This is a genomic window from Pseudarthrobacter sp. J1738 (genome assembly GCF_050490315.1).
Classification (GTDB): Bacteria; Actinomycetota; Actinomycetes; order Actinomycetales; family Micrococcaceae; genus JBNPEO01.
This window is the reverse complement of the sequence record NZ_JBNPEO010000001.1, coordinates 487047-544717: the sequence shown is the minus strand read 5'-3', so window position 1 is coordinate 544717 and position 57671 is coordinate 487047. Positions and strand designations below refer to the sequence as shown.

Annotated in this window: 50 protein-coding genes and 1 tRNA gene (2 of these 51 cut by a window edge); 18 read left to right on the top strand and 33 right to left on the bottom strand. The window is 58.5% G+C overall.

Going from position 1 to position 57671, the window contains the following annotated elements; all coding sequences use genetic code 11:
* Both ACQR35_RS02615 and ACQR35_RS02610 read left to right on the top strand, forming a co-directional pair.
* A protein-coding gene (locus ACQR35_RS02615; RefSeq protein ID WP_430269114.1) for a metal-dependent hydrolase crosses the window boundary here: on the top strand, positions 1-634 show its 3' portion. 242 nt of this gene lie to the left of the window's left edge; the window shows 634 of its 876 coding nt (coding positions 243-876); the start codon falls outside the window, past its left edge; its stop codon occupies positions 632-634.
* 114 nt (positions 635-748) lie between these two features.
* Positions 749-1888, top strand: a complete 1140-nt coding sequence (locus tag ACQR35_RS02610; protein ID WP_430269113.1) for an acyl-CoA desaturase — start codon at positions 749-751, stop codon at positions 1886-1888.
* Between the two features lie 23 nt (positions 1889-1911).
* On the opposite strand, the gene ACQR35_RS02605 is transcribed toward ACQR35_RS02610, so the two are convergent.
* Positions 1912-2523 carry a dihydrofolate reductase family protein gene (locus ACQR35_RS02605; protein WP_430269112.1) on the bottom strand — a complete coding sequence of 204 codons (612 nt, stop codon included), beginning with the start codon at positions 2521-2523 and terminating at the stop codon, positions 1912-1914.
* Between the two features lie 152 nt (positions 2524-2675).
* On the opposite strand from ACQR35_RS02605, the gene ACQR35_RS02600 reads away from it, so the two are divergent.
* The 3 genes from ACQR35_RS02600 to ACQR35_RS02590 are packed head-to-tail and all read left to right on the top strand — an operon-like array spanning position 2676 to position 4572.
* Positions 2676-3209, top strand: a complete 534-nt coding sequence (locus tag ACQR35_RS02600) for an RNA polymerase sigma factor (RefSeq protein WP_430266454.1) — start codon at positions 2676-2678, stop codon at positions 3207-3209.
* Positions 3206-3868, top strand: a complete 663-nt coding sequence (locus ACQR35_RS02595; RefSeq protein WP_430266453.1) for a methylated-DNA--[protein]-cysteine S-methyltransferase — start codon at positions 3206-3208, stop codon at positions 3866-3868. Before ACQR35_RS02600 ends, ACQR35_RS02595 begins: the two co-directional genes overlap by 4 nt.
* On the top strand, positions 3865-4572 hold the full coding sequence (locus ACQR35_RS02590) for an alpha-ketoglutarate-dependent dioxygenase AlkB family protein (RefSeq protein ID WP_430266452.1): 708 nt from the start codon (positions 3865-3867) through the stop codon (positions 4570-4572). The genes ACQR35_RS02595 and ACQR35_RS02590 overlap by 4 nt, the downstream gene beginning before the upstream one ends.
* On the opposite strand, the gene ACQR35_RS02585 is transcribed toward ACQR35_RS02590, so the two are convergent.
* Positions 4556-5389 carry an SDR family oxidoreductase gene (locus ACQR35_RS02585; protein WP_430269111.1) on the bottom strand — a complete coding sequence of 278 codons (834 nt, stop codon included), beginning with the start codon at positions 5387-5389 and terminating at the stop codon, positions 4556-4558. The genes ACQR35_RS02590 and ACQR35_RS02585 overlap by 17 nt on opposite strands.
* Positions 5390-5629: 240 nt before the next feature.
* Between ACQR35_RS02585 and ACQR35_RS02580 the strand changes: the two genes are divergently transcribed.
* Positions 5630-6532 (top strand): diacylglycerol/lipid kinase family protein, encoded by a 903-nt coding sequence (locus ACQR35_RS02580; RefSeq protein WP_430269110.1) that lies wholly within the window; start codon positions 5630-5632, stop codon positions 6530-6532.
* A 77-nt stretch (positions 6533-6609) separates the two neighbouring features.
* Entirely contained in the window at positions 6610-7869 is a 1260-nt protein-coding gene (locus tag ACQR35_RS02575; RefSeq protein ID WP_430269109.1) for a glycoside hydrolase 5 family protein, read from the top strand.
* 79 nt (positions 7870-7948) lie between these two features.
* On the opposite strand, the gene ACQR35_RS02570 is transcribed toward ACQR35_RS02575, so the two are convergent.
* A complete protein-coding gene (locus ACQR35_RS02570) occupies positions 7949-8596 on the bottom strand; it encodes a hypothetical protein (RefSeq protein WP_430266447.1) in 648 nt (215 codons plus the stop codon).
* Between the two features lie 419 nt (positions 8597-9015).
* On the opposite strand from ACQR35_RS02570, the gene ACQR35_RS02565 reads away from it, so the two are divergent.
* Positions 9016-9495: a hypothetical protein gene (locus ACQR35_RS02565; protein WP_430269108.1), complete on the top strand. Its 480-nt coding sequence runs from the start codon at positions 9016-9018 to the stop codon at positions 9493-9495.
* A 56-nt stretch (positions 9496-9551) separates the two neighbouring features.
* Here ACQR35_RS02565 and ACQR35_RS02560 read toward each other — a convergent pair.
* From ACQR35_RS02560 to galU, 4 genes are all read right to left on the bottom strand, one after another.
* Positions 9552-9624: transfer RNA gene (locus tag ACQR35_RS02560), tRNA-Ala, on the bottom strand.
* A gap of 78 nt (positions 9625-9702) precedes the next feature.
* A complete protein-coding gene (locus tag ACQR35_RS02555) occupies positions 9703-10695 on the bottom strand; it encodes a hypothetical protein (RefSeq protein WP_430269107.1) in 993 nt (330 codons plus the stop codon).
* An 88-nt stretch (positions 10696-10783) separates the two neighbouring features.
* Positions 10784-11398, bottom strand: coding sequence for a GNAT family N-acetyltransferase (locus ACQR35_RS02550; protein WP_430266444.1), 615 nt, complete (start codon positions 11396-11398; stop codon positions 10784-10786).
* Between the two features lie 4 nt (positions 11399-11402).
* Positions 11403-12305, bottom strand: a complete 903-nt coding sequence (gene galU, locus ACQR35_RS02545; RefSeq protein WP_430269106.1) for a UTP--glucose-1-phosphate uridylyltransferase GalU — start codon at positions 12303-12305, stop codon at positions 11403-11405.
* 71 nt (positions 12306-12376) lie between these two features.
* On the opposite strand from galU, the gene ACQR35_RS02540 reads away from it, so the two are divergent.
* The 3 genes from ACQR35_RS02540 (at position 12377) to cpaB (ending at position 14247) form a co-directional block, all read left to right on the top strand.
* Positions 12377-12967 carry a 5-formyltetrahydrofolate cyclo-ligase gene (locus tag ACQR35_RS02540; RefSeq protein ID WP_430269105.1) on the top strand — a complete coding sequence of 197 codons (591 nt, stop codon included), beginning with the start codon at positions 12377-12379 and terminating at the stop codon, positions 12965-12967.
* Between the two features lie 73 nt (positions 12968-13040).
* Positions 13041-13361, top strand: a complete 321-nt coding sequence (locus ACQR35_RS02535) for an FmdB family zinc ribbon protein (RefSeq protein ID WP_430266441.1) — start codon at positions 13041-13043, stop codon at positions 13359-13361.
* Positions 13362-13476: 115 nt separating this feature from the next.
* On the top strand, positions 13477-14247 hold the full coding sequence (gene cpaB / locus ACQR35_RS02530; protein WP_430269104.1) for a Flp pilus assembly protein CpaB: 771 nt from the start codon (positions 13477-13479) through the stop codon (positions 14245-14247).
* A gap of 23 nt (positions 14248-14270) precedes the next feature.
* Here cpaB and ACQR35_RS02525 read toward each other — a convergent pair whose 3' ends face one another.
* The 4 genes from ACQR35_RS02525 to ACQR35_RS02510 form a co-directional block, all read right to left on the bottom strand.
* Entirely contained in the window at positions 14271-18431 is a 4161-nt protein-coding gene (locus ACQR35_RS02525) for an AAA family ATPase (RefSeq protein WP_430269103.1), read from the bottom strand.
* Between the two features lie 131 nt (positions 18432-18562).
* The gene (guaA, locus tag ACQR35_RS02520) at positions 18563-20152 is read right to left on the bottom strand and encodes a glutamine-hydrolyzing GMP synthase (RefSeq protein WP_430266438.1); all 1590 of its coding nucleotides are present in this window, start codon (positions 20150-20152) and stop codon (positions 18563-18565) included.
* A 33-nt stretch (positions 20153-20185) separates the two neighbouring features.
* Entirely contained in the window at positions 20186-20674 is a 489-nt protein-coding gene (locus ACQR35_RS02515; protein WP_430266437.1) for a DUF3817 domain-containing protein, read from the bottom strand.
* Positions 20675-20683: 9 nt separating this feature from the next.
* On the bottom strand, positions 20684-21520 hold the full coding sequence (locus ACQR35_RS02510) for an SURF1 family protein (protein ID WP_430269102.1): 837 nt from the start codon (positions 21518-21520) through the stop codon (positions 20684-20686).
* A 136-nt stretch (positions 21521-21656) separates the two neighbouring features.
* Here ACQR35_RS02510 and ACQR35_RS02505 point away from each other — a divergent pair, with 136 nt between their 5' ends.
* Positions 21657-23375, top strand: a complete 1719-nt coding sequence (locus tag ACQR35_RS02505) for an ABC transporter transmembrane domain-containing protein (RefSeq protein ID WP_430269101.1) — start codon at positions 21657-21659, stop codon at positions 23373-23375.
* Positions 23368-25119 carry an ABC transporter ATP-binding protein gene (locus ACQR35_RS02500; protein WP_430269100.1) on the top strand — a complete coding sequence of 584 codons (1752 nt, stop codon included), beginning with the start codon at positions 23368-23370 and terminating at the stop codon, positions 25117-25119. The genes ACQR35_RS02505 and ACQR35_RS02500 overlap by 8 nt, the downstream gene beginning before the upstream one ends.
* A gap of 64 nt (positions 25120-25183) precedes the next feature.
* Here the strand turns inward: ACQR35_RS02500 and ACQR35_RS02495 are convergent, their stop codons facing one another.
* The 6 genes from ACQR35_RS02495 to ACQR35_RS02470 form a co-directional block, all read right to left on the bottom strand.
* Positions 25184-25672: a PTS sugar transporter subunit IIA gene (locus tag ACQR35_RS02495; protein ID WP_430269099.1), complete on the bottom strand. Its 489-nt coding sequence runs from the start codon at positions 25670-25672 to the stop codon at positions 25184-25186.
* A gap of 40 nt (positions 25673-25712) precedes the next feature.
* Positions 25713-27467, bottom strand: coding sequence for a glycerol-3-phosphate dehydrogenase/oxidase (locus ACQR35_RS02490; RefSeq protein WP_430266433.1), 1755 nt, complete (start codon positions 27465-27467; stop codon positions 25713-25715).
* A gap of 92 nt (positions 27468-27559) precedes the next feature.
* Entirely contained in the window at positions 27560-28696 is a 1137-nt protein-coding gene (locus ACQR35_RS02485; RefSeq protein ID WP_430266432.1) for a GuaB3 family IMP dehydrogenase-related protein, read from the bottom strand.
* 70 nt (positions 28697-28766) lie between these two features.
* Positions 28767-30590: an ABC transporter ATP-binding protein gene (locus ACQR35_RS02480; RefSeq protein ID WP_430269098.1), complete on the bottom strand. Its 1824-nt coding sequence runs from the start codon at positions 30588-30590 to the stop codon at positions 28767-28769.
* 6 nt (positions 30591-30596) lie between these two features.
* Positions 30597-32108 carry an IMP dehydrogenase gene (gene guaB, locus ACQR35_RS02475; RefSeq protein WP_430266430.1) on the bottom strand — a complete coding sequence of 504 codons (1512 nt, stop codon included), beginning with the start codon at positions 32106-32108 and terminating at the stop codon, positions 30597-30599.
* Between the two features lie 151 nt (positions 32109-32259).
* Positions 32260-34353, bottom strand: coding sequence for an acyltransferase family protein (locus ACQR35_RS02470; RefSeq protein WP_430269097.1), 2094 nt, complete (start codon positions 34351-34353; stop codon positions 32260-32262).
* Positions 34354-34489: 136 nt separating this feature from the next.
* On the opposite strand from ACQR35_RS02470, the gene ACQR35_RS02465 reads away from it, so the two are divergent.
* Positions 34490-35425 (top strand): DUF389 domain-containing protein, encoded by a 936-nt coding sequence (locus ACQR35_RS02465; protein ID WP_430269096.1) that lies wholly within the window; start codon positions 34490-34492, stop codon positions 35423-35425.
* 27 nt (positions 35426-35452) lie between these two features.
* Here the strand turns inward: ACQR35_RS02465 and groL are convergent, their stop codons facing one another.
* From groL to ACQR35_RS02450, 3 genes are all read right to left on the bottom strand, one after another.
* Positions 35453-37060: a chaperonin GroEL gene (gene groL, locus ACQR35_RS02460; protein WP_430266427.1), complete on the bottom strand. Its 1608-nt coding sequence runs from the start codon at positions 37058-37060 to the stop codon at positions 35453-35455.
* Positions 37061-37158: 98 nt separating this feature from the next.
* Positions 37159-37455: a co-chaperone GroES gene (gene groES, locus ACQR35_RS02455; RefSeq protein WP_430266426.1), complete on the bottom strand. Its 297-nt coding sequence runs from the start codon at positions 37453-37455 to the stop codon at positions 37159-37161.
* A 178-nt stretch (positions 37456-37633) separates the two neighbouring features.
* Positions 37634-38014: a hypothetical protein gene (locus ACQR35_RS02450; protein ID WP_430269095.1), complete on the bottom strand. Its 381-nt coding sequence runs from the start codon at positions 38012-38014 to the stop codon at positions 37634-37636.
* 76 nt (positions 38015-38090) lie between these two features.
* Between ACQR35_RS02450 and ACQR35_RS02445 the strand changes: the two genes are divergently transcribed.
* Positions 38091-39359: a THUMP-like domain-containing protein gene (locus ACQR35_RS02445; protein ID WP_430266424.1), complete on the top strand. Its 1269-nt coding sequence runs from the start codon at positions 38091-38093 to the stop codon at positions 39357-39359.
* Here the strand turns inward: ACQR35_RS02445 and ACQR35_RS02440 are convergent.
* A complete protein-coding gene (locus tag ACQR35_RS02440) occupies positions 39356-40174 on the bottom strand; it encodes a shikimate 5-dehydrogenase (RefSeq protein ID WP_430266423.1) in 819 nt (272 codons plus the stop codon). The genes ACQR35_RS02445 and ACQR35_RS02440 overlap by 4 nt on opposite strands.
* Positions 40175-40202: 28 nt before the next feature.
* On the bottom strand, positions 40203-41945 hold the full coding sequence (locus tag ACQR35_RS02435; protein WP_430266422.1) for a glycoside hydrolase family 3 protein: 1743 nt from the start codon (positions 41943-41945) through the stop codon (positions 40203-40205).
* A gap of 71 nt (positions 41946-42016) precedes the next feature.
* On the opposite strand from ACQR35_RS02435, the gene ACQR35_RS02430 reads away from it, so the two are divergent.
* Positions 42017-43171 (top strand): glutamate--cysteine ligase, encoded by a 1155-nt coding sequence (locus tag ACQR35_RS02430; protein ID WP_430269094.1) that lies wholly within the window; start codon positions 42017-42019, stop codon positions 43169-43171.
* On the opposite strand, the gene ACQR35_RS02425 is transcribed toward ACQR35_RS02430, so the two are convergent.
* From ACQR35_RS02425 to alr, 6 genes are read right to left on the bottom strand one after another with little or no spacing between them, the layout of a single operon-like run.
* Complete coding sequence (locus ACQR35_RS02425) at positions 43168-43959, bottom strand: hypothetical protein (RefSeq protein ID WP_430266420.1); 792 nt, start codon at positions 43957-43959, stop codon at positions 43168-43170. The two genes, ACQR35_RS02430 and ACQR35_RS02425, sit on opposite strands and share 4 nt — an antisense overlap.
* Positions 43960-43963: 4 nt before the next feature.
* Entirely contained in the window at positions 43964-45043 is a 1080-nt protein-coding gene (tsaD, locus tag ACQR35_RS02420) for a tRNA (adenosine(37)-N6)-threonylcarbamoyltransferase complex transferase subunit TsaD (RefSeq protein WP_430266419.1), read from the bottom strand.
* Entirely contained in the window at positions 45040-45504 is a 465-nt protein-coding gene (rimI, locus tag ACQR35_RS02415; RefSeq protein WP_430269248.1) for a ribosomal protein S18-alanine N-acetyltransferase, read from the bottom strand. Before rimI ends, tsaD begins: the two co-directional genes overlap by 4 nt.
* Positions 45505-45524: 20 nt before the next feature.
* Entirely contained in the window at positions 45525-46196 is a 672-nt protein-coding gene (gene tsaB / locus ACQR35_RS02410) for a tRNA (adenosine(37)-N6)-threonylcarbamoyltransferase complex dimerization subunit type 1 TsaB (RefSeq protein WP_430269093.1), read from the bottom strand.
* A gap of 1 nt (position 46197) precedes the next feature.
* Positions 46198-46803 carry a tRNA (adenosine(37)-N6)-threonylcarbamoyltransferase complex ATPase subunit type 1 TsaE gene (tsaE, locus tag ACQR35_RS02405; RefSeq protein WP_430269247.1) on the bottom strand — a complete coding sequence of 202 codons (606 nt, stop codon included), beginning with the start codon at positions 46801-46803 and terminating at the stop codon, positions 46198-46200.
* A 14-nt stretch (positions 46804-46817) separates the two neighbouring features.
* Complete coding sequence (alr, locus tag ACQR35_RS02400) at positions 46818-48038, bottom strand: alanine racemase (protein WP_430266417.1); 1221 nt, start codon at positions 48036-48038, stop codon at positions 46818-46820.
* A 96-nt stretch (positions 48039-48134) separates the two neighbouring features.
* Here alr and mshA point away from each other — a divergent pair, with 96 nt between their 5' ends.
* Together mshA and ACQR35_RS02390 are read left to right on the top strand one after the other, a co-directional pair.
* Positions 48135-49376 (top strand): D-inositol-3-phosphate glycosyltransferase, encoded by a 1242-nt coding sequence (gene mshA, locus ACQR35_RS02395; RefSeq protein WP_430269092.1) that lies wholly within the window; start codon positions 48135-48137, stop codon positions 49374-49376.
* Between the two features lie 18 nt (positions 49377-49394).
* The gene (locus ACQR35_RS02390) at positions 49395-51122 is read left to right on the top strand and encodes a formate--tetrahydrofolate ligase (protein ID WP_430266415.1); all 1728 of its coding nucleotides are present in this window, start codon (positions 49395-49397) and stop codon (positions 51120-51122) included.
* A gap of 95 nt (positions 51123-51217) precedes the next feature.
* Here ACQR35_RS02390 and ACQR35_RS02385 read toward each other — a convergent pair whose 3' ends face one another.
* The 5 genes from ACQR35_RS02385 to glgX all read right to left on the bottom strand — a co-directional run.
* Positions 51218-52303, bottom strand: coding sequence for an inositol-3-phosphate synthase (locus tag ACQR35_RS02385; protein WP_430266414.1), 1086 nt, complete (start codon positions 52301-52303; stop codon positions 51218-51220).
* Positions 52304-52468: 165 nt separating this feature from the next.
* Positions 52469-53485, bottom strand: a complete 1017-nt coding sequence (gene mgrA, locus ACQR35_RS02380) for an L-glyceraldehyde 3-phosphate reductase (protein ID WP_430266413.1) — start codon at positions 53483-53485, stop codon at positions 52469-52471.
* Positions 53486-53489: 4 nt separating this feature from the next.
* The gene (treZ, locus tag ACQR35_RS02375; RefSeq protein ID WP_430266412.1) at positions 53490-55301 is read right to left on the bottom strand and encodes a malto-oligosyltrehalose trehalohydrolase; all 1812 of its coding nucleotides are present in this window, start codon (positions 55299-55301) and stop codon (positions 53490-53492) included.
* An 8-nt stretch (positions 55302-55309) separates the two neighbouring features.
* Entirely contained in the window at positions 55310-57634 is a 2325-nt protein-coding gene (gene treY / locus ACQR35_RS02370; RefSeq protein ID WP_430266411.1) for a malto-oligosyltrehalose synthase, read from the bottom strand.
* A protein-coding gene (gene glgX / locus ACQR35_RS02365; RefSeq protein WP_430266410.1) for a glycogen debranching protein GlgX crosses the window boundary here: on the bottom strand, positions 57631-57671 show its end. It continues 2158 nt past the right edge of the window; 41 of the gene's 2199 nt are visible here — the last part of the coding sequence; the start codon falls outside the window, past its right edge; it ends in the stop codon at positions 57631-57633. The genes treY and glgX overlap by 4 nt, the downstream gene beginning before the upstream one ends.

The following is a 57671-nucleotide window of genomic DNA, read 5'->3' as shown; positions in this document are numbered from 1 at the left end:
GCTTTATGTTGGGGCAGACGTTCCAGTCCGCAGAGGAGCCGAAGGCTGGGCCTTTGTAGTAGTCCATATTCTGCCCGCCGACGCGGAACTGAAAGAGGGCGCAGAGGTTCGCATCGACGTCGAACAGTCCTACCGCGCCGCGCTCAGCGCCGGCCACACAGGCTGCCACTTGGCATCCCTAGCCCTCAACCAGGTGCTCGCGGACCAGTGGACCAAAGAAGTCCGGCCTGATGCCTTGGGTAACCCTGACTTCGACGGTGCCGCGATTGAAAGCTCCACAATCCTAGAGTACGGTTCCCGCGATGTTTACCGACTGGGCAAATCCTTGCGCAAAAAGGGGTTCCCCACAGAATCTCTCGTAGCACACTTGCCAGCTTTGCAAGACGCTCTCAACCAACAATTGGTTCAGTGGGTGGCCAGCGGCGGTGAAGTACGGATTGAATCCCACGGCGAATTCCTCACCGATCTGCGCGAATGGGTATGCGAGTTGCCCAGCGGAACTGCGCGAATTCCCTGCGGAGGAACCCACCTGCGATCACTTTCACAACTAACCACCGTGGCCGTGGGGCTTGAACTAAGCGAAGAAAATGGTGCCCTCCAACTCACCATGGAAACTGCCGCTGTCACCTTGTAATTGCTTGCCGCTGACCGCCCCCTACCCCGGTAGGGTGCCGGCAGTACGGCGGCGGGACGTTTGTTTGAATGGCTTTGCGTAAGTTCGTTAGTGGGACAGACTTACGGAGGACCAATGACCATTACAGATATGCCGCGCACGACGTCGGATAACACCACGCGTGCTACCGGAACCTCAGCCACAAGCTTGGGTTCAACCCGCGCACCACGGCCGAATAAGGCCGCCACAGATTACATTCAGCTCACCGAGACCGTCCGATCAATGGGCCTGTTTAAGCGCGAGTTGAGTTGGTACCACTGGCGGATGGCGCGTCTGGGCTTACTTCTGGCATCAACTATCGCATTGTTTGTGATGATTGGCCCTTCTTGGTGGAACCTCATCACCGCTGCTCTGTTCTCCTTCTTCTGCGCCCAAGCCGCCTTCCTGGGGCATGACGCAGCGCACCGCCAAATCTACGAATCCGGTGCAGCGAACGGCCTCGCCTCAAGGATTCTCGCCAACCTCGCCGTGGGTCTGAGCTACGGCTGGTGGCTCAACAAGCACGGTCGTCACCACGCCAACCCCAACAAGGTAGGCAAGGACAATGACATCGCCCCCGGAGCACTCGTTTTCACCCCAGAAGACGCTGCCACCCGCACCGGCATTGGTGCTTGGGCTGCACGTCACCAGCGTCAACTCTTTTTCCCGATTCTTTTGCTCTTGGGCCTAGACTTGCACCGCGAATCGATTCTCCGCGTAGCTAACCCCAAAGAAACAGTCCCGCACCGCGCCCAAGAAGCACTCTTCCTAGCGATCCGCTTAGTAGCACTGCCCACAGCTGTTGTCCTGTTTTTGGGCCCCACTATCGGTTTCACGTGGATGGGTGTTCAGCTGGGTCTCTTTGGCCTGTACTTCGGTTTGGTGTTCGCGCCGAACCACCTTGGTATGCCCATTGTTCCCAAAGATGCTGGCATTGACTTCCTGAGTCGCCAAGTATTGATGTCCCGCAATATCAAGGGCGGTTGGACCATCAACGCCCTGATGGGTGGACTGAACTACCAGGTAGAACACCACTTGTTCCCCACCATGTCCAGCCGCAGCCTGCGTCGTGTTCAGCCTCTGGTCCAGCAGTTCTGCAAGGACAAGGGCATCAAGTACACAGCCACTACCCTCCCCGAGGCTTTTAGCTCGATCTTGGACTTCCTCGACGGTGTGGGTCACGGCAAGGTAGAAATGTTTAGCTGCCCCATCACTGGCGCTATGCGAACTCGGTAGTTTCTTCGACTTTCCCTAGTCTTCTAGCTGGCCGGCGGTGTGGTGTTTGTGCCGAGTTCTTCGAGAACCTCGTAACGCAGGAACACCACACCATTGGCAAAAGTTCTTTGTTCCACTAGCCGCAGATCTAGCTTGAGGCCCTGGGGCAAGAAACTCAGACCTCCGCCGATGATGACCGGATTCACATACTGCTGAATCTCCTGCACAAGCCCGGCTTTGAGCGCTTCGGCTCCAAGCGTTGGACCGCCGATTCCCACATGGGAATCGGCATTTTTGATGAGTTCTCGAATGGCTTCTGGTTCAAAGTTCCTGGACCACCGCGTTCTCAGTGCGCTGACCTCTTGTGCAGAGTGTGAGTACACGACTTTGTCCTGCCCATGCCAGATATTGGCGAAATCCTGCATCTCTTGGGGTTGCGATGTGTCACCGTAAAGCTCGTCCCACACGTCCATAACGTTATAGGTTCTGCGCCCCAACAATTGCACTCCCACACTGCGTTCTTGTTCGTTGATAAACGCGTGGACTTCCTCATTGGGCGCGCTCCATTGGAAGTCTCCAGCCTCATCAGCGACGTAACCGTCCAAAGATGTAATTGCCGAATAGATCAAGCGTGGTGTTTCAGCGTTGGGGTGCATGGGCTGAGTCTAGAACTGAAAGTCCCGCAAAGACTAGGGTAGGCAACTTCAAAGTTTTTTCTGTTTCAACCTCACATTTGCAGCCTGCCACACGTCTACAGTGTGTAATGGCAACGAGCGGAGCAGAGTGATGGTTAGTAGCGGAGTGAAGCATGACAACCCTGCCTTTTGAGCGGCTCATAGAGCTGCACGGCGGCACGGTCATCCGGGTCTGCCGAGCAGTGCTGGGCCCACACGCGGATGCAGATGACGCATGGCAAGAAACCTTTCTAGCAGCACTCAAGGCTTACCCCGGTCTCCCAAGCGGAGCTAATCATGAGGCATGGTTAGTGACCATTGCGCACCGCAAAGCTATTGACGTGATCCGTCGCCGGCAGCGCATCGAAACGGCCACAGATGAACTTCCAGAACGTACATCTCTGCTCGGAATTCCCGGAGCCGAACACACCGAATTGTGGGAGGCGCTAGCGAGCCTCACTCTCAAGCAACGCCTTGCTGTGACGTACCATCACATTGCCGGGTTCTCCTATAAAGAGATCGCCGAACTGCTCGACTGCACTCCCGCCGCCGCCCGGCGGGCAGCATCTGACGGAATGGCCCGAATGCGTGATTCTCTCGAAGCCGTCATTGGTGAACGCTACGCAGCGGCAGAACAACAGCTCAAAGTGCAAGGAGCAAAGTCATGACCGTCATTTTCCCCCCGGAGGACGTCAACCGCGAACATCCCGTAGGTCTGCAGGAGCGGGCTGACGTCCAAGGGCCATTGGACTTCGTCTGGGCGTCAGCGGATCACCTGACTCGGTTACATCAACGGCTGGCCGCTGCGGCCGCGAAGGAAGGCATCGTGGACGTTTCGTACACCACAGTTGAGACCCCTGTGGGCCTGCTTCTTTTGGCAGCCACAGAACACGGTTTGGTGCGCGTGGCCTTTGACCGAGAAGACCACAACGAAGTACTTGAGAGTCTGGCCAATAAACTCGGCGGCCGGATTCTGCGAGCGCCATCTGTGCTTGTTGAGGCGAGCCGTGAAATTAGTGAGTACTTCGCTGGAACTCGGCGCAGCTTCGAGCTGCCGTTGGACTACTCACTCTCGGCTGGATTCCGTCGGCAAGTTCAACAGCTTTTGCCGCAAATTGCCTATGGGCACACGCAAACGTACAAAGACATGGCGCTGATGGCCGGGAACCCCAAAGCCGTCCGAGCAGTGGGGACGGCATGTGCCACCAATCCCCTGCCTATCGTTATTCCGTGCCACCGAGTGCTACGTTCGGATGGCGGGTTGGGTGGATACTTGGGCGGTGTGGAGGCCAAGACTGCTCTGCTGGAGCTAGAAGGGGCAGTGTGAGCAATCTTTTCTCAGACGCAGATCTGATCAGGCCCCCACGCGAACTGAGACCCGGTGCAGTGTGGGTCCCGGGATGGTTGAACCTTGAGCAGCAGTCCTGGTTGGTCGCGCGCTTCAGCGAGTGGACACAGGGTCCCGTCCCGGCTCGGTCACCGCTCGTCGGCGGTCATCCGATGAGCGTCAAGTCAGTACATTTGGGTTGGTACTGGCGGCCCTACCAATATTCGCGTGAAGCAGTGGACGGCAACGGCAATAAGGTTTTGGACGTCCCGGACTGGATGGTACGGCTCGGGCAACAAGCCATCGCCGAAGCGCAGCGGCACAGCCCTACACTGAGTTCCCTACCAGCCTCGGCAGTTGACTACCGCCCAGACGCTATCCTCGGGAATTACTACGACGAGCAGGCTCACATGGGGATGCATCAAGACGCCGAGGAGCGCTCACTAGCACCGGTGGTGTCCCTGTCCATCGGCGACTCTTGCCGATTCCGTTTTGGCAACTCGCAGAACCGCAACAAACCCTATGAGGACATCTCTCTGGCCTCAGGGGACATGTTTGTTTTTGGCGGTCCTGCACGGTTGGCCTTCCACGGGGTACAGAAGATCATCCCGGCAAGTGCCCCGGAGGGTTGTGGCATCAACCGCGGGCGGATCAATATCACCATGCGAGTAACTGGCCTAACGGACGCTACTTCCGGCCAGTGAAATGGTCCATGGACTTGTAAACCCCAAAAACTTTATCTGCCACAACGTCCCACGCCGCCACCGGAAGTACACCGCGCAGAGCTGTGCTGAGCTTGACGGTCCACGGCATCATCACGATCGGCGTGGCAGCCTTCATGGCTTTCCAGACACGCTCCGTAACGTCCTCCGGTTCCAACAGAGGTGTAAGCAATGGGCCACGGGCTCCCTCGAACATTCCCGTTTTGATGTACGAGGGGCAGAAGGTAGTAACACCAATATGTCCGTGTCCGGCTTGTTTGAGCTCCAGACGCAAAGATTCACTCCACCCAATCACGGCCCACTTAGAGGAGCAATAAACGCTCATCTTCGGATTGGCCAGGAGACCTGCCGCGGAAGCAACGTTCACAATTCTGGAAGTACGTTTGCGCTCGATCATGGCCGGTAAGAACTCGCGAGTAATGTGCATCAGGGCCAGGCTGTTGATGTTCATGGTCAAGGCGATGTCCGAACTTTGCTCGTGCTCCCAAAAGTACTTGCCGCGGACAATTCCGGCATTGTTGATCAGCACGTCCGGTGAGCCAACCTCCGAGCGGACCCGTTCGGCAGCAGCCTGGATGTCCTCCAGTTTGCTGACGTCCACCACATATGGATGGATTTCCGAGGCCCCGCCACTCAGTTCCGCGGCTGTGGCGTTGAGGGTTTCTTCATTGACGTCCCACAGCACCACGTGGCTTGCCCGATCCTTTACAGCGAGTTGGGCATAGATCTTTCCCATGCCCATTGCGGCGCCGGTAATCAGCACTACTGATCCTTCGAGCGATCCAATGATGGTGTTCATAACTTCTCCGTCTTCGTTGAGGGAATGAGGCTGCCCGGATTCATAATCCCACCTTGGCCAACAAGGTACTTGATACTGCCCAGCATGTCGGCCTATTTGCAGTGATAGTCATAAGGGTCCCGACTCTACATGTCCAAGTAGTATTGCTGGGCGAGCAGTTGCTGACCGAAGCGGAGATCGCCAGTATCAGAATTTTTTGGTGTACTCGCGGAGGGCGCCACAGGCTACAGGGAGAAAGTCGTGAGCCCCACTCAGGCGCGAGAAGTAATGCTACTGGTCAACCCGACGTCGGGCCGTGGCCGTGCCTTGAAACTCAGCGAAGCGACTGAAAAAGCGCTCCGATCCGCGGGGTATGCACCCACGGTCACGGTCACCGAAAACCTCGAAGAGGCCACCGAGCGTGCAGCGCATGCCTCTCCCGGGACGATGGTGGCGTCTTTGGGCGGGGACGGCTTTTTGGGTGCGGCGGCCGGAGGTGCCCGGCAGTCAGGAGCTGTTCTTTTGCCGCTGGCCGGCGGACGTGGCAACGACACCGTGCGGCGTCTGGGCCTGCCGGTGGATCCAGTCGAAACGGTAGCGTCCATAAGTACGCTGGTGGTACGGGACGTTGATCTGGGGCTGGTGAACGGGCGGCCCTATTTTGGTGTGGCCAATGTGGGCTTCGATGGGCTGGCCAACCAGTACGGCAATGATGCCAAGCTGAATCTGGGCTCGTTTACGTACCTATACGGCGGACTCAAAGCACTGCGCGAATGGAAGAACGTCACCTTCACCGTCGTCGTAGATGGGCAGGAAAGCACGTTCCCAGGCTGGTTTGTAGCTGTAGGGAACGTAGGTCAATATGGCGGCGGCCTGCACATTTGTCCCGAGGCTAAGGTCAACGACGGGCTCCTGGACGTTGTGAGCCTGGGCGAAGCCTCAATTTTCCGGGTGGTGGCAACATTTTTGGCCTCTTTTCGGGGCGGGCATTTGCAACGTCCCGGGATTTCCTTTGTTCGCGGGAAGGAAATTCGAATCCACGCGAACAAACCGCTGAGTATTTTTGCCGACGGCGAGATGCTCGGTCCGTTGCCTGCCACGATGACGATCGAGCAGGCATCCGTGCGCGTATTGGTGCCAGGAAACTCAAGTGTGTTTCAGTAGGTTCACGGTGATCCTGCCGTGGTGAGGGCCCCGCAAGAATAGCCACTCTTTGGCGGGTCAGAACGAGGGAGAAATTGATGAGTGCAGCATCCGGAGATCCCGTGCGGTCATTGCGCTGGGGCGTGAACTACACGCCGAGCGATGGTTGGTTCCATTCATGGCAGGACCTAGATCTTAACGCGGTTCGGGCCGATTTCGAATCCATTGCCTCTTTGGGTGTAGATCACGTCCGGGTGTTTCCGCTCTGGCCGTTGCTTCAACCGAACCGCACACACATCCGCACCCGAGGCATTGCCGATGTGGGACGGGTGGTGGATGCTGCCGCCGAGTTCGGCCTAGACGTGAATGTGGACGGCTTGCAGGGGCACTTGTCGAGCTTCGACTTTTTGCCGGCCTGGGTGACAAGTTGGCACCGCCGCAACATCTACACGGATCCTGATGTCATCCAGGCGCAGGCTGCCCTCTTGCGGGCGATCGCTACGGAGATCTCGGCTCGGTCTAACGTCCTTGGTATGACTCTAGGGAATGAGACGAACCAGTTCGCTGTGACTCGTCATCCGGAGCAGCAGCTCACCACCCCGAATCAGATGGGTGCCTGGATCCGCGGTCAGCTTGATGAAATCGGCGGCGTTCTCCCCGATGGTATGCACCAGCACAGCTTCGATGACAACGTGTGGTTCGTGGATTCCTGCCCTGTCACCCCGCGACATGCGGCCACCCTAGGGGACGCCACCACTGTGCATTCGTGGGTTTTCACGGCCGTGGCTCAATTGTTCCCCTCGGGCCATCCTGCAAGGACGCTGTTTGCAGATTACCTCGTGCAGTTGGCGCAGGCGTGGGCGGATGACCCGGGCCGGCCGGTGTGGTTGCAGGAGATCGGGGCGCCCTACCCTGCGATTCCGGCCGAGGGCGCTGCCGACTTCCTTGAGGACAGTCTTCGTCCGGTGCTGGATGTGCCGAACGTGTGGGGTGTGACGTGGTGGTGTTCGCACGATGTAAGCCGGAAGTTGGCTGACTTCCCCGAGCTCGAATACACCTTGGGTCTCTTGGATTCTGAGCGGAAGGTCAAACCGGCCGGGCGGAGGCTTGCGGAATTGATCGCCGAACAGAAGGCAACCCAGGTCCCCGTCCAACAGCGTGCCACCGCCGTTTCCTTCGATTCGGGCGACGAGTCCACCGGCCTGGGCCGATCACTCACGGACCCTGCAGGCCCGGTTTTTGGGGCGTGGCTCCGGCTCGCCACCGACGGAATCAAGCCAGCGCTCATTCGCACCAACAAAGTGCACGACGCCGATTACCTCGCCGCGCGCGGGATCACCACCGTGGTGGCGGGCTAGTTCTTTCTCCCGCTACAAAATTGGACATGGGCAGCCGGAATCCCGGGTGCGCATGTCCAATTTTGTAGCGAATCTGGTGTCAGACGAAGCCTTGGTCAACAAGTACACAGTCCCGCTCGGTAATCACATGAGCCTGCCCTGAGCCACCGACTACACGGCTCCAGCTCTCAACAAACAAACGATTCTTATAAATGGACACGTCGAATCCGCCGTACATCCCGGGATAGGGGACCCAGAGAGATTCCAAGTCGTCCAAGGCGAGAATTTCGGTCGGGACTTGCCGAAATCTAGTGGGCGTTAGCGTGCGAGTGCGTTCGGCAATGAGGCCAGCCAAATGAGCATCCCAGGATGTGAAATTCTGCTGCTCTTGTAGCGTCAAATCGGGGACTGCCAAGGCGGTAAAGAGATGGTGATGACCTCGCTTCGCGGCAATGTCGATGGGCCTGTCGCCGTCGGCATTTCTCAGTGAGCGCCAAGCTCCGAGCCTTAGGAGACGATTCACGATTACCACGGGTGCCCCGTGCCACGCAGCTTGGTGCAACGGCGTGAACCACGATCCGCCTCCTACCCGCCATTGATTCACATGCACAAAGCTATCCGAGTCGAGAAGCCGGAAGACCTCGTCCCATTTTCCAACCCTTGCCGCATCGGATACTCGGAAATTGGTCTCCACGAGGCTCGCGTTTAGCCGCTCGGGATCCAGCACACCCGGCCACTCCGTGATCATTATCTCTCCCTCAAATCCTTCAGACACCCCGAATCAAAGCAAACGCATCGCGACCCAGGCATTATCCCTATGCTCATTCGCACCAACAAAGTGCACGACGCCGATTACCTCGCCGCGCGTGAGATCACCACCGTGGTGGCGGGCTAGTTCTTTCTCCCGCTACAAAATTGGACATGGGCAGCCGGAATCCCGGGTGCGCATGTCCAATTTTGTAGCGAATCTAGTGTCAGACGAAGCACCACCGGCTCGGGTCTTCAGCGCTCTACACTCTCGGTTTCGCTGCCCTCGTTGGACTCACGGGATGCACCGGCCCGCCTACCCCGGCACCCTCAGTCGTATCCGCAACGTCAAACACAGCGGCAACCCCCACGAACACAACGGCGCCGACTCCAACCACGGTCGAAACGGCTACCCCGTCCTTGGGCACGCCAACACTCACGCAAACGCCCACACCGACGGCCACCCAATCCGCTGGTTCTGGGCTCCCGGAGCAGACTGCGCCGCTGACAATTTACTACATCGCCGTAGGTGACAATGGTGTGGCTGGTCCCGGGTTAGGTTGCGGAGATAGCCTCGTTGCCACCACCACTGCTCCGGTCCGATTCACTGACCAGGTGGGTCCAAGCATCCGCACCTTGCTGGCCAACAAGGATCATGAAATCGGTCAATCCGGACTGGTGAACGCTTTGTATCAGTCAGATTTGAGCTATGTTGCCGGGGACCTGTCCGGCAGTACCATCACCATCTGGCTCGAGGGACAGTTTAGGCTGGGTGGCGTGTGCGACATTCCGCGGGCGAAGGCACAACTTGAATACACGGCCATGGCTGCATCTGGGGCCACGAGTGCACAGGTAGTAGTTAACAGTCGCCCTATTGATGACGTGCTCAGCCTCAAATAACAAACAAAAAGCCCGCCAGTACCGGACATTCCATGTACTGACGGGTTATTTGAGAGTGGAGCTAAGGAGATTCGAACTCCTGACCTCTTCGATGCGAACGAAGCGCTCTACCAACTGAGCTATAGCCCCTCGCCGGTGTAAACCAGCTCACTTAGGCTACAAATTTCTGGGCGTTGACGCCAGTCGAGAACAGGTCAGAAAAGCTGTTTATGCTCGGCGGCGCTGCAGCACGTCGTCCAAGTTACCCAGAGCGCTGCCGGTCTTGGATGCGACGTACTTGCCAGCTGGCGACGCGGTGGCTACCAAACCCCCATTGATGTCCGGAGCCACTGCTCCGTCTTTGAGCTTGGGGCGTCCAACCGGCTTGGGCTCGGCCGGCAGATCAAGCGGCTCAGGCGCTGGCCGCTCAGCCTTAGCGGCACCCACGTACGCTGGCTTAGGAACCTCAACCGGGGCCCACTCGCGCTCAGCTACAGGGGTTTGCAAAGGCAGGTCGCCAGATGCCTCGGCAACCGCCAGAGCGGCTTTGCGAAGTTCGACGGCGGTCATCGCCTTGCGCTCACTCTGCTTAGCTTCCACGTCACTCGCCTTAGCCGCGGCGGCGGTAGCGTCGGCGTCGAACACGGGATTGGCGGTTTTCACCAGAAGGGGAGCTGAAGCCACAACATTTCCGCTGCTCGGGTTCATGGCTTCGCGAAACGCTGCGTCTACTTTGGCGCGGCGATCAGCAATCGCCAGACGGCGCAAAGTCACTACAGAAGCGGCAGTGCCCAAGAAGAGCACACCGGGCAACCATGTGACGCCAATATCAAAAATTCGCAGAATCCCCATCACCACACCGGCAAACAGGAACAGCAACCCTGCAACCGCCAGCGAAGTTCTGCCCCAGCGCACATGGAATTCGGGTGATGTGGCGGCTGCGGGCTCAGACTGCTCAGTGCCTGAATTCAGCTGTGAACCTGTGGCAGTAACGGTGCTGTTCATGGAATTCTCCTGTTGCTGCACGGGTGCCTGGTGAAGGGTCCCCGGCGCAAGATTGCTGACGGTGTGGGCTTCATGGGCGAAGTTTCCTTCGCCAGCGCTTTGGAGGGCAAGCTGAGCGTTTTCACGTCTTACGCGCAATACATACGGCGCCACCCACAGCAGCCAGAGGGCAACGGCGATGACAAGTATCACCGAGCTGCTCAAAGGGAAGTCCACAGGCTCTACGTTATGAGGGAATTGGCCATCGTCTGGGCATTACCTAGCGTGTGTCGCGCACTCTGCACCCAAAAAGGGTCCTAAATTTTCACTCCCCGCGCAGCCACGGTGCTAAAAGGCCGTCGGGGACCTCTTCAGAGGTCAACGCAAAGGACCGGTGGTCGGCCCACTGGCCATTGATGTGCAAGTACTTGGGCCGGTGGCCTTCGTCGCGGAAATGAAGTTTCTCCACTACCCGAAGGCTAGGCGCGTTCTCCGGACGGATGTTGATTTCCATCCGGTGCAGGCCCAGCGTTTGAAAACAATGGTCCGTAGCCATGGCCACTGCCGTGGGGGCAATCCCCCGGCCGGCGCATGCCTGATCAACCCAATATCCCAGGGTGGCCATCATGGCTGAGCCCCACAGAATCGATGAAACTGTCAGTTGCCCCACAATTCGAGGCTCACGGTATCCTGGCGTCCGTTCGGTGATCAGAAACGGCAACGCTGTGCCTTGCCTTGCCTGATCAGTTAGTGAGCGCACCATCTGGCGATAGGTGGGCAGCCCACCGCCGGGTTGAGGATTTGAAGCTTCCCATGGTTGTAGCCATGAAAAATTACGTCCTCGAACGTCTGTCCACTCCGCCCGGTCCGAATATCGAATCGGGCGGAGAATCAAGTCACCACATTCAAGCGTGACAGGCCAAATTCCGGGCCCCAGCACCTAGTTAGTCCTTGAGGGAACCAACAAAACCGGGCAACCATTCACGCAAGTCAGCACCCAGATCTTCACTGTCCACTGCGAGTGTCATAACAGCCTTCAGGTAGCTCAGCTTGTCACCGGTGTCATAACGACGCCCGCGGAAAACTACACCATAAACTCCATAGCCTTCGCCGTCACCGGCGGCCAACGTCTGCAAAGCGTCGGTGAGCTGAATTTCGTCGCCGCGGCCCGGTGCAGTCTCTTCGAGGACATCAAAGACGGCCGGGTGCAGTACGTAGCGGCCAATAACAGCCAGGTTGGAAGGTGCCTCGCCTGCGTCCGGCTTCTCCACGAGTTTATTGACCCGAACATAGTTTTCGCCGTCGATCTCTGAAATGTCGGCGCAACCGTAGGCGCTGATCTGAGACGGCTCAACTTCAATCAACGCGATCACGGAGCCACCAGTTTTTGCCTGCACTTCGATCATGGTGCTCAAGAGTTCATCGCGGGGATCGATCAAGTCATCACCCAACAGCACGGCAAAGGGCTCGTCGCCCACATGCTGGCGGGCGCGCAACACTGCATGCCCCAAGCCCTTGGGGTCACCCTGGCGGACGTAGTGGATGTCACCAAGGTTGGTGGCTTCTTGGATGGCGGCAAGTTTTTTGGTGTCGCCCTTGGCTTCGAGCGTGGACTCCAGGGAAGGAACACGGTCAAAGTGATCCTCGAGCGCACGCTTGCTGCGGCCGGTCACCATCAGAATGTCGGTGAGTCCAACCTTCACGGCTTCTTCAACAACGTACTGGATGGCTGGCTTGTCAACCACCGGCAGCATCTCTTTGGGCATAGCCTTGGTGGCCGGCAGGAATCTGGTGCCGAGGCCAGCGGCCGGGATAACTGCTTTGCGAAGAACCTTTGCTGTATTCACTCGACTAATCTAACTGACAGCCGTGAAATGTATAAGTCAGGGCCGTTATGGCGCCTCAGCGAGGAGTACAAATGGAGAGCAAAGAGCAGGTTCGACGGCGACATTGGGCCGCCCGAGCCGCCCTCACCAGCGCTGATTTGGATGCTGCTGGCCGGGGCATCGCCGCTCAGGGGCTCGCTTGGGCTGCGTCACTGTCGAAGCGGCCTGCCCTGTTCAGCGCCTATGTGGGCGTGGGGCAGGAACCACCCACCATGCCGTTGTTGGAGGCCCTACACGGCACGGGGCATCGTATTTTGCTTCCGATTTGCGAGCCGGAACGGCAGCTTTCTTGGACGTTGTGGTTCCCCGGGATGGAGATGGCACGCAGCCGATTCGCACCATTGTGGGAACCGGTAGGTGAGCGTCTGAATGCGACGGCCTTCGCCGAGGCCTCCGGCGTCATTTTGCCCGCCACAGCGGTTGACGGAAGCGGCCAGCGGATCGGCCAAGGCGGCGGCTACTACGACCGTTTCCTCGCGAAGCTGCGCTCTCACGGAATTCAGTGTCCGACGGCGGCAGTCACCTTCGCTTCGGAATTCCTCAGCGATGCGCGGATCCCCGCAGAGGAATTCGACTACCCGGTGGATGCTGTTATCACGCCAGAGGGTATTTACGACTGGTAGAATTGGCACTCGGGCGTGGTGACTGCTAAGACATTCACCCACAGCCCTTTGTTTTGGACCAGAAGGAGAACCAGTGCCCACCTACGCTTACGCCTGCAAGGACTGCGGCCACGAATTCGAGATTTTTCAGCAATTCACGGATTCATCCCTAACTGAGTGCCCCAATTGCCAAGGTAACTTGCGCAAAAAGTTCAACAGCGTTGGCGTGGTTTTTAAGGGCAGCGGCTTCTACCGCACCGATTCACGTGACGCCAAGGGCAGCACTGTCAGCCCTGCTCCAGCGGCTAGCTCCACCGGCTCCAGTTCTGCCAGTTCTAGCTCGGCGAGCAGCACTGCTTCAAGCGCCTCAACAACGTCGTCCGCCTCTTCGGCGAGTTCTAGCGCATCCAAGTAATTCCGGCTCAGCCAGGTTGGAGTCAGCCGGAACTGTGCTGACTTTTTTGGCCAAGTTATCCACATAGCTGGCCTTGGCCCACCTAGAAACGTTCTGGGCTCAATAGCGTGAGCATATGCTCACTTCCCAGCCTCGAACTACCCGAACCACCTCGTTCGCCCCTCGCCCTCCTTCTGCACGCGCCGCTAGGACACCCCAACGAGGTCCCTCCACGCGGTGGGGTTGGTTTGCACGCAATCGGCGACTCATCGCTGCCCTTTTGATTGCTGCTGCGGCTTCAATAGTGGTTTATCAGCTCACGCCCGCGCCGGCTCAACTGCACACCGTGATTGCAGCGGCTCATGACATGCCAGCGGGGGCGGAGCTCAAGCCTGCAAGTCTGAAAAGCATCCAAGTTCCTGAAAACGTGATTCCTCAAGGAAGCTTCGTGACAGCGAAGGAAATCGCCGGAAGGCGGCTCGCAGCCCCGCTGCGGCAAGGCCAGCTACTCAATGAATCAGCTTTGATGGGTTCTGGGCTTCTCACCGGCGCACCGCCAGGAAGTACAGCTGTCCCGGTTCGAATGGCTGATCCCTCGTCTATTCGGCTGTTAGCTCCAGGACAGCTGGTTAATATCGTGCTCAGCTCCTCGGACGACTACGGCAGCACCAAGCAGTCACAAACTGTGGCGTCCTCCGTGGTGGTTCTGTGGACTGCTACAGCCGGATCAGGCACGGGCCAATCCGGCACCGGGGCGGGCAGCTCAACAGGTGCCGGGAGCTCCAATTGGCTGGGCACCTCCGGTGAAGCTGACGGCCTGATCGTGGTGGCGGCCACCCCGGAACAGGCAAAGGGCCTGGCCGGGGCGTCCACTAAGGGAGGGCTATTCTTTGTGGTGGTCGCCTAATGGAAACCACCTGAGCTGAACGATTAGCCCCAATGTGGCGGGCGTTGTTCCTTGAGCCACGAATCATGATCCTGGTTTCCTTCGCGATCCCCCCAAGCACGCGGGTCATCCTCGGCGGCCTTGGTGGGCAGAATCCCCTCCGGCTCAGCTGCCACTGTACCGGTGGCCGGGGTAACGCTGCTTGGGGTAACGCCCTCTGACGCGGGGGTGTCAGTTGGTGCGGGGGTCTCAGCCGGTTCGGCCGAAGAGTTGGTGGCCGGGACAGTCACCCGTCTCATACTGCCTTCACCTTCAATCGTTGCTTCTGAACCGTGATCTGCTTTTTCCAGCGAGGAAGTCGCGCCGGAATCATCATTCACGGCCGTGTTTGTTGGCTCGAGCGCTTCGTCCAAGAACCCCGGACGGTCCGCAGAGTTGGCCAACTCATCGTGGTGTTCCAAGCGCAAGAAGCCTGCAATCCGGTCAGCGCAGGCGGATGGATCCGTGAAGACTTCGATGGTCCACAGCGGCAAGTAGCGCCAGCCCAAGCGTTCGAGGTGCTCGGGACGCAAGCGGCTACGTTCACGCACACTCATACTGCGGTAGCGCTGTGTTCCGTCAGATTCAATGGCCACAGGCGTAGGAATCTCAGCATCATCGCGACCAATGGTGTGCACCGGATCGGCAGCAGCCACAACGTCAATGGCACCGTCATAGTGATGCCACACCCGTGCTCCGCGAACCCGCAAGCGCTCCCCTAGATCGGCTACCAAAGGATCTTCGCCAAGAGCCTGCTCGCTAGCAGCTGCCCTCGAGGACTGTGTACCCATGGAGTAGTTGCCGCCAAGTTCACGGTCCAACAGTTCATAAAAATCGACTGCACCGTGACTCAAGCGTTGCACGTCCAAGTCCTCAGGTCGGAAGCACGTCAAAACATGCAAAGACTGCCGGGCGCGGGTCATAGCAAGCGCAAACTTGTTCCGGCCATCCTCGGCGGAGAGCGGGCCAAAGTTATGCAGTGCACGCCCGTGAGGTGTGCGGCCATAACCCAGCGAGAAAATCACGTGATCACGGACCATACCCTGCGCGCGGTTCAAATCAACCACTCGGAAGGATTCCCCGCTCGAGGCAAAGAAGTCAGCCAGCAAGGGGTGATTAGGCAATTGCAAACGAATTGCTTCACCAATCCGCGCTGCATGCCGCAAGCTCACGGTAACCACTGCCAACGAGGTACGGGGACGGAGCCGTGCGTGTTCAAAGACCAAATCAACAACCCGGTTGACCTCGGCAATCACCGATTCAACACCATCCTGGCCGGCGCTAGGCAGACCAGTGCCATCCGGCAAATACTCCACCAGCAAGGCACGGTCCAAACCGGTCACGGCGTGGCCGTCCGGAAGTCGCTTCAGCGCGCCGTCGTAAAAGTTCTGGCTCAACTGTAGGGTGAGATCCTCATCCACCGAGCGGTAGGCGGTTTTGAGAGTCCACACCGGCAACACTGCACTCAGCGCAGCAAAGGCACTCTGGACCTTCTGGCTGGCAATTTCGCCGGTGGCCGGGCGCTCTACGGCGACGCTGAAGGTGCGCGGTGACGCTGTACGCGCATCACCAAAGGCAATAACCTGCTTGCCCCGGCCAATCGCAGAAAGGACGGCCTGCAAAGAAGTAGAGTCAGCATCCAAAATCACCACAGCATCAAAACTGTGGCTGACAGGCAAGGTGCCAGATAGCAAGTACGGGCTGATGGTCCAGACCGGGCTCAATGCCGGCAACAACTGTGGTGACTGTGCGGTAAGTGACTGCAGGGTGACCCGGCCGTCCTTCAACAAGGTCCGCAGTAATTCGGCCTGACGCGGTTCAGCGGCCACGGCGTTACGCCAACGTTCGGCCAGCTCCCAGCGCAATCGTGCTGCGCCGCTTGAAATGTGTGCCTTGTCCGCAAGCCGGAACTCGGCTTCGAGCTGGCGCAAGCTATCGCCATCTGCCATAGCCAGGTAGTCATCGCCACTGATCATGGCTTCAAGGGCAGACTGCCACCACGCCAATTCCAGCTCGGAAGCTACCGAACTCGCGGGAACTTCGCGAGCCGCCAAGTCGTCAAGCAGCTCGCCGAAACCGTGTTCGCGCATGTTCTCGGTCAAGAGTGTGCGTTCCGGCAAGGTCTCGAGGGCTGCGCCGTCTGCTGCCAGATCCGCAAGCCTCTGCAACAGCTCCGGGTACGGGCTAGTGGCCAGGCGACCTCCACCAGCTGTTCCTCGCAACTGCAAGCCCAATTTGGCTAGACCCTGGTCCAAAGCGCGATAGTTTGAATTCAGCTCGGCCAGTCCAGAAGGCACAGCCGGATGCCGCTGAGAGACAGCAAACTCGGCCCACACGGCTCGTTGTTGCTGCACCTGAAGCAAGGAATTGTGCAGGTCAGCAATGTGGACACCCGGGCGGATGTATTCTTTGGCCACACGACGCAAACGCGAACGTTGCATCGACGGCATCTCAACGTTGTGCTCGCGCCGCCAGGATGACGGTGCCGTGGCGGAGATCAGGTCATCCACCGGACGGTCAAAAATGTCTGGTGTGAACTTATCCAGGCTCTCTCGCACGGCAACCAGCATTTTCAGCTGTTCGCCCCACTCCTGAACCGTTGCGCCAAGACGAATCTCAGAATGCTCGGCGACTGCCTGCATCTGATCATGAAGTGCTGGAAGCTTTGTTGCCAAAGACTCGGCCAGTTTGCGGGCCTCTTCAGTTTCCTTACGCGTCAGCAAACGCGCGCCGTGCCATGGCGAGGAGGTGGCTTCCTTGCTGAAGGAACCCAGCTCTGCGGCACGGACCAAGCGGGTAGCCAGTTCTTCGCGGTCGCGGATGCTGTCCAAAACGCTTCGCTTTAACCGCACCGTGGTGGCCGGTGCCGGTTCAATGGCTGTCAGCTGGGCCAGTGACTGCATGGCTTGGTACGGCGAGCAACCCCAGCGATCACGCACATTGTGCAAGGACGCCACGTGGTCCACCAGTGCGTGGCGCTGCTCCACGAGTGTGGAGTGCAAGTTGTCCAGTTGCGGTTTGAGGGACTTCTCATTGCGCACAATTGCTTTGATGAGTTGCGTCTTGAGCTGTTGCGGGCTGGTCTGACCGTTGAGCTGGAACAACAGTGAGTCCAAGCCAAGGCGCTCGAATTGCTGGGCCACCTCGTCCAAAGAAGCACGACGATCCCCCACCACCAACACGCTCTTGCCGTTATGGATGAGCGCACTAATGGAGTTGATGGCCGTCTGCGTTTGGCCAGTACCGGGCGCAGCGGAAACCACCAACGACTCGCCAGCAGCAACAGCGTCAACAACGTACTGCTGTTCTGAGTCAGCATCTAACAACAAAACTTCGTCAGCCGGATCGCGGTCGTCTAACGGAGCAAAACGGTCAGGATCCAGGTCCGACGGCGTGTTCCCCCGACCATTCGCTTTGTCAGCGAGCGCCTGGATCACCGGATTTTGCGGGTTGATCCACGGATCATCCAAGGTCTGTGTCAGGTCAGCGAAGGTGGAGACCAAAAGGTTCTGTTCTACCTCGGCGCCCGGGATCTGATGAATCAGAGTCCTCATCCGGTCCAGCACTGGCTGCGGGTCAAAACGGGCCGTGCTGTAGGCCATCCGGGTCACTGCGTTGACGTCAAAAACAATTCCGTGAACGGATTTCAGGTGGCGAACCAGTGCCGGGTTGATCCGGGCTTGCTCAAGCAACTGGATCTCATAGTCGTCTTGACCTGGGCGCACTGTTAGAGCGAGTGCAGCGAGCATTACTGGTGCCGAAACGCGCTGGGGTTTACCACCGACTGCGGAGGTCCATACGGCGGTACCGGCGGACAAAAAGCCAACCTCCACACCACGCTCGTTGGCGATTTCGAATATTTTGGCGCGAAGATTCCGCGCTGCGCGGGCTGCAACGCCGTACTCCTGGCGCTCCCGGATCAAGGTAGAAAGACGCGTCCGGCGCCCAGCCATCAGCTGCGCTAGACCGGATGGGTGCGCTGCGGTGAGGTCAATTGATCCCTCGGGCGTTTTAGTGAATCGAAGGAGAGTGTCCGGACCGGTAACGCCCTTGAGACCCTGAAGCCACTTGGCGAGCTCTTCTGAGCCCTCGATGTGGCTCTGGGATTCTGACACTTCTGCCTTCTTTTCTGCGCTTGAACGTGACGCCTTGGACCATATCGGCATACCTTCGAGCGTATCGGTGTTAGTGCGCGGACGCAGCTTCGCAACACTGAGGAAGCTGAAAATTGGCTATGAAAACGGCCATAAAACGGTTACAGCCGGGCCGTTTGCACGGTCCGGCTGTAACTACACGCTTATTCCCACTCGATGGTTCCCGGCGGCTTGCTGGTCACGTCCAGCACCACTCGGTTCACCCCGTCCACCTCATTGGTGATGCGGTTGGAAATTCGAGCCAAAAGATCGTACGGCAACCGTGACCAGTCTGCCGTCATGGCATCCTCGGAGGAAACGGGGCGCAAAACGATCGGGTGCCCGTAAGTGCGACCATCGCCCTGAACACCAACACTGCGAACATCTGCCAGCAAAACAACAGGCATCTGCCACACCTCGTTGTCCAGACCAGCGGCGGTGAGCTCAGCGCGAGCAATCGCGTCGGCCTTACGCAACAGTTCAAGGCGCTCGTGGTTAACTTCGCCCACAATTCGGATTCCCAAACCTGGGCCAGGGAAGGGCTGGCGGCCAACAATTTCCTGCGGCAAACCAAGCTGTGCACCCACCGCACGGACCTCGTCCTTGAACAAAGCACGCAGCGGCTCAACCAGCTCAAACTGCAAATCTTCAGGAAGACCACCAACGTTGTGGTGGCTCTTGATGTTTGCGGCGCCTTCCCCTCCACCGGATTCAACAACATCCGGGTACAGGGTGCCTTGAACCAAGAACTTGATGCTCTCGCCCTCGGCTGCGGCCTCGAGCATAATGGCCCGCTCAGCTTCTTCGAAGGCACGGATAAATTCGCGGCCAATAATCTTGCGCTTGGTTTCCGGATCGGAGACCCCAGCAAGTGCATTCAGGAAGCGCTCTTGTTCATTCGCAACGTAGAGCTTAACGCCAGTGGCCGCTACGAAGTCGCGCTCGACCTGTTCGGCTTCGCCCTCACGCAGGAGTCCGTGATCAACAAACACACACGTGAGCTGATCGCCCACTGCACGCTGAACCAGCGCTGCAGCAACGGCGGAGTCAACACCACCGGAGAGACCACAAATAACCTTCGCGTCGCCCACCTGGGCACGAATCCGGTCAACTTGTTCTTCCAAAATGTTGCCGGTGGTCCAGTTAGGGGTCAGGCCCGCGCCTTTGAACAAGAAGTTCTCAAGAACTTGCTGCCCCTGTGCAGAGTGCTTGACCTCCGGGTGCCACTGAACCCCGTACAAGCGGCGTTCTTCGTTAGCAAAAGCAGCAACGGGGGCGCCAGCGGTGGTAGCCAAAACGTCAAAACCGGCAGGTGCTTCCTGGACGGAGTCGCCGTGGCTCATCCACGTATTCTGGTGCTCTGGCACGCCGGCCAGGATCGAACGAGGTTCCCCAACTGATGTTGCGTCTGTTGAGCCGTACTCACGCAGACCAGTCTTAGCAACAGTTCCGCCCAGTGCATTTGCCATGGCCTGGAAGCCATAGCAAATTCCGAAGACGGGAACTCCCGCTTCAAACAGGTCTGCTTCAACCTTGGGTGCACCATCGGCGTAAACGCTCGAAGGGCCTCCGGAAAGGATGATCGCGGCGGGGTCCTTGGCCAGAAGCTGCTCGGTGGTAAAGGTATGCGGAACAATTTCCGAGTACACATTTGCTTCCCGTACGCGGCGTGCAATCAGCTGCGCATACTGGGCACCGTAGTCAACAACCAGCACCGGCTTCTGGGAAGTCTGGGCTGAGGTGGGGGTAGTCACTGTATAAGCCTACTTGAGAGCGAGGGCTACCAATTAGTAGCGTTTGCTGGCTTGCGGGTTTGCGGCCAATTCAGCTTCAACCTCTGCGTGGATCTTCTTCTCCACAAAGAAGGACAGCAAGGGGATCACACCGCCGGCAGCCATAAGAATGAGCTTGCCAAAGGGCCAGCGCATAAGAGTCCACAAGCGGAAGTTAGACATGAGGTAAATCACATACATCCAACCGTGAACAATCAGAACTGTCACTGAGATGTTGAAGCCACCCAGAACGCCTTTAGGCTCCGCCTGAACAAAGCCGAAGCCGTGTGCAGCTCCGGTCAGAGCGTCAGTGCCACCGGCAACCAGCAACGTACCAAATAGGTAGCGTGACACAAGTTCAGCGCACAAGAGCAAGAGCATGGCACCGGTGAGGTAGGCCATCACTTTGTAGAACTTTAGGGCCGAGCGAATTTGCGGTTCGGTGCCGCCAAAGCGTCGCTTAGGTGCTGCGGTTGATCCGCTGGCCGGTTTGGGGTCAATCATGACTTCACCTTAATTTTTCTCATCCATAGTCAAGGCCGCTGCTGCGGTGCCTTGACTGTCCAAAGTTTCATCTTCACGTTCTTCAAGCTCGCGCTGGTAGTCATCCTTGACCAGTCGCCACCAAATAAACAGTGCGAATCCAGCGAAAACGATCCATTCGAGGGCGTAGAACAAGTTGAGCCAGTTAACGCTATCGCCAGCCGGCTGGGCCTTAAGGTGCAGCGGCTTCAGCGCCGTTGAGTCGTTCGCGCCAACTTGGGCCCCGTCGGAAATCTCAGAGCTCGCACCCACAAAACCGGGGTAGCTAGAGACTCCCCAACGATTGATGAGTTCAGCCACTGAAAGGGTTGAAACAACATTCGCCTCAGGGGTTTTATCTACTATCGGCGCCTCGGACGGAACTAGCCGGCCTTCCAACTCAATTTTTCCGCTGGGGGGCGCCGTGGCTTGGCCGGGATCACTGATCCAACCCCGGGCTACTGGAATGTAGGTGACTGCGCTTGCCCCGGCGCCCTTCAAAACAGGAGCGCCATCAACCTTGAGCGGGGTGACCACCCAATAACCTTTTTGCCCGTTAAGGAGACGATCTTTCACCAAGACCTGTTTGGCGGCGTCGTACTCCCCGGTTGCTGAAACCATCTGGTCCGCAACGGAGCCGTGGAAGAAGTCCCCCGGCTTAAGCGTCTGTGTGAGCGGTTTTACCCGTTCAATGGCTGGATCTGTAGGGGTTTCTGCCTGCGATGAGCGCCCAAACTGCCACTGGCTGAGCAGAACGAAAGCCGCCGAAAGGACAAGGGCCAGGATCAATCCAGCAATCCAACGGGGTTTCAAGGCAGTTTTGAGCACCCCTTAACCGTACTTCGTGCGCTTGTAGAAGAACTAAACGGCCCACATAGTTATAGGCAGTGACCCATGTCACGATCTGAAAACAATCTTTCAGACCCTTCCCGAACGGCCCTCCCATTGCCTAGGCTCAAATGTTGTGCGAGCGTACCCCTACACCACCAAAACCCCGGCAGACCTCCGCTCACCACGTCACTACCTCACTTGGCTGGGGACCCTGCAGCTCTCCACCCTAGTCGGCGGGCTCCTTTACGGCATTCTGTGGATGATGGCCCAAGCCCTTTCGCCCCTTGTTATTGGCAAAGCGATCGACGCAGGAATTGTTGGCCACAACATGGATGCCTTGTGGTTTTGGGGCGCCGTTCTCTTGGGCCTAGCCCTGCTACAGGCAGTCACAGCCACCCTGCGCCACCGGATGGCCGTGAGCAACTTTCTGCAGGCGATGCTGCGTACCAATCAACTCATCGGCAAAAAAGTGGCGCACAGCGGTGAAGCACTCACGCGCACGCTGGCCACCGGCGAAATCGTCACGGCCGCGTCCTACGATGCGGCGCGAATTGGGCAGCTCTTTGATATCACTGCGCGTTTGACCGGCTCGATCGTGGCCTATCTGGCCGTCTCTGCCATGGTGGCAGCTATTCACGGCCCCTTGGGTTTAACGGTGCTCATTGGCGTTCCGCTCTTGGGTGCGTTGCTGACGTTTGTGGTGAAACCTCTGCAAAAACGCCAAGCGGCGCAACGTGAAGCTACGGGAAAAATGTCAGCCGTTGGTGCTGACACCGTTGCCGGCCTCCGCGTCCTGCGCGGAATCGGTGGCGAAAGAATTTTTGTGGATAGGTACCGCCAACGCTCACAGTTGTCCCGGTTGGAAGGCAATCGCGTTGCCAGTTCTGTAGCCACACTGGATGCAGCTCAATTGCTGATTGCTGGCGTCTTCAGCGTATTTTTCACCTGGATCGGTGCTGGCCTGGCCGTGGAACAGCAGATCACCGCTGGTGAGCTAATCTCCGTCTACGGTTTCGCAGCCTTTTTGGTCTCCCCCATCCGCGTTGGCTCCGAGGCGATCAACGCTGTGATCCGCGGAATGGTTGGTTCCCGGAAGGTGATCGGCATTCTCGGCACCAAAGATCTAGTGTCCGACGGCGATGCTGCCGCCCCCATTCCTGGCAGCGTCCTACGCGACGGTGCCAGCGGCGTCGAACTTCACCCAGGCGCACTGACAGCGCTGGTATGCGCCGACCCCGGGCTCTCCGCCGCAGTGGCCAAACGCATGGGGCGCTTTGATGACGCCGAATCCGCCGAGGTGCGCTGGGGTGCTGTACCCATTACTGAGCTGCCGCTGGCAGCAGTGCGGTCCAGAATCGCCTTCAGTCCCGCCGAACCACAATTGTTCACTGGTCCCTTGCGCCATGGTTTGGACCCGCACGGAAAACACCAGGATCAAGCCATTTGGGAAGCCATCGAGCTGGCCTCCGGGGCTGATATTTTGGACGCGATCGACGGCGGATTGGACCACGAAGTCGACGAGCGGGGCCGCAGTTTCTCCGGCGGCCAACGCCAGCGCCTGGCGTTGGCCCGCGCGGTCCTTACCGAGGCCGAAGTTCTTTTGCTGGTGGAACCCAGTAGCGCCGTGGACGCACACACTGAGCAACGTATTGCCAAAGGGCTCGCCGAGGCCCGTGGCGGAGCGGCACAGCCTCAGCACAGCACCCTTGTGGTCACGGCGAGCCCACTGATGCTCGGCGTCATGGACCACGTCATTTTTATGCCACGCACCGGAGCCCCCGTGATGGGCAGCCACAGCGAACTGATGGCAACACAAGCCGAATATCACACGGTGGTGGTACGTAGTGAGTAATAGCCTCACCACAAAACTCCCGATTGCGGACGGCCCCCAGGTTCGCCGCGAAACCGGGAACCTTATGCGCAACCATCGGGCTGGCCTCGCGCTGGTGGTGACGCTCTACATGGGTGCCGCCTTGGCGGGTCTGGTGGGGCCAAACGTTTTGGGCAGGCTCGTGGATGCAGCCCAAGCTGGAACCAGCCTAAACACCGTGACGGTGCTCAGCTCTGTGCTCCTGGGCGCTGTGCTGATCCAAGCCGGGCTGACCCGTTGGGCCTCGCTGCGCGGAATGATGCTGGGCGAAAAAGTCTTCGCCGAACTGCGTGAGACCTTTATGACCGACGTAACGGCGCTTCCGCTGTCTACGGTAGAAAAAGCTGGCACCGGCGATCTCCTCTCACGCACCACCAATGACGTTGAAGCACTGTCCTTCGCCGTCCGTTTTGGTGTCCCACGTTTGTTGGTTGCCGCCGTCTCAGTCATCTTGACGATTGTCGCAGCCTTTTTCGCTTCGCCACTTTTGGCCTTCGCTTTGCTCGCCGGACTTCCCGTGGTGGCGCCTATCGCTTACTGGTATCTGAAACGCTCTGGGCCCGGCTACCAGCGTGAGCACGCCGCCTACGCACAGGTCAACGGCACGTTGAGCGAGGCCGCCGACGGCGCCGTGACGGTCTCCGCTTTGGGTTTGAGCGAGCAACGGCTAGAGCGCACTGCCGAGGGCCTGAACGTTGCGTTTAAGGCCGAGCGGTACACCCTGTGGCTGCGGTCAATCCTTTTCCCTGTTACCGAGCTCGCCTTGTGGATTCCTGTTTTGGTGGTGATTCTGTGGGGTGGCTGGCTTGCCTCCCAAGGATCTGTAACACCCGGCGCCGTGGCAGCCGTTGCACTTTACGCGATGGCCTTGGTGGAGCCGGTCAACAGCCTCATTCAGTGGCTGGATGAGTTGCAGTTTGGCGCAGCCTCGCTGGCCCGAATTGTTGGTGTGAAGTACGTTGAAGCAGACCGCACTCCCACTGGGGCTGTGCCCGAAGGTAGTGCCGTGAAGCTAGAGGGCGCAAGCTTCTCCTACCGTCCGGGCCACCCTGTTTTGCATGGTGTGGACCTGTCCTTGGTTCCGGGTGAACGGCTAGCAATTGTGGGGCCTTCCGGTGCCGGGAAGTCCACTCTGGGGCGTCTTATTGCCGGAATTCATCCGCCTGGCAGTGGCACCGCAACCGTGGGTGGTGTGCCACTGGTGGATTTGCCGGTGGAGCAATTGCGCCGCGAAGTTGCCTTAGTAACCCAGGAACATCACGTGTTTGTGGGCACTTTGGCGGACAACCTCCGCCTTGGCAAAGAAGACGCAACACCCGCAGAACTTCAAGAAGCCCTGCGAGACGTCGGTGCCTTGACCTGGGCGCAGAATTTACCACTGGGCCTCGAGACTGACGTGGGTTCAGGCGCGCACGTCCTCACGCCCTCGCAAGCCCAAGAACTGGCCTTGGCGCGCCTTGTTCTCGCTGACCCACACACACTTGTCCTCGACGAAGCCACCTCGCTCATTGACCCACAGGTGGCCCGAAACGTTGAGCACTCGCTCAGCGCTGTTCTTTCCGGCCGCACCGTGGTGGCGATCGCTCACCGTTTACACACTGCGCACGACGCCGATCGGGTGGCGGTTGTTGAGGACGGCAGGATCACCGAGCTCGGTAGCCATGAGGAGCTCTTGGCCCTAGACGGTTCCTACGCTTCACTCTGGAAGTCTTGGCGGACTGAATAAACCATCAACAAAAACGCCGCCCGGCACCTGAGGGTACCGGGCGGCGTCGTACTTTAAAACTTGCTTAGTGATCGAAGAAAACCAGCGAACTGTTGATGAGCTCGGCGATGACTTCTGGATCGTGAGCTCGGCGCAAAGACTCACGGTAAGACTCTTTGGAGAGCGAGCGCGCCAAGGTAGCCAAAACTTCCAAATGCTCAGAGAAGGACTGCGCCGGTGTGGCAATCAGCAATACCAGGTTGGCCGGGCCATCCACTGCACCAAAATCCAGGGCATGCCCGAACTTAGTAACACCCACACCAATGGAGGTCTGCGAAACGAATTCGCTGCGTGCATGCGGCAAACCAATCCCGCCAGGAAGACCTGTAGCAAGCTGGTGCTCGCGCGAGTTCACCTGCTTGAGGAATCCGCCGAGGTCACTGACCCGGCCAGCATTAAACATGGCGGTAGCCAATTGTGTTGCAGCCTCCGTCTTATCAGCTGCAACCATTTCTAAAACCACCATGGCAGGGGTGGTTAATTCTGCGTCGTAGCGATCAAATTCGTCCGCCAACGGCACTCCTTCCAACGTTCAATTCGTAGCCGCCGCGTAGTTAGCGAAGCGGAACAATGTCATCCACACCGATTCTGGCGGCATCTGCCGACTCATCATCGGGTTGTTCCTGGCTCAACCGCTCGGCTTCCACACGAGCTAGGTAGTGCTTGACTTCGCTCTCTTGCTGAACCTCACTCCAGCCCAATACTTCAGCCATTAGTTTAGCCACCACCGGCACTGCGGAAACGCCGCGGTCCCATGACTCGATGGAAATTCGGGTCCTGCGTGTGAGTACATCGTGGACGTGCCGGGCGCCTTCATGGGTGGTGGCGTACACAACTTCGGCTGCCAAATAATCGTCAGCGCCGGGCAGTGGCTCCCCCAGTTCGGGACGTTCCTTGACCAAGTCCAGGACTTCTTGAGCCAAGGTTCCGTACCTCGAAAGTAAGTGCTCCACACGAGCCACATGGACCCCGGATTCTTCTGCCGTGCGCGCCCTGCGGTTGTAGGCAGCTTTGTATCCTTCGGCGCCCAACAAGGGAATGGACTCGGTGCAGCTGGCCGGAACGCGTTCGTCCAAGGCCCGCGTTGCCTCGTCTACTGCGTCCTTGGCCATCACCCGGTAGGTGGTGAACTTTCCGCCGGCCACCACTACCAACCCGGGGACAGGATGAGCCACCACGTGTTCTCGCGAGAGCTTTGCCGTGGAATCATTTTCTCCGGCCAGCAGCGGACGCAGACCAGCGTAGACACCCTCTACGTCTTCACGAGTGAGGGGCCGTTTGAGCACCTTATTAACGTGTTCCAAAACATAGTCAATATCTTTGCTCGAAGCCGCAGGGTGGGCCTTATCAAGCTTCCAGTCGGTGTCAGTGGTACCGATGATCCAATGCCGACCCCAGGGAATAACAAACAAAACGGACTTCTCCGTACGGAGGATTAGACCCACCGTTGATTGGAAGCGGTCACGGGGAACCACCAAATGGATGCCCTTTGAAGCGCGAACCTTCAGCTGCCCGCGGTCAGTCACCATGGCTTGAGTTTCATCGGTCCACACGCCTGTGGCATTAACTACTTGCTTGGCACGAATGTCGAAGGTGGAGCCATCCTCTTGATTCTCTACTTTGGCGCCCACCACACGCTCGCCCTCACGCAAGAAGCTGATTACACGCATACGGTTCACCGCGTGTGCGCCATAGCGAGCCGCAGTACGAACCACATTAACCACCAGGCGGGCGTCATCTACTTGAGCGTCATAGTAACGAATGGAACCTACAAAAGCGTCGTCCTTCAGGCTCGGCGCTGAACGCAAGGTGCCTTTCCGGCTCAAGTGTTTGTGCATGGGTACCCCGCGGCTATGGCCCGAGGTCAACCCCAAAGTGTCATAGAGCATGATGCCCGCACCCACGTAGGGACGCTCCACAAAACGCTTGGTCAAGGGATACAAAAACGGCACAGGCCGGACCAAGTGCGGGGCAATTTTCTGTATCAACAGGCCGCGCTCCTGCAGCGCTTCTTGAACCAGAGCAAAGTCCAGCATTTCCAGATAACGCAGACCACCGTGGATCAGCTTTGAAGACCGCGAGGACGTTCCAGAGGCCCAGTCGCGAGCCTCCACAATGCCAACGGACAGCCCACGCGTGACTGCGTCGAGGGCCGATCCTGCACCCACAACACCGCCACCAACTATTAGCACGTCCAGCTCTTTGCCGGGTTCCGCTGTGGCTCTCAGGGCAGCCAAGGAATTCTCGCGGTTTTCAGGACTCAGGATTCCACCGGAAATCGGGGATCCAAAAGTGGCGTCGTTGCCCATGGGAAGTCTCCATTCGCTCAACTGCGTTGTGAGACCAACCCTACTGTTTTGGGCGCCAGAAAGGCAGGGGCTGAACGCCCCACTTTCCTGCGTTAGCGTTCCGAGTACGGGGACACAACAACATCCACGCGCTGGAATTCCTTCAGATCTGAATACCCTGTGGTGGCCATAGACCTGCGCAAAGCGCCAATCAAGTTCGAGGTTCCATTGGTGTGATGTCCTGGGCCAAAAAGCACCTCTTCCATGGGACCCACGGTGCCAACATTGACCCGGTCGCCACGGGGCAACTGTGTGTGATGCGCTTCGGCACCCCAATGCCAGCCCTTGCCCGGGGCTTCTTCGGCGCGTGCCAGAGCGGAGCCCAACATCACGGCATCGGCGCCCATAGCGATTGCCTTAACGATGTCGCCCGAGGCCCCCATACCGCCGTCGGCAATCACGTGAACGTAGCGTCCGCCGGACTCATCCATGTAGTCGCGGCGGGCAGCCGCAACATCGGAAATAGCCGAGGCGAGAGGCGAGTGAATACCCAAAGCACGGCGGGTAGTAGTGGTTGCGCCACCACCGAAGCCCACCAGAACTCCGGCGGCGCCAGTGCGCATCAAGTGCAATGCCGGTGTGTAACCCGCCGCGCCGCCCACAATCACTGGGACGTCGAGTTCATAGATGAACTGTTTAAGGTTCAAAGGTTCGTGATCTTTGGAAACGTGTTCAGCTGAAACCGTGGTGCCACGGATAACAAAAATATCCACACCGGCTGCCAATACGGTTTTATAGTGCTCTTGCGTGCGTTGCGGGGTCAAAGAACCAGCAACTGTGACACCGGCGGCACGAATCTCGGCCAGGCGTGAGGTAATCAGCTCTGGCTGGATGGGTGCTTGGTAAAGCTCTTGAAGTTTGCGTGTGGTACTGGCGCTCGGTGCCTCATCCTGGAGCGCGGCGATCTGCTCCAACACTGCATCGGGATCCTCATAGCGGGTCCAGAGACCTTCTAAGTCAAGTACACCGAGGCCACCCAAGCGCCCGAGCGCAATGGCAGTGGCTGGGGACATCACCGAGTCCATGGGCGCGGCAATGACTGGAATGTCGAACTTATAGGCGTCGATCTGCCACGCTACCGACACATCCCGAGGGTCACGCGTACGGCGGTTAGGGATGATCGCAATGTCATCGAGGGAGTAGGCTCGGCGCCCACGCTTGCCACGGCCAATCTCAATCTCGTAAGTCACGTCACTACTTTACTTGACGGCGCTCCCCGCGGCGCACTGTGAGCTTTCTGCCCTTATCGCCGTAGCTGCCTTAGAGCTGGGATTCGAACATCCTGAAGTAGCGACCACGCAGGTCCACCAGCTCCTGGTGGGTGCCTTGCTCCACTACCTCGCCGTTTTCCATCATGTACACCACATCTGCTTTTTCGATCGTGGCCAGGCGGTGGCTGATGGCAATGATGGTGCTGGAGCGATCAGCGAAGAGCCTGCTGAAAATCCGGTGTTCGGCCAGTGCATCAATGGCCGAAGTGGGCTCGTCCATCACCATAAAGGGTGCATTGCGGTAAAAGTTCCGCGCCATGGCCAAGCGCTGCCATTGCCCGCCTGAAAGGCCAGTACCACGGCGCCTGCCCTTGGACAGATCAGTTTCCATCCAGGGGCTCACAAAGTTCTCGAATCCCAGGGGGAGTTTGTCGATAAACTCGCGGGCCTCGGCGTCGTCCGCTGCTTGGTGCACCAGCACCGCATCGCGTGGCCGGTTCAACTGGCCAAAAGAGATGTTCTCCCCCGCGGTAGCGAACTCGTACTTGAGGAAGTCTTGACTCAGCACGGCCAGGTACTTGTGCCAAGAGTTGAGATTGATCGTATTCCGGTCCACTCCGTCTAGGAGCACCTGCCCGGATTTTGGAGCGTAGAGGCCAGCCAGAATCTTGATCAGAGTGGATTTGCCGGCGCCATTCTCCCCCACAATTGCCACATGCTGGCCCGCCCGGATGGTGATGTTAATGCCTTTGAGCACTTGAACATCGCTCCCCGAATAGCTAAAGCGAATATCTCGCATTTCCACTACGGACGGGGCGTGCTCGAGTTCAATCCCTTCATCGCGTTGGACGGGGAGTTCCATAAAGGTCTCGTAGTCCTTGATGTTAGCGAGGTCCTCATCCATGTTGTTCAGGTAGGACACCAGCTGTTGGCCTTGGCTGAGGGACCGGCTCACAATCTGCTGGACAAAGAGGAACTGGCCCACTGGCTGCGCGCGGGCCACAATCTGGCCGATAATCCAGATGAGCGCGATCACCTCGGCCACGTATTGGATGGCGTCAGCAACAATTTTTTTGGGGATGTGGTTTTTGTCGTACTTGAGGCGTTCTTGCTCATCCTCTTCGCGCAAACGGCGTCGCATACCAATCAGGTGACCCACAACACCGTACAGCCGCATCTCAGCCATATGCTGCGGCCGGGTCAGGTTTTCATCGATCATGCGACTACGACGGCGCGCATCAACCCTACTGTTCCAGTGCGCCACTTGAGCACGGGAAAGCCGGAATTCGATGTACACGCTGGGAATGATGGCAGCCAGCAGAATCAGCGCAATCCACCAGCTCACCGAAACTAGTGCGGCTATCGCCAAGATGAGCCCCATCGCAGCAGTGAGGATGCTGGAAATTCGAGTCAGGACGCGCGGATAGCTATCCGCGAAACGTTTGGCCCTGTCGTAAAGGTCAATCGTGTCTTTGTCGTCATAACGCCAAAACTCCAGCGACAAGAACCGTTCGAACATCGAATCCGAGACGAACGCGGACACCCGGTACGCCATCACCCGCTGCACGTAACCATCAACGGAACTCCACGTAGCCCACAAAAGGCCAGTGACCGCCGTCGCCACCACGTAGAACACCGCCTGCCGTCCCGCGGCGGCGTCCCCGCCAAAACCATCGACTAGTGCCGTGGTGGTTTGGGCCGCAAACCAGCTGGTCAGCAGCGGCACCACGGCGCCAATGAAGGAACCAATCACCTTCATAACGACGGCGGTAGGTGAGGCCTTGAAACTGACCTTCACCATGGCGCTAATCGCCAACCAGTAAGGCCGGAACTTCAGTTTCTTAGGATCGGCCGTGCCCCCAGACGTGCTCACTGCAATTTAGCGTGAACCGTAGTTGGGCGCCTCGACAGTCATCTGGATGTCGTGCGGGTGAGACTCTTTCAAACCAGCCGCGGTGATGCGGACGAATTTGCCGCGTGCCTTGAGCTCAGGGATGGTGGGGGCGCCGGTGTAGAACATGGTCTGACGCAATCCACCCACCAACTGGTATGCCACAGAAGCCAACGGGCCACGGTAAGCCACACGGCCTTCGATGCCTTCCGGGATGAGCTTGTCATCGCCTGAAACGTCTGCCTGGAAGTAACGGTCCTTCGAGTAAGAAGTGTTCTTGCCACGGGACTGCATGGCCCCGAGGGAACCCATACCGCGGTAACTCTTGTACTGCTTGCCGTTGACAAAGATCAGCTCGCCCGGGGACTCGTCACAACCGGCCAACAGGGAACCGAGCATCACGGTGTCGGCGCCAGCAACAAGTGCCTTTCCGATGTCACCTGAGTACTGCAAACCGCCGTCGGCGATCAGCGGCACACCTGCCGGGATGGCTGCCTTAGCGGATTCATAGATGGCGGTAATCTGAGGAACACCCACACCTGCCACCACACGAGTCGTGCAGATGGAACCCGGCCCAACACCCACCTTGATGCCGTCAGCGCCTGCATCAATCAGGGCTTGGGCGCCTTCGCGAGTGGCAGCCTGACCACCAATAATGTCCACGTGCGCAGCGGACTTCTCAGCCTTCAAGCGGGCAATCATGTCCAACACACCTTGGCTGTGGCCGTTAGCGGTGTCCACAAACAACGCGTCCACGCCGGCTTCAACGAGCGTCATGGCGCGCTCCCAGCCGTCACCAAAGAATCCAATGGCCGCACCAACACGCAAGCGACCTTCGTCGTCCTTGGTGGCGAGCGGGTACTGCTCGGCCTTAGTGAAGTCCTTGGTGGTGATCAGACCCTGCAGGCGGCCCTCGGCGTCAACCAGCGGAAGTTTTTCGATCTTGTTCTTAGCCAGAAGACCCGAAGCCTCTTCGCGACTGATGCCAACGCGGCCGGTGATCAACGGCATTTTGGTCATCACGTCACGCACAATGCGGGACGGGAATTCAGACTCCGGAACAAAGCGAGTGTCTCGGTTGGTGATGATGCCCAGCAATCGGCCGCCCTCGTCAACAACAGGTAGACCAGAGACACGGTAACGGGCACAAAGCTCGTCGAGTTCTTCCAAAGTGGCGTCCGGGCCAATAACCAAGGGGTTGGTGATCATTCCGGACTCGGAGCGCTTCACACGGTCAACGTGATCAGCCTGGTCTGCAATAGAGAGGTTGCGGTGGATAACACCGAGGCCACCCTGACGCGCCATGGCAATAGCCATCCGGGACTCCGTGACAGTGTCCATCGCTGCTGAAAGCAACGGCGTCTGCACCGAGATGCGCTTGGAGATGCGGGAGGAAGTCTCCGCTTCAGAAGGAATAACGTTGGTGTGGCCCGGGAGCAACAGAACGTCGTCGTAAGTGAGTCCAACAAATCCAAAAGGATTATGTTCGGGTGTGGTCATGAGTGCGCCTCTTTCGGGGTTACCGGACGGGTGTGCAACAGATGACCAGCCAGTCATTACGGGTCTGGTCCGTGCGGTTAATAAATACTAGAACGGCAAAGCGGTACTGACATATTCCTGTGGCGAGGCTCGCATTCTGTAACCACGCGGCTTACTTCCAGCCGGTTGCCTTGAGGAGCCGCTTTTCAAACATCGGAACCATTGTCTGAACGTAGGTTTTGGTCAGGTGATTGTCGTCCTTATAGACGTACACGTTGCCCACAACTGCCGGGCACACACCGTCGGTACAGATGAAGTCACTCATGTCCATCAGGGAAAGACCTTGAACCTTGCCTTTGTAGTCATCCAGGGGTGACGAGGCGGCAAGGGAGTGCTCCAACGGCACGTTGCAGTCGGCAGCATTAGCCCCCTTTTTCTGCACGCACTCAGGCATGTTGTACGTAAAGCGTGGGTTGTCGCGGATCCCCACTACGTCGATTCCAGCATCGGTGAACGGCTTAATGCCGTCCAAGTAGCCAGGAACTTCCGTTTCATACGGGGCCTCTTTGTGGGTCAGCGAGGCCACGGTGAACACGGCGTCAGGTTTGTGTTCAAGAACGTATTTCCGGCTGGCTTCATTAAAGGCGTTGCAGTCAGCGTCACGCTGGTCAGAATCAGCACCGTAACGACAATTACCGCGCAAGAGGGTCACTACTTCCCAACCGTGAGATTTCGCTACCGGGCCCAACGCTGCCATGTACTGCTGGGCATGCGAATCACCCAAAACCACAATGGTTTTAGTGGTTTTGATGGGTTTGTCGTTTTGCAGGCAACCGGAAAGCAGCGGGTCACTGGGCACGTTCTCACCGGTACAAAGCCCGTCAATGTCAGCCCATTCGTCTTTCATAGCACCCGGGGCGGGGATCACCTTGGCCTGGGGTGTCACCTTGCCTGCGTTCTCCGGAGCCAGTGCCGCAGCGCCCGGAGTCATTTCCTTGGGCTGCGCGGCAATGGCACGGTCCGCAGCCAGCATGTGGCTCTGCCACAGTGATACCGGTCCAGCCATCACTGCCGCACACACGGCAATCACGACGGCGGAACGCCAGCTACGCGCTTGTGGCCACTGCCAGGTCCGCAGGGGTTTTTCCACCAGCGCCGTGGTGGCAACGGCGAGAATCAGTGAGCTGGCAACAACCAGAAGACCCTGCCAAAGGCTGGGCTTTTCCAAGTTCATGGCGGCTAGAAAGAGCACCAAAATGGGCCAGTGCCAAAGGTATAAGGCGTATGAGTTGTCACCCAGGCGAACCAGTGGACGGCTGGACAGGATCCGGTCAGCACCAAGACGGTGACCGCTTGCACCGGCTACGATCACAGCAGCTGCGGACAGGGTGGGCCACAGTGCTAAAAATCCTGGGAAGGACCGGTCCACGGTAAGCACCAGCCCACACGCGAACATCGCTACAAGACCGCCCCAGCCGAGGAATAATGCCACAAGCCGGCTGGGCTTCAAGTACGGGACGGCAAGGGCCAGCAAGGAACCGAGCGCAAATTCCCATAGTCGGGTACGGGTATCGAAGTAGGCGTAGGCCTGGTTGTGCGCCGTCTGGTCAATCGAGTAAATCAGTGAGGCCACAAAAATGGCGCCAAAGATGATGGCCATAAGTCCGCGGTAGTTGAGGACTTTCCAGCGACACAGCACTTTGCGCAGCACGGCGGCGAGGGCAAATATAACCGGCCACAAAATAAATACTTGACCCTGGATAGACAAGGACCAGAAGTGCTGAAGCGGGCTCGCGGCCGAGTGGTCTTGCGCGTAGTAGTCCACGGCAGTGTCCGCCAAAAGCCAGTTCTGTTTGTACAGCAGGGATGCCCAGGCTTGATCGATCAGGGCCGGCCAGCGGCTTTGCGGCAGCACTAGCCAGGTTCCAGCTAGCGTGGCCAAAATGACCACCACAGCGGCGGGCAAAAGTCGTTTATAAACGTGCAGCCAGTGCTTGATCAAGCTGCGCGGACTCAACAAACCCGAACCTTCGGCCTCGGACTTATCCAGTTTGCGAACAAATGATGAGGTCAGCAAGAACGAGGAAATCAAAAGGAAAACATCAACACCGCCGGAGACGCGGCCCAACCACACGTGGTAAGTCACCACGAGGAGCACTGCTAAGGCACGCAGGCCCTGAATTTCTGGCCGGTACGTCCGGTTAGCCCCCAAAGAGCTAGCAAGTGATGCGGCACTCGGGTTTGTCCGGATGCTTGTGGCGGTCACGTTATAACCCCTTGAGTAGCCGTTCAAAACATCCATGTTACCGTTTTGTGATATTTCCGGCGAATTTGAGCATCTGGCTCGAGGCGCGCCAACACCACTTGCGGTTCCGCATCCGCCCGGCCGTATGGTGTTCTTTGTGACCATCCAATTACGCATCGCAGCCCCCGAATCGCTCAGTGATTCGATAGTTCGCGAGTGCCGCTCCTTCGCCGGGACGGCAGGGCTGTCCGTAAGTTCCGGCGCGTCGTTGATACCCGCCGGAGACGTTATAACCGTGCTGATCCCGCGCGAAGCGGCCGATCGCCTCTTGCAGCGCTTGCATGCGATGGGCGTTCCGGAGCTAGGAGCCGTCACCATCACCGAGCCCGAGTTGGTGTTGTCCAAACGTGCGGACAAGGTGGAAAAACGAGTTCCCGGCGAGGGTGTGGACGCCGTGATTTGGGACGAGGTGGAGGGATCCCTCGGCGAGGATTCTCGCTTGAGCTGGAGTTATTTGGTTTTTCTTATCATTGCCCTACAGCTTGCCGGAATTGGCATTGTTACCAACTCAACCATTGCCGTAGTTGGCGCCATGGTGGTGGGACCCGAATTTGGACCACTTGCGGCCCTAGCCATGGGGCTGATCGAACGGCGTATGACCCTGGTGCGCAACGCCGCTGTGGCCCTAGCACTAGGCTTCCCGCTCGCGATGTTAGTGACAGCAGCGGCCACATGGATCTCACGGCCATGGGGTATTTATTCGTCCGACGCATTAAGTCAGGGCAGCGCCGTCGAATTTATCTACCATCCTGGGCCTTACTCGTTTATTGTTGCTGTGCTTGCTGGCGCGGCCGGCATGATGTCGCTCATTGGCCGCAAATCGTCAGCGCTCGTTGGGGTTTTTATTTCGGTAACAACCGTGCCCGCCGCTGGCTTTGCCGCCGTCGCACTTGTCCTCGGTGACGCACCAAAAGCTGGCGCCTCAGCCATACAGTTGGCCCTAAACCTCGCCGGAATAGTTATTTCCGGCATTGTGGTGTTGTTATTTCACCGTTTTGTCCGGGCGCACAAAACGCCCCGGTCACCGAAGTAACCGGGGCGTTTTGGTGCAGAGTCCAGCTTAGTGCTGGTGGCCTGCGTGATCTTCGTCAGCGGGCTTCTCAGCTACCAAGGTCTCAGTAGTGAGAACCAAAGCGGCGATGGAAGCTGCGTTGCGCAGAGCCGAACGGGTGACCTTGACCGGGTCAATAACGCCGGCAGCGATCAGATCTTCGTACTCGCCGGTCTTGGCGTTGAAGCCGTGGTTGGCTTCCTGCTCAGAAACCTTTGCAACAACAACGTAACCGTCGAAGCCAGCGTTCTGGGCAATCCAGCGCAAAGGCTGAGCCAGAGCGCGGCGCACAATTCCTACAGCAGCAGCCGCATCACCCTCAAGAGCCAGTACGGACGGGTCCGTGTCCAGAGCCTTGAGTGCATGGATCAGGGCAGAGCCACCGCCGGAGACGATGCCTTCTTCAAGGGCAGCGCGGGTAGAAGAAACTGCATCTTCAATGCGGTGCTTCTTTTCCTTGAGCTCAACCTCAGTGGCTGCACCAACCTTGATGACACCAATACCGCCAGCCAACTTGGCCAAGCGCTCCTGGAGCTTCTCGCGGTCCCATTCGGAATCGGTGCGGGTCAGCTCTGCACGGAGCTGGGCTACACGCCCGGCAACGTCCTCAGAGGTGCCAGCACCATCAACGATGGTGGTGTTGTCCTTGGTGACAGCGATACGGCGAGCCGTACCCAACACCTCAAGGCCAACCTGGTCCAAGCTCAAGCCCAGCTCAGGGGAAACAACCTGCGCACCGGTCAAGGTGGCAATGTCCTGAAGCATGGCCTTACGGCGGTCGCCGAAGCCCGGTGCCTTCACGGCAACAACGTTCAAAGTGCCGCGGATCTTGTTGACGATCAACGTGGAGAGCGCTTCGCCCTCAATGTCTTCGGCAATGATGAACAGCGGCTTGGCGGCCTGGAGAGCCTTCTCCAAGAGCGGCAGGAATTCCTGAATCGAGGAGATCTTGCCCTGGTTAATCAGGATAAGTGCGTCTTCGAGCACTGCTTCCTGACGTTCCGCATCGGTGACGAAGTACGGGGACAAGTAGCCCTTGTCGAACTGCATACCCTCGGTGAGGACCAGCTCGGTCTGGGTGGTGGAGGACTCTTCGATGGTGATAACGCCATCTTTGCCCACCTTGCCGAATGCCTCGGCGAGCAATTCGCCGATCTCATCGCTCTGGGCAGAGATTGAAGCTACCGAAGCCACCTGGGTGCCTTCAACTTCGCGTGCGTTTTCCAACAAGCGAGCAGCAACAGCTTCAACAGAAGCTTCGATGCCGCGCTTGATTTCGCCCGGGGCTGCTCCTGCAGCAACGTTGCGCAGACCTTCCTTGACGAATGCCTGTGCCAGAACCGTGGCCGTTGTGGTGCCGTCGCCAGCAACATCATTGGTCTTGGTAGCAACTTCCTTGGCCAGCTGTGCGCCAAGGTTTTCGTACGGGTCGTCAAGCTCGATCTCGCGAGCAATCGTTACACCGTCGTTGGTGATGGTGGGTGCTCCCCACTTTTTGTCCAGAACCACATTGCGGCCGCGCGGGCCCAAGGTGACCTTGACAGTGTCGGCGAGCTTATCAATGCCGGCTTCAAGAGCCCGGCGTGCTGCGTCGTTAAACGCGAGCTGCTTTGCCATGGTGTTTGTCCTTTCAAGGACAAATCCCCATCCAGCGGGTGCAGGACTGCACTGAAGCAATCACTGTGCACTCCGCAAGACAGGGACTTGTTTGGTGGTTACTTTACGACGATCGCGAGAACGTCGCGCGAAGACAAGATGAGGTATTCCTCGCCACCGGTCTTCACTTCAGTTCCACCGTACTTGGAGTAGATAACAACGTCGCCTACAGCAACGTCGACGGGGATGCGGTTGCCATTGTCGTCAACGCGACCGGGGCCGATGGCGACAACTTCGCCTTCCTGCGGCTTTTCCTGAGCGGAATCCGGGATAACCAGACCGGAAGCGGTGGTCACCTCGGCTTCGAGCTGACGAATGACAATACGATCCTCAAGAGGCTTAATAGAGACCGACACTCGGACCTCTCCTTTGCATGAGTTATTCATTGGCGTATGGAGCCTGAGCCGCCAACCGTCGTCGCGGTGCCGGTAGCTGCTCTGGCAGTTAGCACCCAGACATGCCGAGTGCTAATTACGACTCTATGTAAGGGTTAGCACTCGGTCAAGGTGAGTGCCAATTTTCTTCACAAAAAATTCAGCCTGCAAGGTCCTCGAAGTCCACGTCATCGCCGTCGTCATCGGCATCGGAAGCCTCATTGCGCGTGATGTAAACACCCCAGGAACCCGCTGCTACGGCGATTAAGGACAAGATCAGGACCACAACGCTGCCGATCCGGACGCCTGAATAAGCGCCACGAATGGAACGCGCCTCATCAGTGGCATCGTTAACGCTCTTACCGCCCACCGAATAAACGGTTGAGTTGAACAAGTCCAGAAAGAAAATAATCACCAACACCGCGATACATACGACGGCGACTGCCGCACCTGCGATCAGCACCGGCCTGCCGTAGCGCACAGCAAGGCGGCGTCCGGTGGAGGGCGTTTCAGGCTGTGAATCCATGGTGGGTGAGCTCATGTACCCAGCCTATCGGCCATCCCCTCCCGGTGCTGACGCGTGTGGCCTTGGAAGGGACGGCGACTAGGCTGGAAGAATGGCTTCCGCTCCTCATCCCAACGCAACGTCCGCTCAGGACACCGCCAATTCCATTGCCCCCTTACTCACCGAGGAAGGGTGGGAATTGTTGGGCTCTCTGGGTCCATACGTTGAATCAGATGCGTTTGCCCTGAATGCGAGTCTGCGGAAAGCTGGGCACTCCCCCGAGATGGTTTCGGCCGTGCTCACCCAATCACGGTTGCGGACTAAAGCTCAGAGCAAGTTCGGTGAATTCGCAGCGAGTATGTTGTTCACTCAGGCTGGCCTGGAGCAGGCCACACGGTTGAGTGTGGCTGCCCGGCATGCGCAACGTTTTTCCCAGGCCGGTGTCCGGCGTGTTGCTGACTTGGGCTGCGGTTTGGGCGCTGACTCCATGGCGATTGCCTCAATGGACATTGCGGTAACTGCCGTGGAAATTGATGAAACTACTGCCGCGTGCACCACGATGAACCTGATGCCGTTCCCACAGGCCGAGGTTCTGCATGCGGACGCCGAATCAGTTCCCCTCGAGAATTACGACGGCGTGTGGCTAGACCCAGCACGGCGCACCACTTCCACTTCAGGGACACAGCGATTGTGGGATCCGGAAGAGTTCTCTCCGCCACTTTCTTTTGTGGAGAAACTCGCTGATCAAGGCAAAGCCGTGGGCGTCAAAATGGGCCCTGGCCTCCCCCACGATTCTGTGCCCGCCAATTGCGAGGTGCAATGGGTGTCAGTTAATGGCGACGTCACGGAGGCAACCCTCTGGTTCAACACCTTGGCACGTCCCGGAATTCGCCGCTCAGCGTTGTTGTTGGGAAACGGTCCTGCTGCAGAGATGAGCAGTGGTGAGGAATTTGGTACTGGTCCGGAAGTGGGCCTCGGTCCTGTGGCTGGCTATTTGTACGAACCCGACGGCGCTGTGATCCGGGCGGGTCTTGTCACCGACCTCGCCGAGCAACTGGGCGGTCACCTGATCGATGAGCATATTGCCTATATTTGTGGACCGGAGCTGAAGGACACTCCGTTTGCCAGGGCCTACAAGGTGTTAGAGGTTATGCCGTACAACGTCAAAGCTCTCCGGGCGTGGGTGCGCCAGAACAACATCACTGTGTTGGACATCAAAAAACGCGGCACGGCTGTCACGCCGGAAGAACTACGACGGCAGCTTCTGACAGGCCAAAATAAGGGCAAAAAAGCTGGCAAGCCCTCCACAAAAACTTCTGCCACCTTGGTCCTCACCCGAGTGGGCGAGGACCGCTTAGCGATTGTGGTGGAACCGGCTTAGACCGGCTGGCGCGAGAACTCGCTGGCTTCGATGACCTGTTCCGGAGTGGGACGAACACCTGTGTAGAGCACAAACTGTTCCTCGGCTTGGATCGCAATAACTTCAGCGCCAGTGATCACCGCTTTCCCGGCAGCACGTGCTGCCTTGATCAGCGGGGTTTCCGAGGGCAAGGCCACCACATCAAACACCACTGACGCGGCGCTAATAGTTTCATCTGGGAAAGACTGCACAGCTGCGTCGTCGCCATTCATTCCCAGCGGAGTGACGTTGATGATCAGCTGAGCTTGCGCATCCCCCACAGCTTGACGCCACTGGAAACCATAGAGCTCTGCGAGCGCGGTTCCTTTGGCTTGGTTCCGGGCTACGACGGTGACCTTAGTGAATCCTGCGTCCCTGAGAGCAGCCACTACAGCTTTAGCCATACCTCCGGCACCTTGAACTAGCACTGTGTAATCCGTGGGCACAGCATGGTCTTTCAGAAGCCGCGCAATGGCAATGTAGTCGGTGTTGTAGGCGGTCAGCACACCATTGTTGTTCACAATGGTGTTGACCGATTCAATGGCGCTTGCCGAGGGGTCCATCACATCAACGAGGGCAATAACGTCTTCCTTGTACGGCATAGAGACGGCAGCCCCGCGAATCGGCAGCCCGCGAATACCCTGAACGGCCGCGGCAAGGTCAGCCGGAGCAAACGCCTTGTAAACAAAGTTCAGGCCCAGCAGATCGTACAAATAGTTGTGAAAGCGTGTACCGATGTTGCTGGGACGCGCAGCTAATGAGATGCACAGGGACATGTCTTTGTTCAGGATGGGCATAGCAAAAGTCTAGACGTGCCGTCTGCTCCTATTTGCAAGCGGTGCCCACCGGATAGGGCCCGACGGCGGCAGGCAGCTTTCCGGGTGCGCTCGCCTGACCGCTGAGGTACTGAATGAGGGCTGCGAAGGCGCCTGGGCTACGCCCGTAGAGCGCAATTTTGCCGAGCTTTGCCTGGGATGGGGCAAGAACCCAGGGCGAGTCCAGAGCTATCACAAAGTCCCCTTCCGCATAACGCACCGTTCCACCGGCCAACGTCACGATTGGGCCAGTACCTACTCGTATTCCGGCGGCTGTAGCAGCATCTGCTAGCCGGGAGCGGTCTTGGGGCGTACCCCCGGAGATCTGGATGCCGTTGGCAATCTGATTGCCTACGCACTGTCCCTGAACCACTGTTAGACCTGCAGCAGATATTTGCCGCGAGAGAACCATGTGGCTGCCTGCGGTGGCGGGAGTGGCGCCGTGCGAGGCGACCCGAACCCGCCAAATCATCATGGTGGCTACCCGGGTAGCAGCCTCATTCAGCCGGAACAGGGGAATGGTCCCGTCCGCCACACTCTGCACAATGGCCGCATGAGCTAGACGCACATCGGCGGGCATCAGCAAGAGGTCAGCTCCGGCAGCAAGTGCTGCAACAGCTGCGGATCCACCGGGATATTGCTTTTGAAGCGCACCCATATTGAGGGCGTCCGTAATGGCCACACCGTTGAACCCCAGACTACGCAAGAGCTGATAGTTCTTCGGTGACACTGACGCCGGGACACCTGACTCCACCGCTTTGACGTCCAAGTGTCCTGTCATCACCATGGGCAATCCTGCGTCGATGCCGTGTTGGAACGGCACCAAGTCCCGCGCTTGGAGCTGGGCCAGGGTACCGTCCTGAACGGGTAGTGCGATGTGTGAATCCACTGTCACGGAACCATGCCCCGGGAAGTGTTTGATTGAGGGAAGCACACTTCCGCTGAGAATCCCTTCTGCCACCGCCGTACTGAGCTCAGCTGCCTGGGTGGGGTTTTGGGACATGGAGCGGGCACCGATCACCGGGTCCGCCGGGCCGATTGTTACGTCAGAATCTGGGGCAAAGTCTGTGTTAAAGCCCAAGTATCGTAGTTCGGTGGCAATGCCTTGCCCCATGTTGCGAGCGAGCTGGACGTTTCCGGAGGCTCCCAAGCTCATAGCAGATGGCCACTCGGTGAGGGGCGCACGCAGTCTTGCTACTGCCCCGCCTTCTTGGTCTACGCCGATCATCCCTGGCCAGCGTCGGCCGTCGGACATCGTGGCCTCGGTAAAGGCAGTATTAAGGTTTTTCACTGCAACAACGTCTGCTGATCCGTCGGATAGCAACGGTACGTTGTCCCCCATGATGATGGTTCCTGCAAGGTGGAGTTCCTTGATCAGTCCAAGTTCAGTGGAAGGGTCAAGACCTTTGTAGTAGGGCAAAAGAACTTGGCCCGCTTTTTCCTCAAGGCTCATCCGGGAGATGGCGGCAGCAGCGGCGTCGTAATCCTTTTTTGCTGGACCCCAGCCCAGTGGGGCATCGCCCGGTGCGGGCTTATTGGTGGTCACTGATGGCGTAGGCGTTTCCGTCATGGTGCTCCGGGTAGTGGCTGTGGTGTTTGAAGTGGCGGGCTGCTCAGATGCGGAGGTAGCGGCAGAGTTCACTGAACCTGGCGGTGCTGCAGACCAACATGCCGTGAGTAACCCGAGGCTCAGCGCTGCAGAGAGCACAGTAATACCCCGGCGGATGCTCAGTGACGCTCGGTGCTTGCCCATTAGTTCAAGGCTACGCCTGCACTAGAATGAAAACGCCCGTCACAGCCACCTCGCACCACTCTAGGAGTCACATGTCGATTGAATTCGCACAGTCGGACCAATCGACACTTGGCATTGAATGGGAACTTGCTCTGGTTGATGCCACCACTGGTGAACTCGCTTCCGTGGCCAATGAAGTTTTGCGTGGCGTCTCAGCCAAGCACCGGACCCTGAACGAGGACGACGAGCACCCGCACATCAAACAAGAGCTGTTACTGAATACGGTGGAGCTGGTGACAGGTGTGCACCGCCGCGTGGGCACAGCAAAGGCTGACTTAGAGGCGTCCCTCGCGGCAGTGCGTGAAGTCACCGATCCCATGGGTGTAGAAGTTTTCTCCGCCGGAAGCCATCCCTTCAGCCCGCCGCAGCTGCAACCGGTCACTGACAAAGAGCGCTACGCCAAACTCATTGACCGAACCCAATGGTGGGGCCGGCAAATGGTGATCTATGGTGTGCACGTTCACGTTGGTCTTGACCATCGGGACAAGGCCCTGCCCGTGATGGACGGGCTCACCAACTACTTACCGCACTTCCAGGCATTGTCCGCTTCGAGCCCATTTTGGGGCGGCGAGGACACCGGCTACGCTTCCCAGCGCGCTTTGATGTTCCAGCAATTACCCACTGCCGGACTCCCGTACCGTTTCAACACCTGGGCTGAATATGAGAGCTACGTCCAGGACATGTTCACCACCGGTGTGATCGACGCAGGCAGCGAGATTCGCTGGGACATCCGCCCCGTACCCGCCCTTGGCACAGTGGAAATGCGGATTTGCGATGGCCTGTCTACGCTCGAGGAAGTCGGCGCCATCGCCGCACTGACACAATGTTTAGTTCAAGAGTTCTCCGACGTCTTGGATTCTGGGTGGCGCATTCCGGCCATGCCCCGGTGGTTCGTTAAAGAGAACAAATGGCGCGCCGCTCGTTACGGTTTGGACGCGATCATCATTCTCGACGGCGACGGCAACGAACAGCTTGTGACCGATCACTTGCGCGAACACGTACTCAACCGTTTGGAGCCTATTGCTGCCCGTTTGGGTTGCGCTCAAGAGCTTTCAGACGTTGAAAAAATCATCGATCGAGGCGCTGGATACCAACGCCAGCGCCGAATTGCCGAGGCGAATGGCGGAAATCTTCAGGCCGTGGTCTTGGACCTGGTCAAGCAAATGCGCGGCGGCCCCGAACTCTAGTTTTCCTCGACCGGCTTCGCCTCGTTCGACGGTGAGATTTCGAGCGAAAGAAAAGTGACGTCGTCGGCCTTTTCTCCGGCTTTACGCTGAACCAAACGCAAGCGATGTGTCAGCTCCAAAACGGTGACGGGATCGCTGGCCAAAACGGCCAGCTGTTCGGCACTGACAATGCGTCGCTGTACCGCAAGCCAAGCACCGTCAGAGCACATCATGAGCCGCTTTACGTCAGCGAATTCCTGGATGCGGGCGTGGCTCGCGGCGCTTGCCTCACGCCGGGCAACCCACACACCAGCATCGCTAGTGTTGCGCCGCTGGCGGGCAAGAATGTGCTCTTCCGGGCTCAGCGATTCATCCACAAGCGGTGTACCCAAGCTGTGCCGGGAACCATCTGAAAGTTCAACAACCCCCTGACAGTCAGCAAGACTCGCCACTGTGAGAACACCGTTGTGGACGGCTGCCACCATCACGGCGGCGGAGGGGAACCGAACGTGCTCGTCACCTACCAGTTCTTGGGCAATGACATCCATGTCAGCGAGCGCAGCTGCCAGAATTTGCTGGGCTGTACCTGCCAAATGGTGCCGGGCCAGGAGCATGCTCAATTGTTGGGCGTACCACTGCGGATCTGAGGCGCCAGGTAACCCGAGTTCTTTCAGCATTGAGGTGGCACCGTCCACCACCCATGCCGCTGGCCAACGCACTCCACAAGCATCTTCGTTAACGTGTCCGTCCCCTTCGAGGGACAAACTGCTCAGGAGATTAAATCCGCCGCTGCGCTTCACTGTAGCCATCGACTCAGACGCTGACGGTGGTAACTGGCATGGATGAATCTGGGGCGAAGTCCAAGCCACTGGGTTCTTTCCCAGCCATCACCAGCTGTGCACCGAGGGCTGCCACCATGGCGCCATTGTCCGTGCACAGGGAAATTGGCGGGACGTGAAGTGTGATCCCGGCTGAGGCGCACCGCTGGGCTGTGAGTTCACGTAGCCGCGAATTAGCCGCCACGCCACCGCCCAGGAGTAGCGACGTGATGCCGTTTTCGCGGCAGGCCAGCACGGCTTTGGACGTGATGATGTCCACTGCCGCTTCTTGGAAAGAGGCAGCGATGTCAGCCAGAGGCGGTTCCTCACCGTTCGCTTCAAACTGTTCAACGCAACGTGCCACAGCGGTTTTGAGTCCGCTAAATGACCAGTCGTAACGGTGCGGTCCGGGTTCCTCCGCGGTTCCCATGTACTTCGGCTGGCTCAGGCCGCGCGGGAAGCGGATGGCCTTGGGATTTCCCTGTTTAGCCAAAGCGTCAATGGCCGGGCCGCCCGGGTAGTTCAGGCCGAGGATACGGGCCACTTTGTCATAGGCTTCGCCCGCGGCGTCGTCAATGGTGGAGCCTAGAAGTTGCACGTCTTCGGTGAGGCTACCCACCCGTAAGATTTCGGTGTGGCCGCCGGAAACCAAAAGCGCACCGAGGTTTTCTGGCAGTCCCCCAGCGAAGACTTGGTTGTCCAAGAGCCCCACACCAACGTGAGCCACTAGGTGGTTGATGGCGTAGAGCGGTTTGCTTGTGGCCAAGGCGAGGGCTTTGGCTGCACACACCCCCACCATCAGAGCCCCAGCAAGACCTGGGCCGGCCGTTACAGCGATGGCGTCGATTTCGGCCAGTGTTACACCGGCGTCAGCTAGGGCCGCCTCTAGTGTTGGAATAAAAGCGTCCAAGTGCGCGCGTGAGGCTATCTCCGGGATAACACCGCCAAAACGAACGTGCTCTTCCATCGAGGAAGAGACAGTGTTGGTCAGCAGGGTGGTGCCACGAACAATCCCCACACCGGTTTCATCACATGAGGATTCAATTCCCAGAATCAACGGTTGCTCGCGGTTCACTGCTGGGCTCCTTGGTGATTCGTTGACTGCGCCGGTTTGTCCAGCTCAAGGCGCATGATGATGGCGTCCATACCTCCGCGGTAATACTTCTTGCGGATATCAATCTGCTCAAAGCCAAAGCGGGTATATATCGCTTGGGCCCTCGGGTTATCAGCCCGAACTTCCAAAAGAAGATCCTTGGCCCGGCGCGAAATAGCCTCGTTGATCAGCAGCGTCAACAGGCTGGAACCTATACCCTGTCCTTCATATTCACTGGCTACGGCAATGGTCTGAACATCAGCAATGGGTTCAATACACATCAGCCCCGCATAGCCCACCACCACTGAATTAATTTCAGCAACCACATAGTGGCGGGTAGCCGTTTGGGCCAGTTCGTCATAAAACATTTGCAGCGGCCACGCATCGTCGGGAAAAAGCGACTGCTCTAGTGCATCAACGGCCGGGATGTCCTCCACGGTCATGGTGCGCAATAGTGCCGCGCTCACAGCGCACGCTTCCTAGGCCCGGGCACCTGAGCATCGGACTCTCGCAAGTACAAAGGAGCTGTGCTGAGCAATTTTTGCCCTGCTACCAGCCTGGCCATGGCTACTCGTCCCAGAGCCGAGGCGTCAGGTTGCGCGTGATCAAAATCGGCACCAACGTTCAGGACCTCTGAGTACAGCCCGGCTCCGGCGCCGAACACCGGAAGGACTGGCAGCGCAGCGGCTGCTGAAACGTGCGGACCGTCCAGCAGCACCGGCAGTTGACCATCGTTAAGGCCATACCTTGCCCAGTAAACTTCTTTTCGCCGAGCATCCGTTGCCACCAAGAACTCCACTGGTGTGTGCGCAGATTCCGCCACTTCTAGGGCCAGCGCGTCCAAGCTCATCACACCATGAAGCGGCTTGTTCCAGGCATAAGCGAGAGTCCTTGCTGTCGCAATGCCGGAGCGCAAGCCGGTGAATGGGCCCGGCCCCACACCGGTAACTATCGCGTCCAGATCTTCTCCGCTGACGCCGGCTTGAGCCATCATCGTGTGGATTCCGGGGGCTAAAACTTCCGCATGGCTTCTAGTGTCCTCCGTGGAAAAACTGCCCACCACGGCTTCGAGCGCCGAGTCCTCTATCAAGGCGGCACTGGCCACCGCGGAGGTGTCTATCGCCAAAATGAGCATTCTATTCAGGTCCTTCCGCAACGGTGCGCGGGGCTAAAGTTTCGTTGAAGTTCAGTGCCTTGAGGTGTTCTCGGCCGCGGCCGGATTCCCAGCGCGGACCGATGGCTGTGAGCCAAATTTCCCGGGGTTCGTCGTCGTCTTCGGGATCAAAGTCCCACACACGTGGATCCGCAGCCTCGCCACCTCCAGCGCGTTGAAGATGAATTTCCAAACGACTTGCGGCCAAGTGTTCCACCCGATCTTGCCCCCACTCCACCACGGTGACTGCAGAATCCATGGTGTTTTCAAGGTCAATGTCATCAATTTCAGCCGCCGAAGCCAGCCGGTACGCATCTACGTGGACCAAATCTGGACCGCCGGGCCGGGGCCCATCAGCAAGATTGGGATGCACCCGGACCAACACAAAAGTGGGTGAAATGATCCCGGGCCGAACGCCTAGACCTTCGCCAAGTCCTTGAGTGAATGTTGTTTTGCCTGCACCGAGTTCACCGCTGAGAACCAACAAGTCACCGGCTTCGAGGATCGTGCCAAGTTGAGCGGCAAACGCTTGAGTCTGCGCGGACGACGACGAGTGGTAGTGCCGCTGCCAGTTGCCGTCGGTAGTCATAGGATCTTTAGTTGTCAAAGAACTTCTCCACCTGACTGGGTCAGTGCCTGAACCGCCGCCACATCCTCGTGGAGGTACACGCGCGGAACGCGCGGACTAATCCTGGTGACCACCTCATAGTTGATGGTCCCGGCGGCGAGCGCCCAGTCGTCAACGGTTGGTCCGCCGTCGTGCCCTGTACCAAAGAGGACTGCTTCGGCACCTACCAAAGACTCCGTGGCCAATGACTCCGCGGGACGTTCGCCTAGGTCAACCACCATTTGATCCATGGCGATTCGACCCACCACAGAGTGGGTAACGCCGTTGATTCGCACTGGCCCACCTGTTGCTACGCGGGGCACACCGTCCGCATAGCCCAGTGGAACCAAGGCGAGAGTGCTTGCAGCTTGCGTTGCGTAATTCAGCCCGTAGGACACGCCCTGACCGGCCGGAACGTCTTTGCAATTAGCCACCAGCGTCCGCAAGGTCATGGCCGGAATTAAGCCAAGATCTGCTGAGCTGTGGTGCGCAAAAGGGGAAAGCCCGTAGATACCAATGCCCAGTCGAACCATGTCAAAGTGCGCATCTGGGCGCGAAAGTGCCGCTGGAGTGTTCGCCACGTGGCGGACTTCGGGGTCAATTCCGGCGTCCTTGGCCACGGCCACGGCTTCACGGAAACGGGCGAGTTGCTCATCAGTTTCCGGACGGTCAGGCTCATCGGCTACGGCAAGGTGAGTGAAGATTCCCACCACACGCAGGAGTCCTTCGTCTTGGTACTCAACCGCCTCACCGACAAATTCGTCCCACGCTGCTGCGGTGGAACCGTTGCGGCCAAGACCCGTATCAATCTTCAGGTGCACCCGAGCAGGACGTTGCGTCCTGTGTGCGGCTTCAACAATGGGGGCCAACTCCCAGCCCGAAGCGCCGAGGTCAATGCCAGCCTCCAAGGCGGCATCAAAATCACTATCCGGGGTGTGTAACCATGCAAGCAGGGGCGCTTCAATACCCGCCGCGCGCAAGGCGAGCGCCTCGGAAATGTGAGCTGTTCCCAGCCAGTGGGCACCAGCTTCAAGGGCTGCCCTAGCCACCTGAATTGCGCCGTGCCCATAGCCGTCAGCTTTCACCACTGCCATCACCTTGGCTGGCGACACCATTGCAGCTAATCGTGTGACGTTGTGACGGATCGCTGCGAGGTCAATAACGGCCGCCCGCTCGGGTAGCGATGATAGCGGTCCGGTTGAGGCAAGAGAAGTCACTTATCAAGTCTAGTAGGAGCCCGCCGAGCGCGTGTGAAGGAGTAGTGTTTTCTGCAGTGTTCAGCCTAGATTCGAGCCTCTTCAGAAGGGACGCCCATGCCACCGCTGCGCCGCGTCGCCTTCCTCTCGCTGCACACATCACCCTTGGAACAACCTGGTTCCGGGGACGCCGGTGGCATGAACGTCTACGTCCGTTCCCTAGCCGGGGCGCTGGCTGCGCGCGGAACCGAAGTGGAAATTTTTACCCGCGCCACTTACCCGACCCAACCGTTGGTGGAGCATCCTGCACCCGGAGTTTGTGTCCACAATGTCCAGGCCGGACCGCGCCGAAAAATTCCCAAAGAAGACCTGCCTGACTTGGTCAACGCCATGGTCAATGAAATTGATGCGATCAAACTCGCACAACCTCACGGGCATTATGACCTCATCCACGCCCACTACTGGCTCTCTGGAATTGCTGGCCTTGAATTATCCACCCGGTGGGACGTGCCTTTGGTTCACACAATGCACACCATGGCTAAGGTCAAAAATCAGCACTTACATTCTGGCGAGGCGGCGGAACCCAAACTGCGCGAGCTAGGTGAGCAGCGCATTGTTGACGCCGCTGCACGCCTGATCGCCAACACCACCGCTGAGGCCAGCGAGCTGCAAACGCACTACAACGCCCGGCCCGAACGGATCGATGTGGTCTCCCCCGGCGTTGACTTGGATGTGTTTAAGCCAGCCTTCCGCGCCCAGTCGCGGGCCGCCGTCGGAATCCCCTCCAATGATTTTCATGTGGTGTTCGCTGGACGAATGCAACGCCTCAAAGGCCCACATGTGCTGCTTGCCGCGGCTGGATTACTGCGTGAAACGCGGCCGGGTATTCCTTTGCGCTTGTCCCTGATTGGTGCACACAGCGGCGCCCGTCATTACGATCTTGACGTCATTGCCAAGCGCCACAACGTGCTCGACGCCGTCACTTTTGTCCCGCCGGTTCCGCGCCAAGAGCTGGCCGATTGGTTCCGTGCGGCGGACTTGGTGGCGATGCCGTCATTTAGTGAGTCCTTTGGTTTGGTGGCCTTGGAGGCGCAAGCGTGTGGCACGCCGGTGATTGCTACCCGAGTCGGTGGGCTGAGCAACGCTGTCTGCGACGGCCGGACAGGACTATTGGTGGACGGGCACCAGCCGGCGGCGTGGGCGCAAGCCATGGAGGCGTTATACGACGACGAGCAAACGCGCGGGGATTTGGGGCGCGCTGCTTCCTTGTACGCACAGTCCTTTGGGTGGCAGCATTCAGCGGCTAGCGTGGAGCACAGTTATAGTGCCGCTTTGAGCCAGTGGAGATCGTTCCCCTAGCCGCGGCACCGAACTTCGATGACCCCAACACCGAGGACCTCGACACCAAAGACAAGGACGTCTGAAGTGCTCAACGATCTGCAAATCGCCCAGGCCGCCACCATCAGGCCTATCCAAGAGATCGCCCAAGAGGCAGGTATTAACCTGGATGCGCTAGAACTGTACGGTCCGCATAAAGCCAAGATAAATCCCGCCCAGCTAACCCCTTCAACGGACCGGGCAGGCAAACGCGGCAAGGTAGTCCTGGTCTCTGCCATGTCTCCCACACCGGCTGGTGAAGGTAAATCGACCATCACGGTGGGATTGGCTGATTCGCTCGCCAAAGCGGGGCACAAAACCATGATCGCTCTTCGCGAGCCATCGCTTGGGCCAATCTTGGGGATGAAAGGCGGCGCTACCGGTGGCGGATATTCCCAAGTGCTGCCCATGGACCAGATCAACCTGCATTTCACGGGCGACTTTCATGCGATCACTGCGGCCAATAATGCGCTGATGGCACTCGTGGACAACCACATCTACCAGGGCAATGAGCTGGGCATCGATCCGCGCAGGATGACCTTCAAACGGGTGCTGGACATCAACGATCGCACGCTTCGGGAGGTAGTGATTGGGTTGGGCGGACCCACCCAGGGTGTGCCTCGTCAAGACGGTTTTGATATCACTGCTTCCTCAGAAATTATGGCGGTCTTTTGTTTGGCTGAAAGTCTTGAAGACTTGAAGGCACGCTTGGGCCGGATCACTTTTGGTTACCGCTATGACCGGACACCAGTGACAGTGGCTGACCTTGGTGTGGAAGGCGCCCTTGCCATGCTTTTACGCGAGGCCATCAAACCGAATCTAGTCCAGACTATTGCTGGCACACCCGCACTTGTTCATGGCGGGCCTTTCGCTAACATCGCCCATGGTTGCAACTCGGTCATCGCCACCACCACGGCCCGCGCTTTGGCGGACGTTGTGGTCACTGAGGCGGGTTTCGGCGCCGACTTGGGTGCTGAAAAGTACATGGACATCAAGTCAAGATTCGCTGAAGTGGCGCCATCCGCCGTCGTTATTGTGGCAACCATCCGGGCCCTGAAAATGCACGCCGGCGTGCCCGCAGAAAAGCTTTCCGTGCCCGACGTCGAGGCGCTGAGTTTCGGTGTTGCAAACCTCAAGCGGCACGTGCGAAACGTCGAGAAGTTTGGTGTGCACCCTGTAGTGGCGATCAACAAGTTCAGCAACGACTCCCCTGAGGAACTCGAGTGGCTGCTGGATTGGTGCGCTGCGGAGGGGATCGAAGCTGCCGTCGCCGACGTTTGGGGCGAGGGCGGCGGCCGTGATGGCGGTGACGAGCTGGCTGTCAAAGTCCTGGCCGCTTTAGACCGGGAATCTGACTTTCAACACTTGTACCCGCTTGATCTTCCTGTGGAGGAGAAAATCCGGAGGATCGTTCAGGAAATATATGGCGCCAAAGACGTGGAATTCTCTGTCCCCGCACTACTTCGGCTCGCGGAAATTGAGCGCAACGGCTGGGGCAACATGCCGGTTTGTATGGCCAAAACGCAGTATTCCTTCAGCGACGACCCTGCCAAGCTGGGGTCTCCGTCCGGATTTACCGTGCACGTGCGTGACCTCATCCCCAAAACCGGGGCAGGCTTTATTGTGGTCCTCACCGGTGCAGTGATGACCATGCCCGGTCTGCCCAAGGCCCCTGCCGCGATGCGGATGGATGTCTCCGCCGACGGCACTATCACCGGCCTCTTTTAAACGCCAACACGGGGTCACTTACGGCCTCTCCCAGACGGGATTATGGGCCGTAAGTGACCCCGCGTTGCGCTAAACAGTACGGGTCAGAGGCGGGTTTAGCGCTCGATATCTCCGCGAATAAATGCTTCAACCTTTTCGCGGGCCAGGTCATCGTTGAACTGCTCTGGCGGGGACTTCATAAAGTAGCTGGATGCCGAGGTCAACGGTCCACCGATGCCGCGGTCCAAACCGATTTTGGCTGCACGAATGGCGTCGATGATCACACCAGCAGAGTTGGGTGAGTCCCATACTTCGAGCTTGTATTCAATGGACACCGGTGCGTCACCGAAGTTGCGGCCTTCGATGCGGACAAAGGCCCACTTGCGGTCGTCCAACCAGGCAACGTAGTCGGACGGACCAATGTGCACGTCGTCTGCGTGAAGCTCGGCCTCAATGTTGGAGGTCACAGCCTGTGTCTTGGAAATCTTTTTGGACATCAGACGATCACGCTCAAGCATGTTCTTGAAGTCCATGTTGCCACCGACGTTCAACTGGTACGTACGGTCCAGTGTCACACCGCGGTCTTCGAACAACTTGGCCATAACGCGGTGCGTGATGGTTGCACCAATCTGGCTCTTGATGTCGTCACCAACAATCGGGACACCGGCTTCGGTGAACTTGTCGGCCCATTCTTTGGTGCCAGCAATAAATACCGGAAGGGCGTTAACGAAGGCCACACCAGCGTCAATAGCACACTGTGCGTAGAACTTTGCGGCCTGTTCAGATCCAACGGGCAAGTAGCAAACCAAAACGTCAGCTTTGGCTTCGCGCAGGGCAGCGACGATGTCTACTGGCTCGTCCGGGGCTTCAACGATGGTTTCGCGGTAGTACTTACCAAGGCCATCGAGGGTGTGGCCACGCTGAACGGTGACACCAGATGCAGGGACATCAGCAATTTTGATGGTGTTGTTTTCGCTCGCACCAATGGCGTCGGCCAAGTCGAGGCCAACCTTTTTGCTGTCAACATCAAATGCGGCAACAAACTGCACATCGTTAACGTGGTACTTACCAAACTCAACGTGCATCAAACCCGGAATGGTGCCTTGGGGATCAGCATCTTTGTAGTACTCAACACCCTGGACCAAAGAGGCGGCGCAGTTTCCTACACCAACGAGTGCAACACGAATCGGATTTGAAGACACGGAACTCCTTATTTACTCACCACACCGCCTGCGAACCGGTCGAAATGTACGACGGCTTGGCGGCCCACGTGCCAAAACGGCACCGTAGCAGTCTACCGAAGTATTGAACGCGTCCGGGAGCTACTTTTGTTCCCGGACGCGCTCCTCAATTCCTATAGACAGTTACTATACGGCCTTCGACAGGGTGTTGATCGCTTCAAGCTCGGCAGTTGAGAATTCCAAGTTATTAACTGCTGCGAGGTTGTTTTCAAGCTGCTCAACGCTTGAAGCACCAATGAGTGCCGAGGTGATGGATGCCGAACCTTCGGGCTGTTCGCGCAGGATCCAAGAAAGGGCCATTTGGGCCAGCGACTGACTACGCTTTTGCGCCAGCTCGTTGAGCCCCCGAACGGCATCCATTTTGGCTTCGGTGAGTTGGCTTTCCTTGAGGAAGTGCCCCAGCGCGGCCCGTGAGTCGGACGGCACACCCTTGAGGTACCTGTCGGTGAGAACGCCCTGGGCAAGCGGCGAGTAGGCGATTGAGCCAACGCCTTCTTGGTCAAGAACTTGCAGCAGGCTGGGCTCGCCCTCCTCTACCCAACGGGAGAAGATGTTGTAGTTCGGCTGATTGATCAACAACGGTGTGCCCAATTCACGAAGGATCTTGACCGCCTGGACTGTCTGTTCCGCCGAGTAGTTTGAGATTCCGACGTAGAGGGCCTTGCCGGAGCGGACAGCCGAGTCGAGGGCACCCATGGTTTCTTCGAGCGGGGTCTCTGGGTCAAAGCGATGGCTGTAGAAGACGTCAACGTAGTCCAAACCCATACGGCCCAAGGACTGATCCAAGCTCGAGAGCAGGTTCTTCCGGGATCCCCACTCCCCGTACGGACCGTTCCACATGTGGTAGCCGGCTTTGGTGGAGATGATGAGCTCGTCGCGGTACGGGCGGAAGTCGTCGGCAAGGTGACGCCCAAAGTTTGTTTCCGCTGAGCCAGCGGGCGGGCCGTAGTTGTTGGCGAGGTCAAAGTGGGTCACGCCGAGGTCGAAGGCACGGCGCAAGACGTCGCGCTGGACGTCGAAGCGTTTGTCGTCACCGAAGTTGTGCCATAGGCCGAGCGACACTGCTGGCAATTTGAGTCCGCTGTGGCCTAGCCGACGGTAAGGCATGGAGTCGTAGCGGGTTTCCGCTGCAGAATAAGTCATACAGCTATCCTGCCAGTCGAAGCACGGCCGCGGTGAACGGCGGCACAGAAACGTCATTTTCTCCGCTCACCACACCGTCTTGGGTCGCGAGCAAGAGGATCCCTTTGTCTGACTCGTTGTCTGTGGGGAGTCGCAGCGTCTCCGCGGAAAAGTTCAGCACCACCCGCACCGGACCGCGTTCGAACCACAACCAGCGTGCGCCGTCGTCGTAATCAACTGTGGTGTGTTCGAAGCCTAGTTGCCACAGCTCAGGATTCTCACGGCGGAGCGCAATGAGTCCGCGATATAGCTCCGAGAGGCGCGCGTGGTCGCCGTCGGCGATGGCTTGGGCCCAATCCAATTTGGAGCGGAGGAAGGTTTGGGGGTCTTGCGGATCGGGCACGACGGCGGGGTCCCAGCCCATGCGTTCAAACTCGCGAATGCGTCCTTCCGCCGTTGCGCGGCCGAGTTCCGGTTCGGGGTGGGAGGTGAAGAACTGCCAAGGGGTGGTGGCGCCGAACTCTTCACCCATAAAAAGCATGGGTGTAAACGGTGAGGTGAGGGTCAGCACTGCGGCGAGGGCTAGCCGCGGGTAGGCAAGTGATTGCGCCAGCCTGTCCCCCGTAGCTCGGTTGCCGATCTGGTCATGGTTCTGGTTGCAGACCACCAGCGCTGCCGGGTGTGCCAGCGCTGGGTTTATGGGCCGCCCATGGTGCCGGAAGCGGAAGCTTGAGTAGCTGCCGTCATGAAAGAAGCCGCCCTTGAGAACCTTGGCGAGCACCTCGACGGAGTCGAAGTCGGCGTAGTAGCCGGTGGTTTCTCCACTGACGGTGACGTGGACTGCGTGGTGGAAGTCGTCGCTCCATTGGCCCGTGAGTCCAAAGCCGTTTGCGGCGCGTGGGTAGAGCAGGCGCGGGTCGTTGAGGTCCGATTCGGCGATCATTGTCCGTTCGATCCCAGTCTCGGCAGCAATGGTGGCCCCAAGTTCGCCGAATTCTTCGAGGAGTGTGATGGCACGTTCGTCCTTGAAGGCGTGGACTGCATCGAGCCGGAGCCCGTCCACGTGGTAGTCGCGCAGCCACATTGCGGCGTTGTCCAGGATGTAGCGGCGCACCTCGTCAGAACCTGGCCCGTCGAGATTAACCGAGTCGCCCCAGGTGTTGCCTTCGCCGGATTTCAGGTACGGGCCATAGACGGGAAGATAGTTGCCACTGGGCCCGAGGTGGTTGTAGACCACATCTTGAATGACGCCCACCCCGGCTGCATGGGCCGCGTCCACAAAGCGTTGGTAGGCAGCCGGTCCGCCGTATTCTTCCTGCACGGCGAACCACAGCACACCGTCATAACCCCAATTGTGGGTTCCGTTGAACGCGTTGACGGGCAGGAGTTCCACGAAGTCGATGCCGAGCCCGGCCAGGTAATCGAGGCGCGTGGCTGCTGCTTCGAGGGTCCCTTCAGGGGTAAACGTGCCCACGTGGAGTTCGTAAATCACTGAGCCGGCGAGCGCCTTGCCACGCCAAGCGGCGTCTCGCCAGTTGTGCGCTCCCGAGTCGAAGGTGCGCGACAGGTTATGTACACCTGCCGGTTGGCGGCGAGAACGTGGGTCTGGCAGTGGCGTCTGGGCGTTTGCGTCCGGCAGATAGCCGTAATCAGCCTCGCCATCTTTAGGTGCATCAGGCGCTGTCCACCATCCACCCGCTGCCGCCGTCATAGCGTATTTGGCGCCGTCGGCTACCAGGACCGGTGCCTGAAGCTTCGGTGCCCAAAGATCGAATCGTTTGTTGCCTGTCACAGCAGCTCCAGTCGTAGTGTTCCCAGTCACGGTGCTTGCAGTCATAGTGCCTCCTATGATTCGTCAGCAGGAATCAGCAGTGCCACCGGGTAGATACGCAAAATACCCCCCACTTCAACGCTGCCTGGCCCGTGCGTCACGCCGGTCAGTTCATCCCGCATCGCCACCGGCAGTTCGACGGCGGTGTCTCGCCAACCGCCGTCGGCCTCCAAACCGTACGGCAAGCGAGTGGCGAGAGTCATAGCGCCAACACTCTCCTCACTACTGCCCCGACCGAAGGCGATCAGATGCTTCGCTGCCGGGCCAGTAGCCGTCAGCGGCCAGTACCCGGCGAACAGCTCAGGCCGGTCGCGGCGCAAGCGGAGTGCACGGGAAGTGACAAGGAGCTTTGCTGACTCTTCCACAAACGAAGCCGGGAGCACGCCGTCGTCGAGATCTGCCAATAGCGCAGCACGGCGTGCAAAGTCCACACTGCGGCGGTTGTCCGGATCAGCGAGTGAACGGTCCCAGAATTCGGTGCCCTGGTACACGTCCGGAACACCCGGCATGGTGAGTTGCACGAGTTTGGCAGAGAGCGCGTTCGAAGCCCCGTGCGGCTGAATACGCGCCACAAAACCAGTCAGTTCGCTCCGCACTTCTGGATCGTCAAAAACAGCGTCTACGGCGGCGAGAAGCTTGGCTTCAAACTCTTCATCTGGGTCCGTCCACGTGGTGGAACTGCCCGCTTCGCGTGCAGCTTTTTCTGCGTACGCGCGCAGACGTTCGCGCCCTGCCGGCCAGGCACCGGCAATGGCTTGCCACAACAGTGCAGCGAGTGGACCGTCAGGCAGCGGAGCCAGCGAGCGCAAACGAGTCAGCGTGGCTGACCACTCAGGAACCATCTCAGAAATCACCGAAATACGTGCCCGAGTGTCTTCGCTGCGTTTAGTGTCATGAGTGGTCAGCGTGGTCATGGACAGGGGAATATGCTGTTGGCGCGCTGCCATCCGCGAGTGAAATTCCTCGGGGGCCAAGGCGAACTCTGTAGGGTCTGCGCCAACCTCCGTAAGGGTCCCTAGACGGGTGTAACGGTAGAACGCGGTGTCCTCGACGCCCTTGGCCATCACCATGCCGGACGTTTGCTGGAAACGCCGCCCCAGTTCCGATTCCACATCCTCCAAGAGGGGCAGAAGCGAGGTGATGGAGTCTGCCAGTTCTGGCTTGTTTTCGGCTGCGGAAACCACTGCATCTTTGAGGACGGCAGCGCCTTCGGGCAGGTACGTACGGTACACAGGGAAGTTAGCGATGATTTCGGCGAGCGCCTCGCTTGCTTGTGTCTTAGCTAGGCCAGCAGATTCGGGCACCAAACGCGCCAGACGCAATATCTCCGAATGAAGGATCCCGTCTTCCATGTCTCGTTTGGTGCCGTGGATCATGTCTTCGTAGTCGGCTGCACGGCCGGAGCGGAGCCTTGTATCCAACCGTGAGAGCGGAGTTTTCCCAGCTGGATCAACAAAGAGCCTGTCTACGTCCGCCAAGGCGTCGTATCCGGTGGTTCCCTCACATTCAAAGTCAGCGGGAAGGTGCTCACCGGGTTCGAGGATTTTCTCCACCAGAATGTACGCGCCTCCGCTGGCTTCTTTGAGACGGTGCAGGTACCCCACCGGATCAGCCAGGCCATCCGGATGGTCAATACGCAACCCGTCAACCAGTCCTTCACGAACCCAACGCAGAATCTCCGCGTGGGACTCGTCAAAGACCCACGGAATTTCAACCCGAATCCCGGCGAGGGTGTTCACCGCGAAGAAGCGCCGGTAATTCAGCTCATTGTCCGCCCGGCGCCAGTCCACCAGCTCGTAGTGCTGGCGGCCGAGAACCTTTTGCGGGTCATCGCCTTCATGCCAGCTACCCTCGGCAAGCGGGAAACGGTGTCCGTAGTAGTGGAGCTCCCCTGCATAGATCTCGAGTTTGTCCAGATCGTCGTCGCTACCGAGGACCGGTATCCGAATTTTTCCGCCGGCAAAGTCCCAGTCGACGTCGAACGCTTCGGCGTAGCGTGACTGCTGGCCCTCCTTGAGGAGCGAATACCACCACGGATTCTGCGCCGGAGAAGCCACCCCCATGTGGTTAGGGACAATGTCCACAAGGATCCCCAAGCCGGCGTCGCGCGCGGCAGCCGCCACTGCAGCCAACCCTTCGGGGCCGCCGCGGGCGATGTCCACGGAGGAAGGATCAGTGACGTCATAGCCGTGGTCCGATCCGCGTTCAGCGGTCAGCAGGGGCGAGAGGTACAGCCAGTCCACCCCCAACGAAGCCAGATACGGGACAATTCCTGCAGCGTTCTGCAGAGTGAATCCTGGGCGGATCTGGAGCCGGTAGGTGGAGGCTGGAACTCTCATGCCCCGGTGTCTCCTTCTTCGTCGTTCGCCGCGGCGT

Coding starts and splice junctions, on each gene's coding strand:
- ACQR35_RS02515 (WP_430266437.1), bottom strand. CDS start 20,674: ATGATTGACCCCAAACCGGCCAGCGGATCAACCGCAGCACCTAAGCGA.
- ACQR35_RS02450 (WP_430269095.1), bottom strand. CDS start 38,014: ATGAGCTCACCCACCATGGATTCACAGCCTGAAACGCCCTCCACCGGA.
- mshA (WP_430269092.1), top strand. CDS start 48,135: ATGCCACCGCTGCGCCGCGTCGCCTTCCTCTCGCTGCACACATCACCC.
- treZ (WP_430266412.1), bottom strand. CDS start 55,301: ATGACTGCAAGCACCGTGACTGGGAACACTACGACTGGAGCTGCTGTG.
- ACQR35_RS02575 (WP_430269109.1), top strand. CDS start 6,610: ATGAGTGCAGCATCCGGAGATCCCGTGCGGTCATTGCGCTGGGGCGTG.
- groL (WP_430266427.1), bottom strand. CDS start 37,060: ATGGCAAAGCAGCTCGCGTTTAACGACGCAGCACGCCGGGCTCTTGAA.
- ACQR35_RS02525 (WP_430269103.1), bottom strand. CDS start 18,431: ATGCCGATATGGTCCAAGGCGTCACGTTCAAGCGCAGAAAAGAAGGCA.
- tsaB (WP_430269093.1), bottom strand. CDS start 46,196: ATGCTCATTTTGGCGATAGACACCTCCGCGGTGGCCAGTGCCGCCTTG.
- treY (WP_430266411.1), bottom strand. CDS start 57,634: ATGAGAGTTCCAGCCTCCACCTACCGGCTCCAGATCCGCCCAGGATTC.
- ACQR35_RS02585 (WP_430269111.1), bottom strand. CDS start 5,389: ATGAACACCATCATTGGATCGCTCGAAGGATCAGTAGTGCTGATTACC.
- ACQR35_RS02570 (WP_430266447.1), bottom strand. CDS start 8,596: ATGATCACGGAGTGGCCGGGTGTGCTGGATCCCGAGCGGCTAAACGCG.
- mgrA (WP_430266413.1), bottom strand. CDS start 53,485: ATGACTTATTCTGCAGCGGAAACCCGCTACGACTCCATGCCTTACCGT.
- ACQR35_RS02610 (WP_430269113.1), top strand. CDS start 749: ATGACCATTACAGATATGCCGCGCACGACGTCGGATAACACCACGCGT.
- tsaE (WP_430269247.1), bottom strand. CDS start 46,803: ATGACTACCGACGGCAACTGGCAGCGGCACTACCACTCGTCGTCGTCC.
- ACQR35_RS02600 (WP_430266454.1), top strand. CDS start 2,676: ATGACAACCCTGCCTTTTGAGCGGCTCATAGAGCTGCACGGCGGCACG.
- guaB (WP_430266430.1), bottom strand. CDS start 32,108: ATGACCACACCCGAACATAATCCTTTTGGATTTGTTGGACTCACTTAC.
- ACQR35_RS02430 (WP_430269094.1), top strand. CDS start 42,017: ATGTCGATTGAATTCGCACAGTCGGACCAATCGACACTTGGCATTGAA.
- ACQR35_RS02425 (WP_430266420.1), bottom strand. CDS start 43,959: ATGGCTACAGTGAAGCGCAGCGGCGGATTTAATCTCCTGAGCAGTTTG.
- rimI (WP_430269248.1), bottom strand. CDS start 45,504: ATGACCGTGGAGGACATCCCGGCCGTTGATGCACTAGAGCAGTCGCTT.
- ACQR35_RS02540 (WP_430269105.1), top strand. CDS start 12,377: ATGGAGAGCAAAGAGCAGGTTCGACGGCGACATTGGGCCGCCCGAGCC.
- ACQR35_RS02605 (WP_430269112.1), bottom strand. CDS start 2,523: ATGCACCCCAACGCTGAAACACCACGCTTGATCTATTCGGCAATTACA.
- ACQR35_RS02390 (WP_430266415.1), top strand. CDS start 49,395: ATGACCCCAACACCGAGGACCTCGACACCAAAGACAAGGACGTCTGAA.
- ACQR35_RS02595 (WP_430266453.1), top strand. CDS start 3,206: ATGACCGTCATTTTCCCCCCGGAGGACGTCAACCGCGAACATCCCGTA.
- ACQR35_RS02440 (WP_430266423.1), bottom strand. CDS start 40,174: ATGCCCATCCTGAACAAAGACATGTCCCTGTGCATCTCATTAGCTGCG.
- ACQR35_RS02445 (WP_430266424.1), top strand. CDS start 38,091: ATGGCTTCCGCTCCTCATCCCAACGCAACGTCCGCTCAGGACACCGCC.
- ACQR35_RS02435 (WP_430266422.1), bottom strand. CDS start 41,945: ATGGGCAAGCACCGAGCGTCACTGAGCATCCGCCGGGGTATTACTGTG.
- ACQR35_RS02490 (WP_430266433.1), bottom strand. CDS start 27,467: ATGGGCAACGACGCCACTTTTGGATCCCCGATTTCCGGTGGAATCCTG.
- cpaB (WP_430269104.1), top strand. CDS start 13,477: ATGCTCACTTCCCAGCCTCGAACTACCCGAACCACCTCGTTCGCCCCT.